Consider the following 57,671-nt stretch of genomic DNA (forward strand, 5'->3'; position numbering starts at 1 on the left):
ATGCCAACCGAGAAAAAAGGCGAGGAGCGAGCCATTGCAATGCTGGATAGAATCCGCGATTGCCATATGCTGTTTACGCTTTCGATTGGCGGGCCTGCCGCTGCTCGCGTTACGCGCGCTAATATCCATCCCATCAAGAAAACTGCGCCTGCAGAGGCTTCTGCCGTGTTGAAGGAACTCTCGCAAGTGATTGCAACCAATCCACCACCATGGGTGAAACGAATCCTTGGTTTCGAAAAGAGTGCCGTTGAGTTTGCGCAATTGGAGTTGGAGGAGAGCTATGAGTGATGTAGCGATAGAGGCGTCTGCACCAATGCAACTTGCGCATCTTTCTCCGATGGTATTGTCGGACATCGTTGCCAAGCTTGAAGCACAGTCCGACATCAATCAGCACACGTTGGATAGCTTGAAACTAAGCTATCCTGAACTGCGTTTTACTCTTTGTTTTGAGCAGGAGATGGGAACGCGTGAAGCGTATCTTGAAGCGAATCACTTTGATCTTCATTTAGTCTCGCACAGCTTGTCGGGCTGCAGTTCATTGACCTTTGATTTAGCCGCATGCAGTGGTCTTGTGATTGCGCTTCGCGATGAGTGAAACCTTTAAAAATATTTCCTGCTTTTTACGGACAATCAGCACTAACCCTATCTATTTAAAGCGCCTCTGAGTATGCAAAGAGTGCGCTTTCTCATTTATAAAATGCCATAGATTAGAAATAGTTAATTGTGATAGAAATACCTGTTCGTTAATGACTCATTCTAATTTAAGCTCTTGTCATCGATTCGGCTTGATTGTGCTGAATTTATCGCTCGCCGAGCTCCAACATCAAATAGCAGCTAGATAAATCTTTCAAATTTAGTTGCTCAGCATTCGATAGGATTAAAAATGCGGTTATCTGATTACACTCGACTATTGGCTCTCGCGGCAATTTGGGGTGCGAGTTTTCTGTTTATGCGTATAACGGTTCCAGAGTTTGGCGCGATTAACAGCGCATTTTTGCGCGTGTTTTTTGGCTTTGCCGGTTTGGCCGTGATTTTGTTGGTGCTCAGATGTCCGATTCGATTTGAAGGTAAATTCCGCGCGTGTTTTGTGCTTGGAATCATTAATTCTGGTGTGCCGTTCATGATGTATTGCATCGCGGCGCAATGGCTACCTGCCGGCTATTCTGCGGTACTCAATGCCACTACACCTTTAATGGGGGCGCTAATTGGATTCTCTTTTTTTGCCGAGAAACTGACTATCAGTAAGTGGGCGGCAGTCATTCTTGGCGCAGTGGGAATTACTATTATCACGACCTTTGGTGAGGCGGAATCGGCACAGGCGTTGATATTTGGCGGTCTTGCTTGTCTGGTTGCAACGAGTTGTTATGCGGTGTCTGGTTTTCTGACCCGTCAATGGATTAACAATCAAGGCGGTTTGGATTCTAAAATCGTTGCGTTTGGTAGCCAGATAGGAGCGACCACATTTCTGTTGCCATTGTTTCTTTTCACCAGCACCACTGATACCTCGATTAACTGGGCGCAGGGCGAAGTATGGGGCTGTATTATTGCTCTTGGAGTAATTTGCACGGCTTGTGCCTACATAGTGTTTTTCCGCTTAATCAGTGATATCGGGCCGCTCCGAGCAATGACAGTAACGTTTTTAATTCCGCCATTCGCCATCTTATGGGGATTCGTGGTGCTTGATGAAGAAATCAGCCAAGGGTTTATTTTAGGCTCACTGATAGTGGCAATAGCAGTATGGCTGATTGTCCGTCCGGTAAAGCAAGATGCTGTAAAAGCGTGAAGGGTTGACCTATGCACCCATGGAATATGTCAGTAAAAGCTGTTCTTGAACCATTAAGTGATAAAGAAAACGCAACACAAATGCGCGCCTACCTGCGCGACCAATTTCAGTTCTATGGAGTTCGTTCACCGCAGAGAAGAGATGCACTAAAGCCTCTATTTTCGAAAAATCAGTTGCCCCATATAAAAGATGTGCCGAGCGTTTGTCGAGAACTCTGGTCGCTTCCTCAAAGAGAGTTTCAACTGGTGGCTGTCGATTTGTTAATCAAACATAGGAAGGCGTTACCAGCGTTATTCTTGGATGAAGTTGAATGGTTAATTACAACCAAATCATGGTGGGATACCGTTGATTTGCTCGCTTCACATATTGTTGCAGCTATTTTTATTAATTACCCAGAACAAACGGCCTTGGTCATTGAGCGATGGCGTAAAGCTGACAATATGTGGTTGAGACGCTCGGCAATACTCTACCAACTGAAGTTCAAACAGAATACTGATGTCCAACTCTTGTTTGAAATAATCAAAGAAAATCAGTCTGATAACGAGTTCTTCATCCAAAAAGCAACAGGATGGGCTTTACGGGAACTATCTAAAACCGATCCTGCTACAGTCATCTCGTTTATTAAAAAACAAAATATACAAGGACTGGCAAAGCGTGAAGGATTGAAAATTGTGAATAAAACCTGCCAGTGGCTATTATAGGTATTAGAGTTTTCACGTTATTGGATATAGGGTTTCAGAACTTTTAACATAACCGCCATGTCCGCTTTATCTTGCGCTTTGTACTCGAACAGGGTACTTATTGAGTAGACTATTGGACATTGCTAGACGTAAAGCGTATTGACAAAGCCCGTTAGTAGAGCAGCCAATTAGTGGCATAAATAATTACAATCACGAGAGTAACGAGAAAGGCTAGTATCATCGCCATCTTTTTCATATAGCCTGATCTATCAAATACAACGCCTTCTTGTTCTCTCACTCTTGCTTCTTCATCAAAATGCCACTTAATGGCTAAGTAGCCACCAATACCTAATACTATAATCTTAAAAGCTCCAGCAAAGTACGGAAAGAAGTTAGCCCAACTACCGCTCATTCTCTATCTCCATCAAATTAGAAATCGATTTCACGGTAACATAGCCAAAGGTTCATGTTTATTTCTTTTTTGTCACACCTTCTGTTTGGCTTTGTCCGTTTTACGACAATTATTCGTCCTATTTTCTAAATAAACTCAATTTATCAATAAGTTATTTTTGGCTTTCTAATTGCAGCTCTTCTGCCTAAAACGACATTCAGGGATTGAATGTAACAACATCGTCAGATGTAGACAGTTGGAGGCACCATGAAGCAGTCCGAAATCAAGCTATTACAAGATGAACCTGCCTGTGAACATAACTCAGGCAGCAAGAGTGGCTGCAGCCGCTCCAAACCGGGTGCTACGGCTGGCGGCTGTACTTTTGACGGTGCGCAAATCAGTTTGTTACCGATTGCCGATGTTGGGCATATTGTCCACGGTCCGATTGGCTGTGCTGGAAACAGTTGGAACAATCGAGGAACACGGGCAACAGGTACAAATCTATTTCGTTATGGTTTTACTACCGATCTTAATGAACAAGACGTGATTATGGGGCGAGCCGAGAAGCGATTGCTTCACGCGATTAAACAGTTGATAGAAAAACACGCTCCGCCCGCAGTGTTTGTCTACATGACCTGCGTTCCGGCGCTAGAGGGCAATGACATTGAAGCGATATGCCAGTTGGCGAAAGATCGCTGGAATATACCGGTCATCCCTGTTGATGCCGCAGGCTTCTATGGCAATAAAAATCTTGGCAACCGTATTGCGGGTAATGTGATGTTTGAACGGGTCATCGGCAGTGCAGAGCCACCACCGAAACCTTTGATGAAGCATGACGCAACTCGTCACGTGCACGACATTGTCTTGATTGGTGAATACAACATCGCCGGTGAGTTTTGGCATGTTTCTCCTTTGTTTGAACAGTTGGGTTTGAGAGTGTTGTGTTGCTTGGCTGGTGACACTCAGTTCCATCAAATTCAAACCATGCATCGCGCCGATGCGGCAATGGTGGTTTGCGCCCGAGCACAAGTCAACGTTGCCCGAAAACTTGAAGAAAAATGGCATATTCCTTGGTTTGAAGGCAGCTTTTACGGCATTGAAGATACATCGGCAGCGCTGCGTTCATTCGCTCGTTTAATAAAAGATGAGCGTTTAATCGAAGAGACGGAGGCTTTAATTGCCCGAGAAGAAGCCCAAACTCGAGAAGCATTAAAGCCTTATGTTGAACGCCTTAACGGTAAAAAAGCACTGCTTTATACCGGTGGGGTGAAATCCTGGTCGGTCGTTAGTGCGCTAAAAGAGCTTGGCGTGGAATGTGTTGCAACAGGCACGCGTAAATCCACTCAGTCAGATAAGAAACGGATTATGGATATCATGGGCGAAGAGGCTCTAATGCTTGATGAAGGCGGAGCGTCACTGCTTCTCGATACCTATCATCGTTACAACGCTGACATCATGATTGCGGGTGGCCGCAACATGTACACCGCGTTAAAAGCGCGCCTGCCATTTCTGGACATCAACCAAGAGCGTGAACATGCCTACGCGGGGTATAAAGGCATGATCACCCTTGCTCAGGAACTTTGTCGCACTTTAGAAGCGCCGATTTGGTCAAAAGTTCGCAGCGATGCTCCTTGGTCGCTGCAAACATCATCGGCTAGCTTGTCCTCAAACAATGCTGTTGTGAATGCTAAGTAAGGAGATTCAAATGGTGACTGAAAGAAATGCGAAAGTAAGAAAAGTGAATTCTCCTTTGGTTTCTCAGCCTTTGAAAACCAGCCCTGCAACGGGGGCAACTCTGGCGTCACTCGGTTTTCATCGTTCTATTCCGTTAATGCACGGCGCCCAGGGATGCAGTGCATTTGCCAAAGTTTATTTGATTCAGCATTTGCGCGAGCCCATCCCTCTGCAAAATACCGCTATTGACCAAGTCTCAGCGGTGATGGGCGGAGATGAGAACCTCAGCGAAGCTTTGCAACTGCTGTGTGAAAAACAAAGCCCAGAGCTTATTGCAGTAATGACGACAGGTCTGACAGAGATGCAAGGCTGTGATCTGTTTCGGGTGATCGCAGATTTCAAGCATAATCATCCGCAGTTTGCTAATACTCGTATTGTCTCAATGACCACTCCTGATTTTGTTGGCTCAATGCAAACAGGTTTTTGCGAAGCTGTTCGCAGCGTAGTGAAGCAGCTTGTTCAGCCTCCTACCTTGCGTCCTCGTCAGCGTCAACAGGTCAATGTGCTTTGTTCATTAGGGATGACTGCAGCAGACATTGAAACCATCAAGCAATATGTCGAAGCGTTTGGGCTTGATGCGGTTGTCGTACCCGATTTATCACTGTCACTGGATGGACACTTGGATGAAGCAGAATACAACGCAACCAGTACTGGTGGTACGTCAGTGATGGAAGTGGAATTGATGTCTGACAGCATCATGACTTTGGTTCTGGGCGATGGTCTGCTTGATCTTGCCCAATGGCTCAAGCAGCGTTTTGATATTCCTTATCAGTCGTTTGGTATGGGTATGAACATGGATGTGGTGGATGACCTCGTGATGACCTTATCCCGCATCAGTGGACACGATGTACCGAGTTGGATGACTCGAGCCAGACAACGGGTGCAAGATGCAATGTTAGATACTCATTTTCTGCTCAGTCGAGAAGAGTATGTGATTGCGCTAGAACCCGACCTTGCCAAAGGTTACGCCGAACTGCTTCTCTCCGTTGGTGGTCGAATTTCTCAACTGATCACCACAATTGATGCGCCTTATCTATCGGATATCGATGCGGATGACATTGTTATAGGCGATCTCTCTGCGATTGATCTGAACAACTCACATCTGAAAGCGGTGATCAGTAACACTCACGCTGCACAAATGTGTGAGCCACAAGTTCCTGTTTTGCGTGCTGGTTATCCTTGCCACGATCAGTACGGAAACATGGACATACGTCAGTTTGGCTATGAGGGAATTCGTGAGCGCCTGTTTGCATTAGCCAATTTGCTATTACGTAATCACAAAGATGAAGTCCCTGTTCATATCAGCGCTTACCGCTTTGAAGCTCATGAAGTATTGCAAAACGAGATGGCTGGATTTGATTCCAAGGAGGCGCGATGAGCATAAACAAACGCAGATTACACGTCGAACCGAGCCCAGATGCCAGTAGCTTCAAAGTGAAAGTCGCCTTTGCGACCCATGATAGACAGACCGTTGATCAACACTTTGGCAGTTCGTTGGGTATGTTGATCTATGGCATCTGCGAACAAGACTGGCATTTGATTGAAGCCATTGAATATTCAGTATCGGATCGTGTTCACGACAAACTACCAAGCCGAATCAATGATCTTGCGGATTGTTCTGCGGTGTTTTGTAACGCATGTGGGGCAGCTGCGATAAGGCAGCTTATTGAGCAGAGTATCCAGCCAATCAAAGTGCATCAGGGGTACGACATTCATCAGCTCTTGTCGGAAATGCAACAAGAATTGCAGCAAGGACCATCGGGCTGGCTGGCTAGGGCAATGAAACAGCGTGAAGAAGCGCAAACACTTGAGAGCAGTCAGCAGCGTTTATCCCAACTGATGGATGAAGAGTGGTAACGGTACTGAAGATGAGATAACTACGCTGGTGATATAAGCCATTAACAAGAATGTTTAAATATCAACAAGGAAGAGAACAGTGAGCAATAGAGTAGGTTATACCCAAGGCGGTGATGAATGGGTGCCGCAATTCATTCAGGCTATCGACAAACAAAACTGTATCGGCTGCGGGCGCTGTTACAAGGTCTGCTCAAGAGATGTGTTTGATTTGGTTGAAAACGAAGATACTGATGAAGACGATGATTACATGGATGATGATGAAGTGATGATGGTCATGACGCTTAAAAACGCTATGGATTGTATTGGCTGTGTAGCGTGTTCTAAAGTGTGTCCGAAAAACTGTCAGAGTTTTGCTCCTGCGAGTGCTTGAACACTGGTTAGGATTTACCATTCTAGATAAAAATATGATCAGACTGAGCATCGGTAGAACAGCGAATAGGCGTCAAACGCAAACACGCATTTATTCGTCCCTGAAGCTCCGCCGAGCCATCCATGGCTCGGAGGGTTTGCTTATCGACGCCCATTCACTGATCAGGAAATTTTCCAGAATGGTATTAAACGTTCATGGTATCTATCGAGGGTGAGGTTTTATCCTTACCCTTGATTCTTTCAATGATGTCGATTGGAGTTGTTGAATAATATGCACCAAGTTGGGTTTGTGTCACGAATTCAAATTTGAGAAGTTTTCAAATCTAACAATATGTTGTTCATGAAAAATACGTGTCACATTTTTTAAGCGTTCAGTCGATAACCCTAAATATAAAAGGGACAAAAGTATGACATTGAATTATATTTTCTAGCCTTATAGTTTGGGTGAGATGTGTAGTCGTTCATATGGATATGGCAAATGAAGATGCAAGAGTAAACTTGCGTCAGGCGTTGTTAGGTATCGCACAAGCATTAGATGCGGTGGAATTTGAATCCCTATACCACGGTTACAATGTTGCTTACATCGCTTACCGATGTGCAACTTTTATGGGTTGGGATGAAGAACAAGCGCAGTTGGCGTTTTCAATCGGTTTGATGCACGACTGCGGAGGCACACAATCCAGCAATCTTTTACCACTATTTCCACATTGCTTAACAGGCAGTTTTTCTCGTCATTGTGAAAAAGGATATTTGCTACTCAAAGAGTGTCAGCCATTGTCCTGCTTTGCGACCCCTATTTTGTATCACCACACACCTTGGCAAGAGCTCAAAGATCTGCCGATATCAGAAACAGATAAACAACTGGCATCACTGACGTTTTTGGCTAACCGATTAGATCACCTTCATCGCCAAAACAAGAAAGATAGATTTGGAAATTTGTCTGCGACAGTAAAGAAAGCCATCTGTGATGAGCTGGTGAATCACGCTGATACTGTGTTCGATCCCAATATGGTTCAGCATATGACTGAGCTGGTGGATAAAGACGATTTCTGGTTTTCCATGAAACCGAGATACATTGAAGAAATGTATTTTCGAATGGAGCCTGTACCGTTTTTTTCTGCACGAATTGACCTTGATGGCACTATTGCAATTGCAGAGTTTTTCGCAAAAATCGTCGATGCTAAAAGCTCATTTACGTTTCAGCACTCACTCAAAGTTGCTGAGCTTGCTCAGTTCATTTCAAAGCAGCTTGGATACTCGCCAAAAGTGCAGAAAATGCTTTATCTGTCAGGCTTAGTCCACGATATAGGCAAACTTTATACTCCTGATTCAGTGTTGCACAAAGCTGGCAAACTAACGTCTGAAGAGTACACCTGCATCAAGAGCCATGCCACGGATACGCGTTTTATCCTACAAGGTATTTTTCGCTCTCAACGTATTTTAGAGTGGGCATCCAACCATCATGAACGTTTGGATGGTTCTGGCTATCCCCTTGGTAAAATGGCGCATGAATTAGATAGGCCAAGTCGCATTATCGCGGTTTCCGACGTCTTCCAAGCATTAACTCAGTCACGACCATATCGAGCAGGAATGCCATTGGATGAAGTTTTAGAAATTGTTCATTCACTGGTTGAAAACAATCAGCTTGATAGAGAAATTTTTGAATGCTTAAAACGTCATTCGCATGAATGTTATCAGTTGTCTACTGGGGAAAATTCTGAAGGTTTGGATTATGTGGAAGTCTTAACAGTTGGTAGAAACTGATCAAGCTTTCGTTTAACAGCTTGATTCTCTCTAAGTACATTGCGATGAGGTGTTTGTATCGAGCGACTTATAATGGAATCAGTGAAATTCACATGTTGGCTCAAACTAGACTTTATCGAGGGAAAATATCTCTTAAAGAGGTGATGACAGTTATGTCTAATGAGGTGAGCTGTGGGCTCCTGGACAGCACAGTGTTTGATGCAAATTACGAGCTCTCCATTCAAGAGAGCCCGGTAGACTCCTTTACTGGGCGTTAATATACGCTTTAAAGCGAGCTTTGGTTGGTTCGTCCGCTTTGTTATACCAGAAATGTAGCATTTCTTCGGCTGTCGAATCTGCAGCCATCTGCTGTGAACTTAGACTGTTGGTGGTGACGGAAGTGTCGGCAATCGAAGCCACGGCGCCTGTTCGGTTGTAGTCTGTTGTTTCTTGATAGAAATTACGACCAATTTGCATGCCTGATTTGATTAAACGATCTTGGTCAATCTTGACGACTACGCCACCATTATCCATTAATGACCATTCGAATGACTTGATATTGTCCTGTGCTACTTTAGCATCACGATATTCAGGCAATGAGAAGGTCAGTTTTCTATCCTGAGTCGTAAACTTAGCAATCACGACATCGCTCGTAACACTCACTCGGTCATTTCCCTCACTAAAATAGGGCTCGAATCGGAAGACAATTTGATTCTGCCCATCTTCCAATTCAAGGCTTTTTGTTGATGAAAATACGCTGCCAGACGTTTTTGGTTTTTCACCATTTACAACTAATAAATCAATTGAGCTAGGAATTTCGATCGTCACTTTAGCCGCTGCTGAAGCACTCAATGCGATAGCGAAAATATAGGAGATCGGTTTGATTACTTTCATTTTGTTTTTCCTTGAAGCCAATTTGCAGAAATACGCAAGCTACTTGGAGTCTCAGACGGTCAATTTGCTCGATACATAATTGGCGTCACTGCACTTTCAAATAGGAAGGTTATAGAGGTTGCCGACAGATGGCATTAATTGCAAGTTGTCATCTGTGCGTTACACCAAAATTGCGATTAAGGCTAAATTTGCTTTTATTTTGCAACATTCTCACTAGATGAGAATGTAATGCTTTAATTTGAGTTAGATTCTCGATATATAAGAATCAGAGTTTGAGGCGTTTACATATAAAGGCTAAAACAGTCCCATGAATGAATTAAAACTGTCTTCCAATCAGGTAAACGAAAAGTCACTGCAGTTGTTGATGCAAGTGGCGGTAAATAGTGAACCTGTTTCAGCAAAAACGCTGAGTGAACAATTACAAGTCCCTTTGAGTAGTCTTTATCGACATTTAAAGTTGTTAAAAGAGTGGAGTTTGATTGAGGAAAGTCCGTATGACAAAACCTTGATCATCGGTCCGGCGGCGTTACTGTTAATGCACAGTTATGAGACCAGTCAGCACAACTTAGATGAAGTGGATGCGGTACTTACTCGATTACAAAAACAGACAGGTGAAATGGCTGCATTCATGGTGCCAGTAGGTTATCGCGCACTGTGTGTCATCCAGAAAGAAAGTATGCAGGCGCTTCGATGCAGCTTCGTCCAGGGTCAAAGTCAACCCCTGCTTCGTGGCGCCTCATCCAAAACGATGCTGGCTTTTATGCCAACTCAGCGTTGTGAAAAAATATTGCGATACTTCGGGCAAGAAGAGCAATTGGATAAGTGGCAAGTTGAGTTGGAAAAAATACGGCAACGAGGATATGCCGTGAGTACTTCTGAGATTGATCCGGGAGTTTCAGGGATCAGTGCTCCGGTGATGAAAGGAAGCAAATTGATTGGCGCGATTACGGTTATGGCTCCGGCTCATCGCGTAGATGCTAATAAACAGCGAATCATTTTGCATGTGTTACAGGCCGCTCGCGCGCTGCCACCAGAGAGGTAATCATTATGTTGAGTTTATTCAAACGCTATCGTTTGAACCGCAGTGCGGTACATACGATCTCTCCGTTCACTTTCCTAACCGTTTGTGAGCGTGTAAAACCTATGACCCAGGTAGAGTTTGAATTTGCTCAGCAGAGTCTGGAATTATCTTCAGAGTGGCTTTACAAGCAGCAGGCAGATCTTAGCTACAGCGATGCTGGTCATTTCGTCGTTCAAGAGTATGAGGATTCTGGATACCAAGAGTTGCTAAGCCGTAAATTTGCTTTGTGCTCTGTACCGGTAGCTTTAGTAAACTGTCATGAGCTGTTACTCAAAGCGATACCAGTATTAGCGCTGGATAATGAAGGCATTGGTGTAATTCATATTGGTCACGGTTTTGAGTTAAAGCAATCTCTTGAGCCAACACTAGGTTCTGCCTTCCATTTCATGTTGTCGCGTTTTCAAAATACTCGTGCATTTTTCATTGGCGCAGAGGTAAAACGTACGCCAGCTCAGATATTAGAATACGCGGAGGATTTAGGTTGTGATTGGTTAAGCTCTGATGAATGCAGTTTTCGTCATCGCAGTCTACTAAAGAACCAACTTAATCACTTTATGGAACATTGTGATCAGTTGGTGTTGAATATTGACCTTGCATCTTTAGTCCCAAGCTCTGGTTTGTCTGACGACGGAATTTTGGACAACCAAATGGTTTTACGTATTTTGAGACATGCCATTTTGTCTAAAAAAGTGAAATTGGTTCAGTTGGTTGGCTCGAAAGATAAGCTGATCTACTCAAAACAAACCAAAGAGATTGTCGACGAACTCTGTTCTCTGTCTCCAGAGATTATTCACACTGCTTGATTAGTTTCAGATTATATCAAGATGAAAAAAAACCACTCTATTCTTCTGTATACAGGAAAATGAGTGGTTTTTTGTCTTTAGAGCCAGTTAATGGAGGTTGCTTCCCCAACAAGTATAGACACAGATTATTGGTTTATACCTATTTTCTGCATGTCTTTATTCAGTATGGACATCTTCTCTAACCTTACCGCCGAAACCTTAAATTCCGGAATTTTAGCATAAGGGTCCCTCGCTTCAGACGTCAGTCTGTTTGCTGGTGCTTCTGCAAAATGGAACGGAACAAACACAACACCTTGTTGCATTCGTTTAGTCACAAATGCGGGTGCTTCTATGACACCACGACGAGAATGAAGGCGTACCATTTCGCTGTTTTTAATAGCCAATGCTTCTGCATCTTGGACGCTAATCATGATTCGTGGTCCAGCTAGTTTGTCGAGCCCTTTAGTTTTGCGAGTCATGGTACCCGTGTGGAATTGCTCCAGCAAACGTCCTGTGGTCAGAATCAATGGATATTCATCGTCTGGCATTTCTGCGGCATAGACAAAAGGTACTGCCACCATTTCACCTCGGCCGCGTTTAAACGTGTTCTGGTGCATAATACGTGTACCGTTTGGCGCTTGGTCATTACAAGGCCATTGAATACCTTCGTTACTCATTTTATCCCATGCGATACCTGCATATTGAGGGGTTACTTCGCACATCTCCGCATTGATTTGTTCAATGTTTTGATATTGCCAGTTGCCACCCATTGCATTGGCGACTTGAGTGATGATCCACCAGTCCTGTTTTGCTTGTCCTGGTGACTCAATCGCAGGAGAGAGTGCCTGAACACGTCTTTCCGTATTGGTAAAATGCCCGCGCTTCTCTGCAAAAGAGGCAGAAGGCAGCACTACGTCAGCTAGTTCCGCTGTTTCCGATAAGAATATATCCTGAACCACCAGAAAATCGAGGTCTTTCAGTGCTTCAATTACATGAGCTTGGTTTGGATCACTGAGCACAGGGTTTTCCCCCATGACGTACAAACCACGTAGCTCTTTACGGTGCGCCGCATCAATCATTTCTGTCAGGGTTAAACCATTTTCGGTAGAGAGATGGTCTGCTTGCCAAGCTTTGGCGAATTTGGTTTGCACTAGTGGATTGAGTACTTTCTGATAACCCGGGTAATCGGTTGGCAATGCGCCCATGTCGCAAGCGCCTTGAACGTTGGATTGACCGCGGAGTGGGTTGATACCACCGCCTTCAACGCCGATATTGCCACACAGCATTTGTAAGTTGGCTATGGAGCGTACGTTATCGTGACCTGTGGTGTGCTGGGTGATGCCCATCGCGTAATAAACCGCAGTGACTTTGGCTGTACCGATCATCTCTGCCATTCGCTTGATGTCTTGGGCTTTGACGCCTGTGACTAGCTCCACTTTTTCAGGCAAGTAAGCATCAGACATCACTTCCATCACCAAGTCGTCAAAGCCGTCAACACGCTCGCGGATGTATTCTTTGTCATACCAAGCATTTTGGATGATCTGTTGCATCACACCGTTAAGCAGCATTACATCTGTACCCGGACGTTGTTGAATGTGCAGTGTTGCGACATCTGCCATGCCGATACGTTTCGGGTCTGCCACAATCAGTTTCGCACCACGGCTCACGGCTTGTTTGAGGTGAGATGCGATGATTGGGTGCGCAGAAGTGGTATCTGAGCCAATAACAAAAATCACATCTGAATGCTGAATACTGGCGATATCGTTAGTCATAGCACCGCTACCAATCGATGCTTCCAACCCCGTCACTGTTGAAGCATGACAAAGTCGAGCACAGTGATCGACGTTGTTGGTACCAAACTCACGACGAATCAGTTTTTGGAATAGGTAGTTATCTTGGTTAGTGGTTTTCGCTGAAGAGAACCCGCCTAACGCATTGTTACCATGTTTTTGTTTCAGTTCAGTAAAGCGTTTAGCGATCGTTTCAATCGCATTCTCCCAAGAAGTAGGTACTAACTTACCATTTTGACGAATCAGAGGTTGAGTTAGTCGCTCTGGGCTATGAATAAAGTCAAAGCCAAAACGACCTTTCACACATAACATGCCTTGATTGACTGGCGAGCTTTTATCACCTTCCACATAGCGAACTTTGTTGGCTTTTTCATCCACGTACAGCACGACGTTACAACCGACACCGCAATAGGTACAGATGGTTTTAACTGGTTTGAGAATCTCTACTCGTGAATAGGATTTGTCTCGTTTATCTGCCAGAGCACCTGTTGGGCAAACTTGAACACAGGCTCCACACTGCACGCAGTTAGAGCCTCCCATTGATTCACCGTTAGCGAATTGAGGGCGCAACGTGCCTTCTGTAAATTGCAGTACTCCGTGTTGAGTATCTTCTTGGCAAGTTTGTACACACAAGCCACAACTGATACAGCGGTTAGCGTCAAAGACGATAAATTCACTGCTTTTATCTACTGGGAAACGATGTTTATCTGTTGAGATCTCAACGTCTTCGTGAGTGACTTTATATTCACTGGCGTAATCACGCAGATCGCACTGAGTGCTGGCTTGGCAGCCGCATTCTAGGCAGCGTTGAGCTTCCTGCATGGATGCTTCAATACCAGCATCCAGTTCCACTTCGTTAAAGCTGGTTGTTGATTCAGACTCAGGTAAATGCGGGAATTCGATTCTTCGTTTTACGGCTTCTAAGCGATATTCAATCTGTTTTACTCGACTAAGAGACGGCTCTTTTCTGCTACTAAACTGATGAGGTTTAGCTGCAATACCACCAAGCAGTAGTTTCTCTGCAATCGCTTCAGCAGCACGTTTACCGTCAGCGATGGCTTCAATGGCAGTCGCTGGCCCTCGTCTAAAATCACCAATCGAAAATACATTTCGCGCATGGTGTAAGGTTTCTTCGGTTACGTCCGCTGTGCCGCGACGGGTTAGTGGTAGATCAGAATCAGCAAGAATGGCTGTATCTGATTTTTGAGAAATAGCAGAGATGACAGTGTCGAACTTCATTTCCACCACTTCTCCTGTTGGAATCGGTTGTCTACGACCAGAGGTGTCAGGTTGACCCAACATCATTTTCTCAAGTCTTACTGCTCGCACATGACCATTTTTATCGGCGAGGTTTTCAATAGGATTGGCGAGAAACTGGAAAGCCACGCCTTCGTTTTGGGCTTCTTCTATTTCATATTCTTCCGCTGGCATCTCTGCCATGGTACGACGATAAATCAGGGTTACTTTAGCGCCGAGCCGCAGTGCTGTTCGCGCACAGTCGATAGCGGTGTTACCGCCACCAATAATCGCAACACGTTTTCCTGTTGTTAATTTGCGCTCGATTGCTGCATCTTTTAGGTAATCTACCCCCAAATAGCATCCACCTAAGTTACTACCAGGATAGTCACTACTTACTGCAAGGCTGGCCCCAATCGCTAGACAAACGGCGTCATAATCGTCTTCCAGTTGAGCGAGGGTGTAATTTTCGCCAATCTTCTGATTGCAATGAATCTGCAGACCAGTCTGAGTAAGTAGCTCAATTTCTTTGTCGAGCACATCTTTTGGTAACCGGTACTCGGGAATACCGTAACGTAACCAGCCGCCTGCTTTGGGCATCTCTTCATAGACGGTTGTTGAAAAGCCCAATAAGCTCAGATAGTAGCCACAGGCTAATCCTCCGGGACCTGCACCGACAATCGCCACTTTCTTACCATTATTTGGTTGAATGTCTGCCTGATAAGGTTCTGCATCTAGATCAATGTCTGCTGCGTGGCGTTTTAAATGACGTATGGCGATAGGCTCATCAACCACACTGCGACGGCATTCTGATTCACAAAAAGCAGGACATACACGGCCAATAGATGCAGGAAGCGGTAAGTGCTTTTTAATGACTTCGATGGCTTTTTGTGGTTCGCCTTTAGCGATGTGGTGTAAATACGTCTGAATGTCCACATGGGCAGGACAAGCTATCTGGCATGGTGCTTCACAGTCTGCATTATGGTCAGACAAAATTCGTTTTAGTGCTTGATGGCGCTGTGTTTTCAGAGAATCTGTATGCGTTTTAATGCACATGTTTGGCGTGAGTTCTTGCTCACACGAGCGCACTGTACCTAGTCCGTCGATTTCTACGACGCATAATCCACAAGGTTGTTTGTTGTGTTGATGACTGGCAGCGCAAAGACTAGGGATGTCTATCCCTTTAGATTTCATGAATTGAAATACAGTGCTTCCTGCCTCATAGGCGTAGGAAACCCCGTCAATAACCACGTTCATAGTGACCTCTTAATACCCTTTTGGGGAGGTTAGGTTTTGGGTTCTGATTATATTGTTTCGTTTTGTCCGTTTAACTCTGGTTTACACATAAGAGTTCCTACTAATAAATTCAGTAATGTGAGTAGGAAATAACGGCAATAAAATTGTGGTTACTGTTATTGAGTATAAGGAAAATAAAGGAAATGTGAACGGGCGTGGTTCTCAAATTTAGTTGCTCCTGTCATAGCTTAGAAACATATCGTTCACCTTTTAGTCACATTTGAAAGCTAAGCTCCTGAATCTTAGAAATCTAAGTTGCAATGAAGCAGTAACTATTAAAGTCAAGGAGTCTCCAATGTGGAATCGTGATGAGCAAGATTCTCAGTTCAGTGAAATGATCGAAGCGAGATTGTCTCGCCGTGGTTTCCTAACTGGAACAGCAGCAGTGAGTGCAGGTGCATTTTTGGCGCTTAACCCAGTGGCTAAAGCTGTAGCAGCTAAACCTACATCGTCGTTGTTAAAATTTGAACCAGTACCAGCATCAACCGCTGATACGGTAGTGGTGCCAAAAGGCTATAAAGCTACTCCACTTATCTCATGGGGCGATCCAATTTTCGCTAACGCACCAGAATTTGACCCAAGTGGTAAGCAGCAATCAGCGGCTCAAGCACTTCAGTTTGGAGACAACACCGACGGCATGAGTCTGTTCCCAATCAGCGAAGATCGCGCAGTATTGGCGATCAACAATGAATATACCAACTACGAATATTTGTTTGACCATCAAGGCAAGAACATGACCTCCGACGATGTGCTAAAAGCGCAGGCGGCTGTGGGTAACACGATTGTAGAAATTGTGCGTAAAGATGGTCAGTGGATGATTGACCGTAACGGCAAACGTAACCGCCGTATTACTGCAAATACACAAATGAAGATGACAGGTCCGGCCGCTGGTCATGATCTGTTAAAAACAGCGGCAGATCCTTCAGGCACTATGCCGAAGGGTACGTTTAACAACTGTGCGAACGGTCAAACACCGTGGGGTACATATCTAACGTGCGAAGAGAACTTCAACAGCTTCTTTGGCGCGAATACAGAAGGCAGTGTCAATGCTGATCAGAAACGCTACGGCATTTCAGCAAAGCCAAGTGACTACCAATGGCAAAAGTTTGATGAACGTTTTGACGTGACTAAGAACCCGAACGAGCCAAACCGTCATGGGTGGGTTGTGGAAATTGACCCGAATGATCCAAATTCAACGCCTCTCAAGCGCTCTGCTCTTGGTCGCTTCAAACATGAAAACGCAGCGTTAACCATTAACAAAGACAACCACGTTGTGGTCTATCTGGGTGATGATGAACGTGGTGAACATCTGTACCGCTTTGTATCGAAAAACAAATACCAAAAAGGTAATGATGCAGCAAACCGTGATTTGCTTGAAGAAGGTACCTTGTATGTGGCTCAGTTCGATATGGAAGATAAGGCGCTGAAAGGTCAAGGGCGTTGGTTAGAACTGACGTTTGGCAAGAATGGCTTAACACCAGAAAACGGTTTTAACAGTCAGGCAGAAGTATTGATTTTTGCTCGTCGTGCGGCGACTCAAGTCGGTGCAACAACGATGGACCGCCCAGAGTGGGTTGCCGTTCATCCAAACAATGAATACGTGTTCTGTACATTAACGAACAACAAAAACCGTGGTAAAGAAGGTCAGCCTGTTGGTGGTCCAAACCCGCGTGAGAAAAACAATTACGGACAGATTGTGCGTTGGATGCCAGTCAAAGGCGATCACACAGCTGAGATGTTTGCATGGGATTTATACCTGATTGCAGGTAACCCAACGGTGAATCAGGGTAACTTGTACGCAGGCAGTGAAAACATCAATGCCAACAACATGTTTAACAGCCCAGATGGAATTGGTTTTGATAAAGCTGGTCGTCTGTGGATTCAAACTGACGGTAACTACTCTAATAAAGGTGAGTTTGAAGGGCAGGGTAACAACCAAATGTTGTGTGGTGATCCAATCACTGGCGAAGTACACCGCTTCCTAACCGGTCCAGTGGCCTGTGAAATCACAGGGTTAACCTTCTCTGCCGATCAGAAAACCATGTTTATTGGCGTTCAGCATCCGGGTGAAGAATTGCAAGCATCAAACTTCCCTGCGGGCGGCAACTCCAAACCTCGTTCTACCATCATGATGATTACGCGTGAAGATGGCGGCATTATCGGCGCTTAAAGCATCTGCATTTAAACAAATAGCGAATGTATGAAATAAAAAATCCCAAGAAGCTCAGCTTGCTTGGGATTTTTTAATGATACTTCTGATGCTTCGGGCAACTTATGCGATGAAAGTAGAAATCAATCCAATCACACCACCGAAAATACCGCCCCAAACAACCAGCCATCCTAAGTGTTCTTTGATCATCTTTTGCACCATCTCTTTGACCAGTTGCGGCGTTAACTCGCTCAAGCGTTGGTCGATAATACCCTCAATGTTGGTTTTGATTTCATCAAGCATTGCTGGCGATTCTAGCTGCTCTTTCAGTGCGTTTTTCACCGATTCACTCTGGCTAATTTCCACCATAGATTCTTGCATCTTCTCAACAAATGGCTGTTTCATCGGCTGAAGAGCTTCAGTGCCACCAAACATCGCCAGCATGCCACCAAATTGAGAGTTCGCTATCACATCTACCAGCTTGTCAAAGCTTGGATTGAAATCCACTTTGGCGATGATTGGCGTTAAATCGAGAGGCTGTTTGCCGCTGAGTTCTTGATTAAGGAAACGATCGATATTGGTGTCAGTAAAGAACTGCTCCATCATCAGGGTTTTAATCGCGTTTTTAAATGCTTCAAATCGCGCCGGAATAACACCCGAACCGTATAATCCCGGAACCTTTTCAAACAGCATGTGAATGGCAAGCCAGTTAGTAATTGCGCCTGAAAAAGCGAACAAGCCTGCATACAAAGCGAACTGGTTTTGTGTGGCGTAGCCCACTGCCAGTAGCACGAGTGAGATAATGTTGGTGATAAGACTTTTATTCATGATCGATGAGATTCATTTAGCTAAAACGGAAATTGGCAGAATTTTAAGAGAATTTCATCGAAGTGGAAAGAGAAGAGCCAGCCTATAAGGATTTCGTCTTATGGCTGGCTCTGCTTGATTTGATGTTTCTTAGCATATTTTAGATTAATCTTTTCAGGCAACGTTCTCTTCTTCAAGTTCATCACAGCCGATAAAACCGCCAGTTTGATGCGCCCAGAGATGTGCATAAATGCCATCTTGTTCGATAAGCTCATGGTGCGTGCCTTGCTCAATAATCTTACCATCATCTAAAACTATCAATCTATCCATAGCGGCAATGGTGGACAGGCGATGAGCGATCGCAATAACTGTTTTGCCATCCATTAACTCAAGCAGGCTTTCCTGAATGGCTGCTTCTACCTCTGAGTCTAATGCTGAAGTCGCTTCATCCAACACCAGTAGTGGTGCATCTTTGAGTAATACTCTGGAGATTGCTATACGTTGACGTTGACCACCTGAAAGCTTCACTCCTCGTTCACCCACTTGAGCGTCATAGCCTGTATTGCCATGAGGGTCGTTTAAGTCAGTAATAAACTCGTGAGCGTGTGCCTGTTTGGTCGCTTTTAGCAGATCTGCTTCGGTTGCGTCAGGTCTGCTGTATAGGATGTTATCGCGTATAGAACGGTGCAGTAGTGAAGTATCCTGAGTCACCATGCCAATTGCGCTGCGCAATGAATCTTGAGTAACTTTTGAAATCACCTGACCGTCGATTTTTATCTCACCACTTTCAACATCATGGAAGCGCAAAAGTAGGTTAACCAGAGTGGATTTACCCGCACCTGAACGTCCAACTAAGCCGACTTTCTCTCCGGGTTTGATATGCAGATTCAAGTGGTCAATCACGCCTTTGTTTTCACCATAGTGGAAACTAACGTCGTTAAACTCGATGCCACCTTTGGTCACCACTAGGTCTTTAGCGTCTTTGCTGTCTTGAATATCAATAGGCTTAGAAAGCATTTGCATACCGTCAACCACCGTTCCCATGTTTTCAAACAGACCGCCTACTTCCCACATGATCCACTTCGACATACCGTTAATGCGCAGCGCCAGTGCTATAGCAATGGCAATAGCACCAACGGAAATTGCTCCCTGCATCCACAGATAGATAGACATAGCCGAAATCACAAACACCAGAATGTAGTTAGCTAACTCCACACAAATGTTGAAACCGGTGACCAAACGCATTTGTCGATACACGGTATCAAGGAAGTTACCCATGCCTTCTTCTGCGTATTCAGTTTCCCGTTTACTGTGTGAAAACAGCTTCACTGTCGCGATATTGGTATAGCTATCGACAATACGCCCAGTCATTTGGGAACGAGCATCGGCTTGCTCTGAAGATACGGTTTTAAGTTGCGGTACGAAGTAGAGCTGGATTGAGACATACGCAACCAGCCATATCAGCATTGGCATCATTAAACGCCAGTCTGCCTGAGCCAACATCACCACCATTGCCGTAAAATACACGGCCACGTAAACAAATACGTCGAGCGTTTTCATTACGGTTTCGCGAATCGCCAGAGAAGTCTGCATGACTTTGGTCGCGATACGACCAGAAAACTCATCCTGATAGAAAGAGAGGCTTTGCTTTAGCAAATAGCGGTGAGCCAGCCAGCGTATCGACATTGGATAGTTGCCAAGCATGGTTTGATGAATCACCAGCGAATAAAAGCTAATTAAAATAGGCATCGCAACCAAGATGAGCACAGATAGACCGATCAAGGTGTCTTTGTTATCGGCTAAAAACGTTTCAGGATTGCTCGATGAAAGCCAGTCAACCAATTGCCCCATGAAGCCAAAAAGTGACACTTCAATGATGGCAATCGTAGTACTCATTAACGCCAGTAACATCAGTGGCTTTTCAAACCCTTTTGTGTAGTGCAGGCAGAATGCGAGTAGCGTGTTAGGTGGTCTGTCTGGTTCTTTTTGAGGGAAGGCTTCTGTGAAGCTTTCAAATTTCTTATACATTGAAGATCCTTATAGTTATTAGTTTTCATCTCATTAATCGAAACATCACTGCAGTGTGTGAGCTGCATCTAACCATCACTGAAAGGCAGTTTTCATGGTGATAGAAGATGAATAGCGATGTAGAGGAGATGAGATTCTCGTTACTTACAGTTTAGCCAACTGAATAATATGCAATCGAGTGCTTTACACTCGGCAGTATATCTCTAAACCCAGTCGATTCAGAGTATAAATAATCATCAGTGTAAAACACTGCGGCTCAATAGTGATGCATTCAATAAAATGAATACTTTAAGTTATTACTGCATAAGATGTGCATATATGCATCTGAGATAAAAATTGATCAGTAATATTTACTGAGAATATTCAATAAGGCAGTAAATGATAATGATTGTTTGCCATTGTTAACTTAAATTCAGTGAAAGTTATTATAACAAACTGCTTACAATTCGAAGCATTGCTGAACAAATGGATCTGTTTCAATCATGCTACAACCTAAAAACCATTCACAATTTCATTCCGATGTTGCCCAGAACGCCAACTGCGTAGTTATGGTTCCGCCTAAAGAGTTTAAGTTTAATGCGGAAACAGCACAGGACAACGAGTTTCAAAATCAATCATCCCTGTCCGATGATCAGATCACGCAATCTGTTATGTCTGAGTTTAATGAAATGGTCGCTAAACTACGCCAAGAAGGCGTGCAAGTGGTTGTGTTTGACTATGAGTTGGGTAATGTAGCAACACCTGATGCGGTGTTCCCGAATAACTGGTTTAGTACTACCGAAGATGGCACTTTCTATACCTTCCCAATGGCTTGTACCAACCGCCAGTTTGAAGTTCGCCCAGACGAGTTGATTCAGCAGCTTTCGCTTGCTGGACGTATGGTTACTCAACAAGACTCGCTGGTGGCTTATCAAGAGCAGAATGCCTATCTGGAAAGTACAGGTGTTATGGTGATCGATCATATCAACCGAACCATTTATGCTGCGCTTTCCCAGCGTTGTGACCGAGAAGTGTTGGAAGATTACGCACAACGAATCGGCTACGAGCGGGTAGTTTCATTTCAAACCTCATTGCCATCAGGTCATCCGATTTATCACACCAACGTGATGATGGCGATTGGTGAGAATTTCTGTGTGATTTGCGATGAAGTGATTCCTGAGTACGAACGCCGTTTTGTTGTGAAATCACTGGCGAAAGACAAGCAAGTGATCTCTATTTCTCTCGATCAAATGAATCGTTTCTGCGGCAACATTTTGCAATTAGAAACCGTAAATGGGGACAAGGTTATCGCTATGTCTCAATCTGCTTATGATGCGTTTTCTCCAACGCAGAGAAATCAGCTTTCTAGCCACGGTAAGTTACTGCCTTTCAATGTTGAAACTATTGAAAACATAGGTGGCGGTAGTGTGCGTTGCATGCTGGGCGAAGTGTTCTTGCCAGCGCGAACTCATACTTTATGAAACATAAGCGCGGCGTTTAGTCATCTTTATATCGAGTTACGATATCGCTCGCTTGATCTAAGTTTTTAATCAGTGCGTTCACACATATAGGATCAAGCTTGCCGATTTCGACTAGAACCTCTAGCCCTTTTATTGATTCGTCTATTGGCATTGCTTCTTTGTAAGGCCGTTTGCTGGTTAAAGCATCGAAAATATCGGCTACCGTGACAATTCTTGCTTCTATTGGGATTTCATCTCCAGCTAAACCTTTAGGATAGCCAGTACCATTAATGTATTCATGGTGACAAGCAACAATATTAAGCATTAATTGTGAATCACTAAGGTGGGATAGTTTATAGTCGTCTAAAACCTTAGCAATGATTTGAACGCCTTTATCTACATGCCCTTTCATGATTTCAAACTCTTCTTCTGTTAGTTTTCCAGGTTTGAAGAGTATGCTGTCGGGAATGCCTATTTTGCCAATGTCATGCAGCGGGCTAAACAGATAAAGGTGTTCTATAAATTCATCGCTGAACTGGAATTCCTCAGCAATCTCTTTAGCTATCATACGAGAAAGTAAAGCCATGCGATTAAGATGTCTTCCTGTTTCGAAATCCCTGAGGTGAGCGAAATCACTTGCAGCTTGTGCGGTGGCTAAGAGCGCCTGAACGGTCGATATCTCGCTAGATATGGTTAGAGTAATAAGCTTGGTGAGTAACACTAAATCTCTTTGTGTTTGATCATCAAAATAACCTTCTTCTTCGCTGTCAATAAATATGAAACCGATAAAGTGGTTGTTTGATATCATAGGGATGGTAAGGGAAGAGCGGTATTTTTGTTCCAGTAGCCAGTCAGAATGAGCAGTACCAGTATCTAACTCATCTTCAATCTTATCTATGACTCGGCATTTGCCGCTCTCTTTAAGCTTTTGCAACTGGTAGCTTTTACTCAGCTCATATTCATAGCGGCTAATGGCATGTCCCGTATGGGTGCTGTTGATGAATGTTTTTAGCAGGTCAGTTTTGGGGTCATAGAGTGCACAGGCTATACGACAAACGCCAGGAGAACGTTCTAGAATGCTGTCATGAAGTTCTTTAAGTCGTTCAGTTAATGAATTCTCAATATTGCTTAACGGTACATGTAAGATGCTTGCCATTTCATATCCCCCCACTTTTTAAATCATTTTAGCTAATTATAAATGGCATTTTATGAAGCGTTTCAAAATCTTAACTATTGGGTAAGTTTCGTGAGTTTGAGCACATGCTGTAGTCTGTATCCAAAACAGCAATATTGATTTCATATGTGTTTATAATGGCTCATTCCTTTTAAGCTTGAAGTAAGGGCTCCCAATGGCTAAAACCTTTTATATGATGCGTCACGGTGAGACGCTGTTTAACGTAAGAAGAAAAATCCAAGGTTGGTGTGATTCCCCACTGACCGCAAAAGGCGTTCGTCAGGCACAGCTTGTAGCTGAGTTTTTTGACAGCATTGAACTGGATCATCTCTATAGTTCTTCCACCGAGCGAGCTTGTGATACGGCTGAGATTGTTACTCGCAATAAAATGCCAATCACACGCCTGAAAGGGTTGAAAGAGATGAACTTTGGTATCTATGAAGGTGAAAGTGAAGATCTACACCCGAGTTACGATGCTCGTGAAACGCACTATTTACAGTTCGGTGGTGAATCTCGTCAGCAGCTCAAAGATCGTGTATTGAAAACCTGCATTGACATCATGGAACAAGAAGGCAACAACACAGTGCTGGCGGTTTCACATTCTGGTGCTTGTAAACACTTTTTATCGTTGTGGCATGATTTGGATGATGTCTTGAAAGGTGTGATACCAAACTGTTGTGTTTTTAAATACGAGTACGAGAACAAAACCTTTAAGTTGGTTGAAATATTCGATATAACCAAGAACTTCACCGAATAGAAATCACTAACAGTTGTACGGAAAAGTTGATATGGAAATCATTATAGATAGCCTTGATAGCGGCGAGGTTATTGGCCTGCTAGAAGAGCATTTAGCAGATATGTACGCGACGTCACCGCCAGAAAGTGTTCATGCGTTGGACGTTAATGCGCTTAAATCTCCAGAAATAACCTTTTTTAGCGGTTGGCGAGATGGTCTGCTGATGGGGTGTGTGGCGATTAAACAATTGGATGAGTCGCATGTAGAGCTCAAGTCAATGCGTACCTCACATCACGCTCGAAAGGCTGGGGTGGCGACTTTGCTACTGAAACATGCATTAAATATCGCAACGGAACGTGGTTATCGCCGAATCAGTTTAGAAACGGGGGCGGAAGACTACTTCCTGGCTGCGCGAAACCTTTATGAGAAATTTGGTTTTATTTACTGTGAACCGTTTGCTAACTACAAACCTGATCCTAACAGTAAATTCATGACGTTAGATCTTCACTAGCCTGCAAAATTAGGACTGCAAGATGACACGGAAGTTGTTTTGGCAAAACCCATATCAGATAGAGCTAACGTCAAAAGTGGACGTTATTGATGGCAATAAGATAGAACTGGCTGAAACCATTTTTTATGCAGAATCTGGTGGGCAGGAAAGCGATGTCGGAACCATTGCTGGAATTCCGGTCATTCATGCTGAAAAATCTGGTAAACGTCTCGTTTATACCTTGGAGTCATCGCCCTCGTTTCAAGTGGGGGATGACGTGCAGACATTGATTGATTGGCAACGCCGATATGCTCTAATGAAACTGCATTTTGCTGCTGAAGTAGTGCTTGTTCTTTTCACTCAATTTCACCCGAATATAAAGAAAATTGGTGCACATATATCGGCAAATAAAAGCAGAATAGATTTTGTCTCCACTGAAAACATAAAGCCACTGCTAGCGAATATTGCTATACATGCTCAACAGTTGCTTGATGCTCAATTACCGATAGAGAGCGCATTTTCGAATGAGATCGAGGAACGCCGCTTTTGGAAAGTGGAAGGCTTTTCTCAAGTGCCATGTGGTGGCACTCACCTAAGAAACACCTCAGAGGTAGGACAAATTAACCTTACGCGATCCAACTTAGGTAAAGGAAAAGAGCGAGTCGAAATAACTATACTTTGATCACAAAATCACCAAAAAAGTGCGATAAGTCACATTTCTGTGCAGAGTGATGTTGTTTATGTGAATGTTAACTTATTGATATCAACAAGTTAGAAGTTGGCACTGGTTATGCAATTCTTTTCTATAGAATGGTATGCAGGAGATCAGTGACATGGAAGTGATTGGTAATAACTTTTTTCTTGGGTTAATGGGTGACGTTTCTTCTTTAGTTTCAAAAAGTTCACGTCGTAGCTTGGTAAAGCATCAAGTTTCAATTTCTAAACTGTTGGATATGATTGATGTAGTGAGGCAACACCGATCTCTTACTCATCAGTTTCTATTCAATCATCAGCAAGATGTCGCTGAGAAAATTTCAGAACTCGATAATGAAATGATTAAAGCGGCAACAAAGTTAGCCAGCGATCGTTATATCGGCAATTCTATTGAAAGAATTGCACTGAGAAACAAACTGTTCCAACTGACTAGTAACTATAAAAATCGTTCTATTTCTAACAATTTGGTGGTTCATGGCAAGATGATTCGCCAACTGATTTTTCAGGTAGATAGTCAAATTTTGATTTCGTTGGATAAAGCCAATAAGTTGGAATTCGCCGGTGATTACAATGACCAGTGGCAAACGGTTATGTCTGGTATTGAAGCATTAACGCAATACCGTCTCGGTATTATGGCAATGAACATGAATTTTAAGCCTGCGCTATTGGTTAAACAGGCAAATTTACTGTACACCAAGCTAGTTAAAGTGGATGCGGTGTATGCCGATTATCATCCGGATCTGAATGAATGTATGAGGCAGTTAGATAAATACCTGATTGAACAGAAACATACTGAAGAGTACCAAGCGAAGTTGTTTGAATTGAGCTCTGAGATTTCAGCTGCTTTAGTGGATGTATATGAAGCGATTATCGAAAGAACCTTCGCTAAAGCTATCAGCGGTGGTTATGCGGCTTAAATCGTAAATAAAAAAGGGAGAGCATTTAGCTCTCCCTTTCTCTTTCAAAATGGCTATGCCTTACATTTTTTCTTCGGTTGGAAATGAAGAATCGCCATAGAAGTGGGTAGCTGAAGAATTTCTCCTTCTGCGTGACCATGTTGAATATGGCGCAGGTTAGTATCGCAGATGATTTTCCAATCTTGATTGCGGTCGTTTGGCAGTTTAAATCGTGCTGGCGCATTGGTTTGGTTGATCAGATAAAGCAATTCTTGCTCGTCTTCGCCGATGCCCATATGAAGTGCGACAGAATTGACTCTGTTCCAATCGTCATGTTCCATCAAATGACCATCTACTCTTCTCCAGAAGATTCGATTGAAGTTTCTCTCATCACCACTAAAGGCGCGAATGAATGGGAGCATATAGGTTTGACGGGCTGCGACCATCTGAGCTAGCCACTCTTTGAAGATGTCTTTATCTTCAGTGTTGCTCCAGTTAATCCAACTTATCTCGTTGTCTTGACAATAGGCGTTATTGTTACCTTGCTGAGTATGAGAAAGTACATCAGCGGTGAGTATATGCGGGATGCCAAACGCAAATAGCAGACTTGCCATAAAGTTACGCTTTTGACGTTCACGAGTTGCCTGAATGACGAGGTTATCGGTTTCTCCCTCTTCACCATAGTTCTCAGAACGGTTATCGCCGTGCCCGTCGCGGTTTTGTTCACCGTTAGCTTCATTGTGTTTGTGTTTATATGACACTAAGTCCTGAAGGGTGTATCCATCGTGGTAGGTAATGTAGTTAACCGTTAATTTATAAGGCCAGTTTGCTGCGCTGTAGAGATCTCTCGATCCCATAAGGCGTGTTGCGAACTCTTTCAGATAACCCTGATCGCCACGCCAGAAGCTGCGGGTGATATCTCGCAGCTTGTCATTGGTTTCATTCCAGCCAAAAGGAAAGTTACCTACCTGATAACCGTTCGGACCAATATCCCAAGGCTCTGCAATCAATTTTATTTCACGGAGTATTGGGTCTTGTGCAACGGCTTTAAAAAACGCTGCTTCGCTGCTGAAATCATCGCCACGACGTCCCAGTGTTGCGGCTAAGTCAAAGCGAAAGCCATCAATTTGGTACTCACTAACCCAGTAGCGAAGGGTATCCATCACAAGGTTTAGAGAGGGCTGGTATGAGAGATCAACAGTATTACCACATCCGGTAAAGTTGGCGAAATGAGGGCCGTGTCTTAGATAGTAGTTTGGATCTAACGCTTTTAGGTTAAAAACGGGACCGTCTTGCCCGCCTTCGGCGGTGTGGTTGTATACCACATCCAAAATGACTTGAATGCCTTGTTTATGAAGTTCGCGTATCACGGTCTTAAGTTCTGTTACAGCATCTTTGACGGCGTAGCGAGGATCTGGTGCCATGAACACAAAAGGGTTATATCCCCAGTAGTTCACTTTCCCCATATCCAATAGATGAGGTTCATGCATACAAGCTGCTATTGGCAACAGTTGTAAGGTATTTATGTGTTGTTGGTGATAAAACGCCAACATTGGCTCGCTGATTAAACCCATATAGGTTCCGCGTACCTTTTTTTCTACTTCTGGATGAAGCTGAGTTAAACCCTTGACGTGCGTTTCGAATAGCACCATTTCATCGCGGGCTATATTGGGTTTTTGTGAATCTTGCCAGTCAAATTCGTTTTCGATGGCGACACACTTCGCGAGTTCAAAGCTGTCTTCTGCGGAGAATGGCGGAGTATAGGTCAGTGGGGCATCTAACGCTTTGGCATAAGGGTCGGAAACATACAATAAACTGTTGTCGTCTTCATGAGAAATAAATCCATACCGCTGACCTGCTTTAACTCCGGACATGTAGGTGTGTTTTATTCCGGCATATTCACCTTCTAATGGATGAGTCTCATAGCTACCATCAGAATTAAATAGAGCAAGTACCAAATCATCGTTGGCTGGAGCATAGATAGAAAAGTTGCATCCATTTGGATCAAGTGTTGCACCTAAAGGATACGGACGAGAAGCAGTAGTAGTCATCGTAAGTCACGTTCTTATAGTTAGAGTTAAGTTACCCACTTAATTAAGTAAAAAGCGTTGCCACTGTTAGGTCAAGCGCTCTTCAATAAAATTTATTCTGTAATTTGATTACATTTTGATGAACGTTTTTTCGCCAAATAGTGATCTGATGCATTTTGTATTCCATTAATCTGATAGCTTTCGATCACTACTCCCCCTAAATTGCGTGATCAAAGTTTCAAAAACACCATACCTGAAAAAATCTCATCCCTAATCATCCCCCTCAAATTAATTTGGGGCGGAGGAAGTCATCCTTCAGCGACTTGATTAACCTAAATAGTGTTGAAACAACTGGGGACTTGTCCCGTCTTACCTCTTTTTATTATGACCCTGTTTCTGCCTTTCGGGCTCTAAATAGAAAGAGAACTAAGGAACTAAAAATAAAATCCTATTTGGAGTTAATAATGAAAAAAGTAAGTGTAATTGCTGCCGCAGTGGCTGCTACTTTAGCTGCAGGTTCTGCTTTCGCTGTTGATTTTAATGGTTATTTCCGCGCTGGTACTGGTATCAGTGGTAATGGCGAAGGTGATGTTTCTTTCATGAAAAATGGTATTGGTCGTCTTGGTAATGAAAACGACAACTACTATGAGTTTGGCTTTGCTGAAGAACTAAAATCAGGTGAGCAGACTTGGAAAGTTGAATCGATGATTGCTCAAGGGAACAATGGCGCTTCTGGTTGGGAAGACGGTGATTTCAACGTTGCTCAATTCAACGTACAGGCAAAAGGGCTGCTAGCTTCAGACAAAGAAGCAACGCTTTGGGCTGGTAAGCGTTACTACCAGCGTAAAGATATCCACATCACCGATTTCTATTACCTAAATACTTCTGGCACAGGTGGTGGTATTGAGAATCTATCTCTTGGAAATCAAAAACTTTCTCTAGCTCTTGTACAAGATGGTTCTACAGATGACTCTACGGGTTACATTTTTGATGCTCGTTTAGCAAATATCAGTCTTTGGGATAAAGCATCACTTGAAGTAGCTATCGCATATAACTTTGCAACAGAAAAAGATGGTATGTCTGAAGCTGCTGATGATGGACTGATGACTACGGCTATCTTACATCAAGGTTTAAGCAATGGTTTTAACCAAACGATTTTCCAAGTAGGTACTGCAGGCTACGGTGTGCAAATGGCAAACCTTTGGGGTGCGGGTACATACTACGGACGTGGCAGTGCAGACAATAATGATGCAATTGGTTACCGTGTACTAAACTGGGGTGTTCTCAACCTAGGTGAATCATGGGAACTTGGCCATCAATTAGCATTTTTAGCGGGAGCTGATATCGGTGCTTCTAAATCAGATATTAATCAATTCTCTGCAGTAGTTCGTCCAATGTATAAGTGGAATGACACTATGCGTACCGTTTTTGAAGCAGGTTACAACGGCGGCGAAGATGCTGATGGCAATGATTTCGCTGGTAGTAAACTAACTGTTGCACAAGCATGGGCAATGGGAAATAACTTCTGGGCTCGCCCTGAACTACGTGTATATGGCTCTTACTTGACCGATCATGAAGGTGAAACCTTTGGCGATAAAGGCGACTCAGACTTTGTTGTAGGTATCCAAGTAGAAGCTTGGTGGTAAGCTTAAATTAATTAGATTTAATCTATATTAATAGCCGGCTTGAGTCGGCTATTTTTTTTAAATGTTCTATAAGGTCTAAAAGACTAAGTGCAGTTAAAAAAATAAAAGAGGAGCGAGAAATGAAATTTAGAAGTTTATTGCTTGGCAGCTGTATTGTATTAGCTGGGTGTCAATCTGCTCCGATAGTTGAACAGACAATGAAAGCTACGGGACAAAATATAACAACGGTTGCTCAGTTAGAATCTGTAGCCGTTAAGATTCCTAGTGTAACTAGAGTGGCAGTAACGGAGGAAAGTCAACGTCTAACTAATGAGATGTTCAACAGTCCGGTTGTTGTATTTGAAATACCTGCAAATAGAGGAGAATTAGCTCTTTCTATCACCAGTGAGATTAAAGATTCGGTTTTTTACCCAAATGTTCTGATTGTTAATCAAAACGGAGAAACTATTGAATCATACGACGATACGCATTTTGAGTATCGCAAACCTCGTTTGAACTTAGGTAATCGGCTAGTCGCTAACTTGGAGTTTTATCCTCCCAATGGTTATCAGAGTTTATATGTCATCATTTATACAAAACAAGAGTACTTAAATGGTGTCACTTATGTTGCTCATCCAGGTCGTGTTGATGCAGAAGGTCGGGGTAACTATATGCCCGAGTTAAAAGACATCGCAATACCACATAGTCTAACTGGGGTCGTTGAGTTAGAAGTCTCTGGCCCGAAATTTTTGTCTTTTCTGAGTTCGTCAGCAACAGTTGCTACCACAACCGAAAATGCGAAAATGGTGAATGTGCCATTACCTGATACCCAAGAGTATTATCGTTTATCAATCAAAAAAGCGGTGGAAGCTGGAGATATCCCTAAAGCTTTAAGTCTACTGGATGAAGCCAAAGCGTTAGGTGTTGAAGGGGCGCAAGAGGTATTTGTTAAAGCGGTCAATACCAAATAATAACGAGTGAAATATAGAATAAAACAAAGGAGCGATTTCGCTTCTTTGTTCGTTTGAAACGTTTTAAAAAATTAGCTGAAAGTTTTCACTCGTTGCCACTCTTGCTTCAACATCACTTGGGTGATAGCGACGATTTCATCGTTCAACTTTGAAGGCGATTTCTTCGCTTCGATAGCGACCATCGTCTTGTCTAACAGGCTTGAAAGATTTTGTGAATGTTCTTCGCTTGGATTGATGAGCAAGTGAATTTTTGCATACAGTTTTTCAGTATCTTGAACGGCTTTGTTGTAGGTACAAGACCACTGATACAGCTCTTTCATTGCAAACTGCGGGTCTTTCATATCGGTTAGAATGTCTTCAAAACCATCCTTAATCTTATGTAGGTCCCAGATTGCATTGGTTGCTGAGACAAAATCGGCAATTTCACCTCTCAATGTATGAATCCATTGCTGTCTGCTTTCTGCGACGATTTTTGCTTTTTCAAACTCAACATCCACACTTGGGTTGAGTGTTGGCATCACCGGACGAGAGGATTCTTTTGCTAATTCAGTCGCTTTCTTGATCGCTCTTCGATTAGAAAAAAGTACGATAATCGATGTTAAAACGAAAACAGCAACTAAGATCCAATCAGTATTAACTAGTTGATTCGAAGTACTTTTTAATTCAGTAGGAACAACGGTACTTGCGGTTGATACTGGGTGTTGAATGGTCGCGAGTTGCTCAGTGTTGGCATCAGGGACAATCAGTACGTCATTATTTTTAGCTGCCTCTGTAACAACACTTTTGTCATCGTTTTTTACTGTTTCAGATGCAGCCGTTACCGCGGGTTCCGTTTTCACTTTAGGTTGATTCGTTTCAACTTTGGCAGCTCCCGTCTTAGCCGTTTTTGGTGCGATAGGCGTTGCTGGCTTAGTCTTAGTTTCTGTTGATTTCTCTTCTGAAACTGACTTAGCTGGCTCAATGACAGTTGTTGTTGACACGTTTGGTGACGCAGCGACTGGCTCAATGATGATTAGCTCTTCGGTGGCACTGTTGGTTGCAGGTGCCTGTGCCTTTTCTTCCGTTTTGATTTCAGTATTGACGGTTGTTGGTTCTGAACCATCAACAGCTTGACTTGGGTTCACTAAAGTATCTGTTTGCAAAGTGCTCATCGTTTTTTATTACCTCAATAATTCTCGTTGCCACCCTTGCTTTATTGGATCTCTGTATCAAATTGTCCCTAGTGTTAGATCAATACCAACTTTAACTAGGGCGCCGAATAGCGCGCATTTGAAAAGTTGTAAACGTGGTAGACAAAAGGTTTTAGCTTGTCATTTTGCCGAAAATTCTCTTGTCTGAATGCAGCCATTTGCATCATGTTGCATCAGAAAATGCTGAAAAATGCACAAAAGAAACCTTCGATAAAGAGCTCAAGAATTGACCTGATTGTTAGGGCAATTTATGAGTGAAGATGTAAAAGAAAAGGGGCATTCCGCCCCTTTGTTATTTGCTTTCCTGAATGTAGGCTTTCGTATCACCTAGTTTGAATCGTTGCACACGCTAGCCAAAAATCAACTAGCTGATAGGGATACGGTGGTCTTCCACAGGCTGTGTTTCTAACTTAGGAACAACCACAACCAACACGCCATCCCCAAATTCAGCGTAAATGTCTTTTGGATTTACGTTGTCGCTTAAAGAAAAACTACGCACCATTTTTCCTTCATAGCGTTCTTTGTGAATGACTTTGTCTTGATCTTTCTTTTCTTCGGTTTTGCTGGTGGAGGCTTCTATTGTAAGCGCTCCATTTTTATAGGTGATGACAACATCATCTTTGGCAACTCCCGGCAAATCAGCAATGATTTCGAATGCGGTTTCTTTTTCAATCACATCAACGCGTGGTGAAAAAGCTTCTGCATCAAATCGAGTCCGAATTGATGGGAATGCATGATCAAATACGCGATAGAAATCAGACCATGAATCACGAGGAATTAAGCTCATCATAACCTCCCATTTTCTATCTTTTACTACCTCATTAATTGTAGTTCTTGTTGGGTTTTGTGAGGGGGAAATTGCATTCTGGTTGATCAAAATCAAGCTCAATTCAAGCGACAAAAATCTGAACTCAAATCTAGTTGGCATCTTAGTATTTTGTCATCAAATAGCCTTTTTTCTGTAACCCAATTTTAATGCTGGCTGCGTAGGTTATGCCGGTCTTAAAAAGATAGCTCTCAAAGTGATAAAGCTGAGAGCTAGGTTATTCATTAAGCAGGAAATAATGGCTAGAGCGATTCACGATTTTGATGTATTAATTATTGAACTACTGCAACAGCAGGGACTTATCAAAAAAGAAGCGGAAGCATTGCTAAAAAACGAAGTCTATCGTCTGGAAGCGGAAGAAATTCAAAAAATCAAAAACTACGCAACGCATTTTGGTTTGTCGGCGAAAGATAAATTGATTCAGGAAATACTGGATTTACGCAGAGAAACACTATTTAACAAACTATCCAAACAGTTAGATGCCTGTGCGGTGAAACAACTTAAAGTAGCGAGTTAGCAAGCAATGTGCTTTTAAAGACGCAATTTTGTTTTGAAAATTATTCTCATTTAAATTGAAACTCAAATAATTGTTATGTTATAACAAAACACTTTTGGGATTGTAGAGTCATAACTATGAGAATATTTTCAACAGCGTTGTTGGCATTAATGGTTGCTTTTCAAGCAAATGCTGACACGTCACCTAATAAATCAAACACTGTTACTGTCAGCGGAGCATTAGAGTTTTCGAACGTTGACCCTTCATCAAGTGGCTATATTTTTACCAAGTTACAGGTGATTGAAACGCTATTTGATGTAGACAGTTCGGGTAATCTTCTGCCTGGTTTGGCATTGGAAGCGACCCCAAATAAAGATCTGACACAGTGGACTATTACTCTGCGAGACGGTGTCCATTTCCAAGATGGTTCCTTGATGGATGCTTATGCTGTGGTTAATAGCCTCAACATCGCGTTGAGCAAGTATGGCTCATTAGGCAAAGTGCCAGTGATTTCAATTCAGGCGCAGGGTAAACATCAAGTGGTTGTTGAACTGTCCGAAGCTTACAAAAGCCTTCCTGCTGTTCTAGCGAACTATTCGAATGTGATTCTAAGTCGTGCTGCATATGACGAAGATGGCAACGTTGTGTCGTTAATCGGTACTGGACCTTTCCAGCTATTTGAGCTTGCACCGCCACACAAAGCGACAGTAAAGAAATTTGATGGCTATTGGGGTAAAAAAGCGCACATTGAATACGTTACTTATTTGACTGGGCACCGTGGTGAAAGCCGTGTATTGCAAGCAACAAGTGGTCAAGCAGACATTGCTTTGCAGTTGCCGCCAGCAAGTATTATGCGTTTAAAAATGAACCCGCAAACTGATGTTCACTCTTACTCTTTACCTCGCACTCTTGTTTTGAAGTTGAACAACGCACATCCATTTATGAACTCTGTTGAAGCGCGTCAGGCGTTGAGCCTTGCTATTGATCGTAAAGGTATCGCTAGTGCAGTGCTGGGTACGCCAAGTTCTGCAACCGCTCAGCTATTGCCAAGTTCGATGGGAGACTGGTATTTGGAGTCTTTTGCTAACCCACAATCGGATGTCCAAAAAGCCAAAGCCATGCTGAAAGAGCTCGGTTGGAGTGAAAATAGCCAAGGAATGTTTGAGCGAGACGGTAAACTTTTTGAGCTAACCCTTATTACTTATGCAGACCGACCAGAGTTGACCAACGTTGCCACTGCGCTTCAGGCGCAATGGAAAAAGCTAGGTGTAAAACTGAACGTGAACATCACAAATTCAAGTTCCATTCCGGCTGGTCATCAGGATGGTTCTTTAGAAGTTGCACTGATGGCTCGTAATTACGGCGTGATTGTGGACCCGCTTGTGGTGCTGAGTAATGATTTTTCTGAACAAGGCGGTGATTGGGGCGCTATGAATTGGTCAAACCAAGAGTTTAATCAATTAATTAAACAGCTTAACCAGACATTAGATGCCGCAGACTATCGCGAAAAAGCACAAAGAGCGGCGACAATTCTGGCAACTGAGTTGCCTGTCATTCCTGTTTCTGCTTACACAGAAGAAGTATCTGTTAATAAACGATTGAAAGGTTTCCGCTTCGATCCATTTGGTCGCAACTTCTATCTCAGTGACTTGGAGTTTTAACGCTCGTGGCGAAACTAATTTATAACCGTCTTTTACAGCTTGTAGCCGTGGTATTTGGTGTTGGCGCATTGACCTTTGTGTTAATGCGTTCACTTCCCGGCGATATGGCATTTCGTATCGCATCAAGTCGATATGGACAGGACAACGTCAGTGCCGAAGCTGCGGAGTTTATTCGTCAAGAACTGAATTTGAACCAGTCGGGAATCTCGACCTTTTTCTCTTGGCTTGTTGATCTCGCGCAGTTCAATTTAGGCAATTCTCTAGTCAGTGGTCAACCTGTCAGTGAAATCGTCAGTCACCAATTAGGGCATTCTTTGCTGCTAGCGGTCGCTGGGATTGTGCTTTCTGTGTTGCTTGCATTTGCACTGGGTTTTGCCAGTGTGAAATGGCAGCGCTGGTTTGAACCTGTTGCCGTCACCTTGTCGATAGCTGTGCGAGCACTGCCAGTTTTCGTGATTGGTCTGGTTTTGATTCTGATTTTTTCTCTCTACTGGCAATGGCTACCTGTGGCGGGCTTTGATACACCGCAACACCTGATTTTGCCCACAGCAACTCTCGCTATCGCCTTAGCTGCCACATCAAACCGCATTGTTGCAACGTCCACCCGTCAGGTAATCCGTGCGCCGTTTTATCAGTTTTCGATGATGAAGGGTTTGACTCCTTGGCGCACTTTCCAACGACATGGCGTTCGCAACATTTTGCTCCCTGTGGTGGCGTTTATCGGCATCCAGTTTATTACCGTGATCGAAGGGATTGTGATGATTGAGTCTCTGTTCTCTTGGCCGGGAGTTGGGCATGGCTTAGCTCATGCGATTTTTGCCCGAGACATTCCTGTGATTCAAGGAACAGCACTGTGTTTAGGGGTTATGTTCGTGATGCTAAATATGATAGTTGATCTTCTCTGCTACTGGATTGACCCACGCATTAAGGAGGAGCAATAAGATGTTGTCTGCGCTGTATAGTAATAAATCACGAGCCGTGGGAATAATGCTGTTGTGCCTGTTGGTATCCCTGTCACTTATCGGTTGGCTGATGAATTTTGACCCTGCCGAACAAGATTTGTCTGCGGTGCTGACACCTCCGGGTGCGGAATACTGGTTCGGGTCTGATCACTATGGTCGCAATATGTTTGCACGTTTAAGTGAGGCGCTGCGTTTGTCTCTCACTTTAGCCGTAATTTGTGTATTAAGTGCAAGTGTTGTTGGTTGTGTATTGGGAGTGATTGCTGGTTGGTATGGACGCTGGTTTGATACAGGCTTAAACATCGTCGTTAATATCCTATTGGCTATGCCGGGTTTGGTGTTCGTGTTGCTTTTTGCGGCTCTAGTTCCGGGCTCTTTCACTGCAATTTATATTGCGATTGCATTGGTTCAGTGGGTGGAATACTTCCGTGTGAGCCGCTCATTAACGCAATCTCTGGCGAACAGTCCTGAAATTCAAAATGCTTTATTGCTCGGATTTGGTCGAATCTACATTTTTCGTCATCACTTGTGGCCGACGCTTCGCTCATCGGTATTAACCATGGCAGCATTTGGCGCTGCGAATGCAGTGCTTTATATGGCATCTCTTGGATTTGTTTACGTAGGTATTCAGCCGCCGACGAGCGAACTCGGACAAATGATTGTCGAACTTTTCCCGTATTACGGTGATGCACCATGGTTGCTGATACAACCTCTCGTTATGTTGGCGTTGATTGTATTGGCGTTCCACTTAATTGCAGGAGAGAAACGATGAGTGAATTGTTGAGAATTTCGAATCTTAATATTGCAGTGGGTGAACGTCCTCTTCTGGAAAATGTGTCATTAGTAGTGAAGAAAGGTGAGCCTCTGGTCATTCTTGGTCAAACGGGCTCGGGAAAAAGTCTACTGATGAAATGGATTATGGCGAGCATTGATTCCTCATTGAATTGCAATGGCGACATTAGCATCCATGGTGAAGCTGTGAATATGGCACAGCGCCGCACTTTGTGGGGTTCTCAAATGGCTATGCTTCCTCAAGAGCCAATGACAACCCTCGATCCTTTAATGAAGTCTGGAGAGCAAGTCGCTGAAGTGTCTCGATTTGTTTTAGGGTTCAGCAAGCACCAAGCTCGTTTTATGGCGCAACAAGAACTTGAACGTTATGGTTTGGCTCATACTTATCAAAAGCGAGTTGGCCAGCTCTCTGGTGGTATGGCTCAGCGTATGGCGATATGTGTTTCAACGGCTGCAAACGCTTCTATCATACTGGCTGACGAACCAACCAAAGGTTTGGATGTGAATCGCCGAGATGATGTGGTCGATATGCTGCGTGACAAAACCAAAGATGACGGTTTAATCGTCGTTACCCATGATGTTGATGTTGCACTGCGTCTTGGCGGACAAATACTTGTTCTGCATTACGGAAAGGTGGTTGAACAAGGTCAAACGTTGCAAGTACTCGCTAACCCTCAACAAGAATACACTCAAGAGTTGATTCGCTCGACACCGAAGAACTGGTCTAAGAGCCGATGTGAAAAGGGAACTCAATCGCGCATTTTGCGTGTTGAAAATTTATCGATAGAACGTGGTAAGCAAAAGCTGTTCGAATCACTTTCGTTTGACGTTCAGCAAGGTGAAATTGTTGGTATTGTCGGCGACAGCGGCTGTGGCAAAAGCAGTTTGGGAGATGCGATTTTAGGGCATCTTAAAGCGTCTTCGGGTGAGATTGATCGTCAAAAAACGCAAGGCAAAGCGAAGTGGTTAAAGCTCTATCAAGACCCATTTACATCGCTTGCTCAGCACTTAACTCTCGGTAAGATGTTAGATGATTTGATTGCGCTGCATAAATTGGATGCTAGCCGAGTAGCTCCTCTGATGGAAAAACTCGCGTTGCGTGAGCAGGTGCTTACTTATAACAGCAGTCAGGTTTCTGGTGGCGAGCTGCAACGCTTTTCGATTTTACGCGCTTTGATGATGGATCCAGTGTTTTTATTTGCTGATGAGCCTACATCACGACTAGATCCGATTATTGCTAAAGAGGTAACGATGCAACTGGCGCAGCTTGCTCGTGAGCAAAACTGTGGCTTGTTAATCGTCAGCCATGATCCTGATTTGATAGACGCTATTGCCGATAAAGTCATCAACATCAGTGACTACGTACCGCAAACTGTCAGTTTGCAAGAGAGCATTGCGTAGTTCTCTATAAAGAGAACACTGATATAAGTAGATAACGCCAATAAAAAAACAAGGGCAAACAAGGGCAGGGACGCCCTTGTTTCCTTTTCTAAAGCTGAACCTGTAAGTATTTACTTACCCACAAATGCAACTATGATTTTGTCTTCACCCAGCGAGCGCGAAAATACGTATGGTGTATTCTCCGTTGATGATTGCTGTTTAATCACTTGGTGTTTACCTGCTCCAACCGCAGGATGACGCTGTCTGAACTGCCCAACGGTTTGCCAGTGTTTCAGTAACGTTTCGCGCTCGGCATCTAACTTCCAAACCATATCTGAACGTGTGCCTTGATGGAAATCGTCGGCATAGGGACCTAAGTCGCGAGCCACTTCATCACCGTAATACACTTGAACCGCACCCGGATTTAGCAATAAGGCGTTGGCGGCGTTACGTTGCATTTCAAAGGATTTGAAACGGCTGAAAAACAGCTCGGTATCGTGAGAAGACATATAACTTACTGGATTGAAATCCGCCTGTTGTTGCAGAGTTTTCGCATTCTCCTGATAAACACTTTCCATCTGACTCAAACAGGTAGCGCCTTTGTCCATTTTCTTCTGCACATCAAAGTTAATCAGCGCATCGAACCCGTCGTCAAAGTAAGGACTGCGGTACGCGCCATGCCCCCATACTTCGCCCATCATCCAAAACGGTTCACCTTGTTTGTTATGTTCTTTGCGCCACTGATTCAAATTATCGCTGGCTGCCTGTTTTAGGCGTTTCCACACTTCACCTTCAACATGCTTCACTGTATCGACACGGTATCCATCAATACCAAAACGTTTCACCCAATCGCTCTGCCACTCTATGAGATAGTCTGAAACGGTAAAATTATCCCGCACCATCACACGAGTTCCTTCGTTTTTTAGCAACCATTTTGGCGGCTTCACAAACTCTGTTGATTCGGTGCGAAAATCGGGAAGACCTGCCAGTGTCATCGTGATATCACCAGATCCTGGTTTGGTATAGCCGGGTAATCCTGCACGAACCCAATCACCTCCCCACCAGTATTTCCAGTTGTTGCTGTTGTAATCAATGTACTGGTGGAAACTGTGCCAGTTTTCACTATTGATTGGCGACCAATCAGCCCATTTTTGTGGCAAATTAGCGCTATTTACCACATCAATATGATCGATTTGTAAGTCGGCTAATGTGGCATATCCTGAGTGGTTAAGAACGGCATCCAACAGAATTTTCATGCCACGTTTGTGGGCTTCTTCAACCAGTGTTTTTAAGTCTTCATCAACGCCGAAGTTTGCATCAATTTTGGTGAAATCACGTGTCCAGTAACCGTGGTAGCCGTAAAACGGGAAAGAACCACTGTCTCCACCACCAACGAAACCGTGGATTTGCTCAACGATTGGAGACAACCAAATGGCATCTGTGCCTAAGCTTTGAATGTAGTCGAGTTTCTCTATAACCCCTTTAAGGTCACCGCCATGAAAGGTACCAACTTCATCTTTACCGTCTTTTTTTCGACCGTAGCTGTTGTCATTTTTAGGCTCACCATTGTTAAAACGATCAACCATTACAAAATAGATGTTGGCATTACGGTAGTTGAATGGCTGAGGCTTTGTTTCAACAGGTTCCAGTAGTATCAAACCGCCGCTATTGGCGTCTGGAGCTAAGGTCACCATACCTTGCTTCACCGTCACTACTTTGCCAGTGATCGCATCTTTTAAGTGAGTACCGTTTGCGAAAGTTTCTCCAACGGTCAACGTTACTTCGCCGCCAGAATATTGTTCACAAGTCACGTCGGGAATAGGACGCTTAAACTCGCTGTTTGCTGTTTTTTTTGCTTGACGAGTAAAAGTCAGTGTCTGTGCTTTATCGTCATAGCTAAACGCGTAATCGCCAGTGAAGCGAATTTTAAGTGGCAGTGTGGTCGCTTCTGAGCAGTTAAGTGCAACAGGCGTATTGAATTTGATGCTCGATACTTGTTCAGACTGGCAGTCACCTTCCACACCGGTAACAGTCAGCGTGTAGTCATCTTTGGTCAGTGGAATCACTAAAGGATTCTGGCTGTCGAGCGGAAAGTCACGACTGTTGGTTGTCGTGGCTATTGTCAAATTGGGTGCTGCAAAAGCACTTGGAATAATGGCACATAAGGCAAAGGTTAAGGTTTTCAGTTTCATCGTCACGTCCGTATGGGATCTTAAAGTCCCTCTATGTAAACAGACTTTAGAATAAAACGATTAAAGACTAGACACATCATTCCTTGCCCTACGCCTTAAGAGCTTGAAGTGCTTCACAAAAGAGAATTTGGGGGCGTAGTTCATCGGGCACTTGTAGAAAGCATGCAAAAGGCTAACACTAAGGATAGTTATTTGAGGAAATGTTATGTGGAAATGGCTAGTTATACTGTTTTGGAGTGGAGCGTCGATGGCTGCACACCCAGACTTTTTGCTGCCATTTATCGGTGGTGAAAGCACTTGGCCAGCTCAAAAACAATTTATCCAGACAGGGGAATGGCTAGAGTGTAGCGACAATATCTTTATTCCATCATGGTGTGGGGATGAGTTTAGCTATTACACGTTACCTGTTTGGCCTGAGGTGAAAGGCAATCAAGAAGGGGGAATTCACTCCCTCACGCTGCATGGTGAATATTCGCCAAACAGTTGGAGTTTGTTCCAACTGAACTTACGTAAAGATGGTTTTCAGTTACAAAGCATTCAGCTCGGTGAGCAGCAATTCTCCATTGCTGAGCAACTGAAAACCGCGACAACTCAAGAAGTGGATAAAGCGTTAGTCTTGTTTATCAATCGTTATGCTCAGTCATTTCCTAAAGTGTTCAACTGGCAGAGCGGACAAACAAAAGCGGTTTTAATGACGCAAGGTGACGACATTTCACTCATGTTTACACGTTTATGATTTTGTCTAATCTTTATTTCTAACCTGTAGAAAGTCTCACAACTTCGGGCTTCAATTAAGAGTATCAGGCTTTATTCATTGAGCTCGCTTATGAACAAGCTTAGGATGTGCCGTCGGATTAAGGAGTAATATTATGGTTGCAAAAGTGACAATTGCCCCACAAGGACCAGAGTTTTCAGAGCTGGTTCAAGGGTATTGGCGTTTAGCGGATTGGGGAATGACACCTCAAGAACGCTTAACGTTTATGAAACAGCACCTAGAGTTAGGTATCACGACGGTCGATCACGCAGACATCTACGGTAACTACCAATGTGAATCTCTATTTGGTGAAGCATTAGCCTTAGAGCCTTCTCTTCGTGAGCAAATGCAGATCGTTACTAAGTGTGATATCAAGCTTTGCAGTGATAAGCACCCAGAGCGCAAAATTAATCACTATGACACCAGTTCCGCACACATCTACCAATCAGTGAATAATTCGCTGGAGCGTTTGGGTGTGAGTGAAATTGACGTTTTGTTGATCCACCGTTTAGATGTGTTGCTTGACGCTGATGAAGTAGCAGAAGCGTTTGCTGAGCTGCACAAAGTGGGTAAGGTTAAACACTTCGGTGTATCAAACTTCACTCCTTCACAATTCACCTTGCTACAGTCACGCATGGGTAAACCTCTTGTGACTAATCAGGTTGAGATTAACCCGCTTAACTTTGATGTGGCACATGACGGCACGCTAGATCAAATGCAGATGCTGCGAACTATCCCTATGGCTTGGTCATGCTTAGGTGGTGGTGAGATCTTTAATGGTCAGTCAGAGCAAGCGGTGCGAGTACGTAAAGTTCTTGAAGAGTTGCGCGAAGAGATTGGTGCCGAGAGTATCGACCAAGTGATTTACGCTTGGGTTCGTCGTCTTCCTTCTAAGCCACTGCCGATTATCGGTTCCGGTAAGATTGAGCGCGTGCGTTCAGCAGTCGCGGCACTTGAGTTAGAACTCACTCGTGAACAATGGTATCGAGTTTGGGTGGCTTCTAAAGGTCACGGTGTGCCATAGAAAGTCTTTACATACTATCTAGTTTAGAAAAGCTCCCAGCCTGATACAGGGCGGGAGCTTTTTTATTGTCTGGTTTCAAGTCATGGCTGTCTGTATCCAATGCTTATGTATCCAAAGCTTATTAGTGACAAAGAGCGTGCTCATTTGTCGTATTTATGTCAGTCCCCTTTGTTCGTTAGCCGACAAACAAAGTGACAATTTGTAGTTTTTGGCATATTCCACTATGTGATCTGTCTCAAATTTCCCGATAAATCAAACCGTTAGAAATGTATCCCTTGTGGAGTAGTTATTGCAGCCTCAATCCGAAAACTGGTTTTAAAACAAACCTGTGTAACACCAAATCAACGCATTGGAAGCGGGTGTCGGCAAAAAACGAAGGAGCGGTTATGTGGGATTATTCAGAGAAAGTTAAAGAGCACTTCTTTAACCCAAGAAATGCCAAATTGGTTTCAGAGGCAAATGCCCGAGGTGATGTGGGTTCGCTGAGCTGTGGTGATGCTCTAAGTTTGACTCTCAAAGTCGACCCAGAAACAGACATTATTCAGGATGCAGGTTTTCAAACTTTTGGTTGTGGTAGTGCAATCGCATCTTCTTCTGCATTAACTGAGATGATCATTGGTAAATCGATAGATGAAGCTTTAGCTATCACTAACAAAGACATTGCCGACTTTCTTGATGGCTTACCGCCAGAAAAAATGCACTGTTCGGTTATGGGGATGGAAGCATTGCATGCAGCAGTCGCGAACTATCGCGGAGAAACACTGGAAGATGATCACGAAGAAGGTGAGCTGATTTGTAAGTGTTTCGCGATTGATGACCTGATGATTAAACGCGTGGTTGCCGCCAATAATCTCACCACTCTAGAGGAAGTCGTCAATTACACCAAAGCGGGCGGCGCTTGCACCTCTTGCCACGAAAAGATCGAATGGGTGTTGGAAGAATGCTTGGCAGAAAGAGCAAAAGCCCCTGCCTTATCTAAAAATTCTAGCGTGAAACCTGCCATAAAACCGGTTGAAGCAAGCAAAGACTCTGGAGTTGATGCGTCTGTAAGTCCTGAGATCATTGCGCTGATTGAGAAAATTATCGAAGAAGTTCGCCCAGCGGTACAAGCCGACGGTGGGGATATCAGCTTAGTCGATGTGGAAGATTATGTTGTGTTTGTTTCACTCACTGGTGCGTGTACCGGATGTGGTTTATCAGGTCTGACATTGGCAAATGTGGAACACAAGATCAGTCGAGCTTTGGGAGAGTCTTACACCGTATTTCCGGTACAAGAAGACCCACAAATGACCGCAAAGAAAGAGGGAACTTACAATGTCTAGTATCCAACCGATGATCTATTTAGATAACAATGCAACGACGCGCATTGACCCACGAGTCTTGGACGTCATGATTCCTTATCTTGATGAATTTTATGGCAACCCTTCATCTATTCATCGCTTAGGCGCTCGCGTGGGTCAGGCTCTGGAAATTGCAAGAGAACAGGTTCAGCAACTTCTTGGCGCGCAGCACTCAAGTGAAGTGGTTTTTACCTCTTGTGCTACTGAAGCGACCACAACAGCTATCTTGTCTGCATTGGAAGCCAACCCCGAACGAAGAGAAATCGTAACATCTGTGGTTGAACATCCCGCTACTTTACAGCTTTGTCAAAACCTTGAACGTAAAGGCTACAAGGTGCATTGGATTGGCGTCGACGGTAAAGGCAATATCGATTTGGAAGCGTATGCCCAAGCATTAAGTGAAAACGTCGCGATTGTTTCGATGATGTGGGCAAACAATGAAACTGGCACTCTGTTTCCTGTGGAATCGATGGCAATGATGGCAAAAACTGTCGGCGCACAAATGCATGTTGACGCGGTACAGGTGGCAGGTAAACGCATGATCAACGTGCATGAAACCGAAATTGATATGCTGTCGATTTCTGGTCACAAGTTCCATGCTCCAAAAGGGATTGGCGCTTTGTACTTGCGTCGTGGTACTCGTTTTCGTCCATTATTGCGCGGCGGTCATCAGGAGCGCGGTCGCAGAGCAGGAACTGAAAATGCAGCATCTGCAATAGCGATGGGTAAAGCGGCAGAGCTGGCTTATCAAGCTATTGATACTGAGCTTCATCGTATCAAACTGCTGCGTGATCGCTTAGAGCAAGGTTTACTTGCTCGCATTCCGAATACGTTTGTCACGGGTAATCCTAAACAGCGTGTCGCTAATACCACCAACATTGCGGTTGAGTTTATAGAAGGTGAAGCCCTTTTATTAATGATGAACCAAGTGGGTATCGCGGCGTCGTCTGGCTCAGCTTGCACATCCGGTTCATTAGAACCTTCACATGTGATGAAAGCGATGAAGATTCCATTCACTGCGGCACATGGCACTTTGCGCTTCTCGCTGTCTCGTTTTACCAAAGATGACGATATCGATTATGTGCTTGAGCAACTGCCACCGATTGTGCATCGCTTACGCCAGATGTCTCCTTATTGGGATAACGCCGCCAATGCGGGTAACGTTGAAGAGTTTGCTCCAACATATGCCTGATAAAGGTGTGCGGTGATTAGGGAAGGATTCCCTGTAGTGAGTCAATATCAGTGAGCAAAGGGATGGTGCATGTATGGTTACAGGGATAGCAGAACCCATTCATAGGTCAGTCATTATTAATGACACCACGCTTCGGGATGGTGAGCAGGGACCTGGTGTGGCGTTCACCATAGAAGAGAAAATGCATATTGCGATGCTGCTTGAAATGGCGGGTGTGCCTGAATTGGAAGTGGGCATTCCCGCTATGGGAGCGGAAGAGCAATACGTCATCAGTTCAGTGTGCCACTCCCTTAGTACTGCGCGAACTATGGGCTGGTGTCGGATGCTAGAGCACGATGTTCATTGCGCTTCCGGTCTTGGTTTAAATTGGGTGGATCTCTCTATTCCAGTCTCAAGTCAGCAGATCCGCAGCAAACTCAATCTGACGCCTAAAGTGTTGTTCGAACGTTGTGAAAGAGTGATTAGCCAAGCGCTAAATGCTGGTTTGAAGGTTTGCGTGGGAATGGAGGATGCTTCGCGTGCAGACGTCGATATGCTTTATCGGGTTGCAGAAGTCGCGGAACGTTGCGGTGCAAAACGAGTTCGTTTTGCTGACACCAACGGCATCCTCGACCCATTTTCGACTTACCACGTTATCACTCAGTTACATGCCCATACGGATCTTGAGATTGAAATGCATGCGCACAACGATCTTGGGTTAGCGACGGCGAACTCGTTAGCTGCCATTCGAGCTGGTGCTGCGTCAGTGAACACTACGGTAAATGGATTAGGAGAACGTGCGGGAAACGCTGCATTAGAGGAGATCTCCGTTGCGCTTACAGTGTTGCAGCAGACACCAAGCAACATTGATTTGCGCCAGCTACCGACCATTTGCAATTACGTACATCTGGCTTCTGGGCGACCCCAAACAGCGCAAAAAGCGATCACAGGCGATGTGGTGTTCACCCATGAGTCGGGAATTCACGTTGATGGCTTGCTGAAAGACATCAATAACTATCAGGGTTTCTCGCCTTCATTAGTGGGGCGCGAACATCACTTTGTCTTAGGCAAGCATTCCGGTGTGAGTGCCATTATGCGTATCTATCGCGATATGGGGATAGTGCTCACTGAATCGCAGTGCGAGCAGATAAAACAGCAGCTTCGTGTTTGGTCTGAACGGCGTAAAAGCGTTCCGACCACTGACGATCTGCTCGAGTTTGCCATCCATCACCAGCAAATCGCGTAGGGCTATAGGTATGTATTTAGAGTTAGAGAGTGATTTCACCGAGCAACTGGCGTTGTTGGAAACCGCAGAAGATTTTCTCGACTATTTCGTTGTGGATTACGACCCAGAGCTGGTGGAGAAAAAACATATACCACTGCTGCGCTTGTTCCAGAAGTTATTGGTTTGCAAACCAAACGCTGATTACGCCACTTATCAGAAGTCGCTTCGCTTGGCATATAAGCAAATCAGCCTAGGGCATGAGCCTATGATCGCGGCAGGTGGTTGCGCGAGCTGTGCCTCCGATTGCAGTGCATCTGGTGAATAGGAGTGAACGAAATGGACATGGATTACGGCTCCGACACAGTGCGTTTTGCTCCAGGAAGCGAAGTCAGAATTGTGCGTAATATCCGTAATGACGGTAGCTTTCAGGACTTTGCTAAAGGGGACTTGTTAGTGGAAGCAGGAAGCGTCGGCATTGTTCGTAGCTACGGATATTTCTTGCAAACACAGGTGATCTATCAAGTATTTATTCCAACGCAAAATCGAGTGATCGGAGTACGAGATAGCGAAGTAATCGATGCTGAATTGGCTTGGGTTCCATGTCTTTTTCGCTCATTAGACAAAGCCAAACTGACCTGTAGCTTACGTATGTTTGGTGAACCATTAGCCAACAAGGGCGATGTGATTGAGGTTCACCGAGTCTATCGAGACTTAGAAGATGGCACGGTGAGTTTCGAAGTTAAATTTGGTGCGCACTTGGTCAAACTCGATTCAACCCGACTGGAGCCTGTCGCTTAATTAGGGAGGAAAGCATGGAAGCTTATCAACGCAATTATTTAACCGCCAAAATCGCCACCGATATGTACAAACTTAACCCTGAATGGCTTTCAAGCATGCAAAGGGTCAAAGTGGATGAGCAAGTTGAACGTCTGTTTCGGGTACAAAAAGCCATACTCGGTAGCAGTGAAGCCAATCTTGTTTCAGTATCCGCATTCGAAATTGAAGCGGCTTTTGACAAGCTCGTTGAAGGCTATCAATCCCACAGTGAGTTCAAAACTGCAATGCAGGGGCAGCATTTGACAGAAGGTCAGCTCAAACAGGTTTTAAGTGAAGAACTGAAGTGTGAAAAAGTGATGGAGCTTATTTCTCAAGACATTCCAGAGCTTGAACTTGCAACAGCGATGGAGTACTTCAACACCCATCAGAATGAGTTTTCCCGTAGCAATGTGTGGGAAATGAGCCAAATTCTCATCACGGTTAACGACGAGTTTTCAGAAAATCATCGCGATGAAGCTTGGCGTCGTATCCACGATGTAAAAAAGCAGTGTGAATACACAGCGTTTGGCACGCTTGCATTGAAGTATTCGGAATGCCCGAGTGCCATGTCTAACGGCTATTTAGGCTGGTGCGAAGAGACCAAACTCTACCCACAAATTGCCGCAAGCCTATTTGATTTGAACAATGGCGAAGTGAGTGAGGTGATTGAGACCGAGCTCGGTTTTCATCTGGTGCGAGTGCATCAGCATAAGGGCGCTAGAACCGCAACGTTTGAAGAGGCTTATCCGTTTTTGCAAAGAAAGCATGAGCAACGTGCGCGCCAGTTTTTGCAAAAGCAGTGGATTAGCCAGTTATTGCACTCTGATCCATTGTGCAGTTGAAGCTCTACTTTTCTTTTTGCCCTTGTTTTTTTTGCAGTGACAGCGAGGTTGCAGGTTAGAAAGAGATCTCTTTGAAGCTTCGTTTTTTGATGTTTAGGTAAGGATAAATAAATGAAAGGATTTCATCGCGTTATTGTCGGTTTTATTGTGCGTTCACTCTGTTTTGTCAGCCTTATTTTGGGCTCGTTATCTGTTCATGCGGAAGATGGCACCTTAGCGGTTGCCAATAACTTTTATGGGCCGATTCAGGTGCTGGTAGAAGATTTCGCCAAAGTGTCGGGGTTTCAGTTGAATGTCAGTACTGGTTCTACAGGGCAATTGTATGCCCAAATTGTGAATGGTGCTCCGTTTGATCTGTTTCTTGCTGCGGATACTGTTCGCCCTGAAAAATTGGTCAATGAAGGCTTGGGTTTTAAGCAGTTTGTTTATGCGAAAGGGGTATTGGTACTGTGGTCAAATCAAGCTAACTATGACGTGAAACAGCACATGTTGTCAGGAGATTACACCCACTTCGCCATTGCCGACCCTAAACTTGCGCCGTACGGTTTGGCGGCTCAACAAGCGCTAACCAAAATGGGATTATGGGAGAGCATGACGCCGAAAATCGTGATGGGTAAAGGCTTGAATCCTACTTATCAATTTCTCTCGACTGGCAACGCGCAGTTAGGGATGGTGGCTAAATCTCAAGTGTTTAAAAAAGGTCAGTACATTGGCGGTTCATTCTGGGAAGTTCCGGAATCCGATTACCAACCGATTGAACAGGCTGCGGTAACGCTCAAATCCGGTGTTGATAAAGCCGCAATTGATGCTTTCCTTGAATACTATTCAACGGAGCGCGCACAGAAAATTGTCTCTAGCTTTGGCTACTTGCAGTAGTGAATTAAGCGGCACTGAAGGAAGAGGCAAAGCGCTATGTTAGTCGTCGATACGGTGGTCATAACAACCACACTTAAACTAGCCTTTGTGGTTATGGTGACACTGCTACTGATTGGTGTTCCGATCGCGTGGTGGCTCTGCCATTCTAGTTCGCGCGTGAAAGGTGTCGTAGAAGCAGTGTTGATGTTGCCATTAGTTTTGCCACCTACTGTCCTAGGTTTTTATCTGCTTTTGTTGTTGGGACCGGTTGGTTGGGTTGGAAGAACTTTAAATCAACTTGGCGTTGCCCAACTGCCATTTACGTTCACAGGCATTGCCATCGCCTGTACCTTACATTCGTTTCCTTTTGTTATTCAGCCTCTTAAAAATTCATTTCTCGCGATTGGTCGAAGACCGATGGAAGTGGCCGCCACACTTCGAGCTTCTCCAATTGATACTTTTTTCAACGTCACCTTACCCTTGGCTTGGCCCGGAGTATTTTCCGCTGCCATCATGGGTTTTTGTCATACCCTCGGCGAGTTTGGCGTGGTGTTAATGATAGGTGGGAATATTCCGGGACAGACTCGGGTTATGTCGGTTGAAATTTACAACAATGTCGAAGCATTGGAATATCTTAATGCGCATATCTTGTCTGGCGGGTTAGTGGCATTTTCATTTGTCGCTTTGTTGCTGATTCATTGGTTAAACCAAAAACATCAGCAAAGGCTAGGGTAGATGCCTATGTCTGTCTCTAGGTCTAGGTCGCACATTACCGCAGAGTTAACTATTCGTTATGCGGATTTCAGTTTAGACGCCAACCTGACTCTACCCGCGCAGGGCATCACCGTATTCTTTGGTCATTCTGGCTGCGGAAAGACCACCTGCCTTAGAGCCATTGCTGGGTTAGAAAAATTGGAACAGGGCAAAGTTTCTGTTGCGGGAGAGATGTGGCAATGCAGTGATAGCCAACAATTTGTGCCTACTTATAAGCGCGATTTAGGCTATGTGTTTCAAGAGCCGGGACTGTTTCCCCATCTAACAGTGGAAGCGAACTTGCAGTTTGGTGCTAAACGTATTGCGGTTAACAAGCGGCACGTCAGTTTTGATGAAGTGACAGAACTTCTGGGTATCACATCGCTGTTAAATCGCTATCCGGCTCAGCTCTCTGGTGGGGAAAAGCAGCGCGTTGCGATAGGGCGAGCTCTGCTAACAAGCCCTAAACTTCTATTGATGGATGAACCACTATCGGCACTCGATCAACCCCGCAAACAGGAGTTTTTGCCTTATCTTGAACGTCTGCATCGAGAATTAGATCTGCCTATTCTCTACGTCACTCATTCCATGCAAGAACTGGCACGACTCGCTGATCACATTGTGTTGTTTGATAAAGGATCGATACTGGCGAGTGGCAGTGCCCACAGCATTATGTCTGACCCCAAATTTGATGCATTGTTCGGCGATGAAATTGGCAGTGTGTTTGATACCAAAGTGGTTGCGATGCATGAAAATCGGATGACTGAACTGGATTGTGACGGCTTAACCATATGGGCGGTAGGGTACATTGCCGAGCAGGGTGCTACTTATCGCTGTCGTATTCTGGCATCCGATGTAGGGCTTTCTCTTGAAGAACCTAAGTTTTCCACAGTGCTAAACCGCTTTCGCGCCACCATCATCGATATTCAGACCACTCTTGCCGAAGATGGGCAGGCGCTGGTGGTATTAGAGTTGGAAAATCAACAGCGTTTGCTCTCTAAAATCACCCTCAAATCGCTGTACGAACTGAACCTCACCCAAGGCTTAGAGGTGTGGGCGCTAGTGAAATCAGTCGCGCTGTCTTGAGGAGAAACAAACTTACGGTTAAGCAAACTCAAGGAGGAAAAAGCGTTCGAAGTGAACTCTTTGCTACTAGGCTTTAGATGTTATTTCATAAATCAGACGTTATATCAGATGGTTAGCAACTGGCGTTGATGTTGTCATTATAAAGACTCTTGGTACTTGAACCCGAATAAACCTGAACATTATTTCTACCGAGACTCTTTGCCAGATATAACGCATCATCGGCTTCTTTGTACGTTTCCTCTACACAACCGTCTGCTACGAGTGAAGATACGCCGCTACTAATGGTAACTTGTATTTCATAAGGGCTGCATTGGTGGATATACCCCTCAATCTTCGCTTTCAACTTACTCGCTAACATATAGGCCGCAGAAAGATCTGTTTGCGGCGCGATTACGATGAATTCTTCCCCGCCAAGTCGAGCAGTAAAATCTGAATCTCGAGTATGTTTGGAAAGCAATTTCCCGACATTGATAAGGATTTGGTCGCCAATAGGGTGCCCATAGGTGTCATTGATTTTCTTAAAAAAATCAATGTCTATGAGGATTACACTACATAGCGAATAGTAACGAGATACTTCCTTTTGCTTCTGAACCAGAAACTGTATTGCAGCTCGTCGATTGGGCAACTTAGTGAGCTCATCTTGTTCAGCGATCTCTTTAAGTTGATGCACAAGGTCGTCGGTTTTGTTCGCTAAGTAACATATCGAGTTCTTTACAGGAAGCAGTTCTTCGAATACTTCATTTTCGAGCTCTGCGTGATATTCACCATGGGCTATTTTTTCACTCCAGTCAGAGATTGCCACAATGTTTGATAGAACCAGCTTCAACACTCGTTTATAGAAAATGATGATGAACAACGCCACTGAGATAATTAGAAAGCAGATGGTAATGTTTAATATTCTTTGAATGTATATCTTTGAATCTGTCTGCAATGTTAAGCGATTCTTTATATTTGAATCTAAGGTCAATATTTTTTCGGATAGCTCAAGTCTTTTATCTAAGTAATATTTGCCATTTAGCATGGATTTGGCGGCAAGCACATCGTTTGCATCATATCTTTTCAATATATTGTTTTCATAAGCGAATAAGAGATCATAGATATCTTTGATATCAAACAGTAAGGCTATTTCATAGTCATCGGCATTGAGGCTCTTATAATAGTCTATTGGCTGGTAGACGTTGCTTCTTTTTGGCTCGTAATTGATATTGGAGTCCAGTGCAGAAAAATAGTAGTGATACTCCTCAGTCCATGAGCGTTTATGCATCCTCATATCAGCAATTTTATGAAAGATTTTTTTGTACTTTTTGTCGCCGGTATAGATGTAAAGGCGAATAGCAGTGGTACTGTCATCTATCATTTTTTGCATTGACAGGGTTACGCGAGTCAACTCTTTCGCTTCAACTCGTGAGTTCACATCCCTTCCTTCCAGATAGTAGTTGATATGTTGGATTGCGAAGACCAATGAAAGCGTAATGATGACTAACCAGTTTCCAGTTGAAATAGTGTGAGCAAAATTTCTTTTAGGCATGGGACAGAACCTTATTGGTTATATCAATTTCATTTATGATCAACTCAATTGGTTTCGCGACGGACAAGTTAAATCCTTGGATGCTACTGTTGGGTAGATTAGAAATTGATTTGAGATGGTCGCTTGTTTCAACACCTTCTAATACGATATTTAATCCGGTTGCAGCTGCAAAGTTAATTGCTGATTTAGTGAAGTTATAATAATTTTTATTCTTATCGATTTTATTAATTATTTCTAAAGGCACTTTTATTTCATCAACAGGTAATTCACATACATATTTCAGTGATGATTGTCCAATACCAACCGAACTAATAGAAAATTTAATACCAAGCTCCCGTAGATCGTTCATAACAAGAGAAATTGGCTCCATATCCTGCAAATCAATTTGCTTTGCGATATCGAAAATAATTTTGTTCGGTTCTATTTGATATTGTTTGATTAGATCGCGAATAAACTTTGTAAAGTTAACTTGCAGTAGCTCTGATGGCAGAATATTCACAGTCATAGTCACGTCCTTTAGCTTCTTCATATCTCTTAAGGCTGTGCTGATAACGTGTGTTCCGATGCTATTTAAAATGCCCTTCTTCTCGGCAAGTGTTATGAATTCATCAGGGGAGACATTGCCATACTTTTTGTTATTCCATCGAACTAATGCTTCCACACCAGAGATTCTGTTTGTACTCGTGCAAAATTGCGGCTGATAATGAACTTTTAACTCCGCATTTTGTATGGCGGACATAAGTTCGACTGACAAACCTAATTCTCTATTTCGAATAGTGTTAATTTCTGTATTGTAGTAAGTGTGATTTAACTTTCTTAGTCGTGCTATTTTTAACGCATATTCACCCTTGTCCAACACATCTTCAATCGAGTCAAAATTTACATTTATCTCAGTAGTTGAACACTTAAATAATATTTTCGTAGCATTACCACACAGAATGATGCTGTTTAGTTCATTGCTAATTTTTTGGGTTAAATTATTCATCTCTTCATTTGTCATTACTTTGGTAAATAAAACGAATCGGTCATAATCTATATGAAATAAACTGTGGTGTGTTAGATTCAGTTTTGTCAGGCAGCTATAGAATTCTTTCAGCATCGATACTCTACAGTTACAACCAGCCATGAGACTGTTTTGGTTTAAATTATCAATCTCGAATAAATGAACCTGATATTTGCTATTGTTTTTAAGAAGTTTTAGCTTCCTTATATAAGAGGTAAATGCTCGTTTGTTGAGCATGCCTGTTACTGGATCTTTGCTGAGGTGATTATTTATATCTCTTAAGGCAACATCGATTTTGGTTTTTTCTTTTTTTACAACCTCATCATTTTTATTTATCTGTAACTCTATCCACAAATTAGAAACTGTCGCAATAAAAATAGAAAGTAAAATTAGAGTTATGTTTAGTATTAATATGTTTGATTTGTTCTGGTTAATTAATCTATTTATCTTCTGAACAAAATCATCTGATTTAATTTTAATGCTTTTGCTAAGATATCCACTGCCTATAGTCATCTTCCATTCTGGTAAGTAGACCACATAGCTTTGTTTAATGTTTTCGTCATCCATGTCTAAGCTGTGAATGGGTTTGTTATCATAAATAACCCAATTCTCACCGGCTTCAATCGTATCTTTAATGATAGATATAATATGTTGATAATTGTTGTTATATTTTTTTATGCTCTCAACATCTTCATGAACAATTACATTCCATTCTTCATCTAAAGCGAAGATATATTCTTGACTGTTTTTATTATAATTATTTAATACCGACGTTGCATATTTTATTAAGTGTTCAGGTATTTCTCTAGAACTAATGTTATTTTCAGATTTTATCGATTCTAATATTCTTAAAACAAAGTTAATTTCATTCTGAAGTTGTTTTTGTTGAATGTTAGCATATTCATTTCTTATTATTTTATTCGATGGTTCTATGACTTTACTAGAAATATAAATGTAATTAATAAGTAGTGAGATAATGATTAGACCAACGAAAGAATATAGAATCTTCGTTATTCGGTCAGAATAAATGTTATTGCCCTGAGTTAAATTCATCGTTTGGTTTCTCTAAATTTGTAGTTATGATTGGAACCAAGATCACGTAAATGTGACACTTTGATGACGCATGTTACACGTGACGGTTTAATTTTATGTCGGTGAATTCCGTATCGAATGTAGGAAAAATCTCTCTCGATTGGGGTTGTCTATATGAACTCAGTTTTACAATTTAGTGTTTGGAGCTTAAAAGGGGCTTAGGGAAAGAAATGATTAAAGCGGAAACAGAACGGCAACGTGATTTAAACGCCCAATTGATTGAATTTGAGCCTCAGCATTATTCATTACTGATTGAATGGATCGATTCAGACGAGTTGAATTACCTTTGGGGTGGACCTCAGTTTGAATACCCGCTAACGGTTGAGCAACTTGAAAAGCACTATGGAAAACAGGCGCCAACACCGTTTTTATTTGTGGTGAATGGCGAGATGGTGGGCTTTATTGAGCTGTTTAAAGTGTCGGATTGTGAACAAAGGTTGTGTCGAGTGTTTATTCACCCGACATGTCGTGGTAAAGGTTATGCTGTCACTATGCTTGAGCTAGCGATCGGCAAGGCCAAAATGGTTGATGAACCACAAACCCTCTCGCTAGCTGTTTTCGCGCACAATCATTCAGCGATTGCTTGCTATGAAAAACTGGGTTTTAAGCCTTATGAAACAGTCAGTGGCTTACGTCATTTCAAAGGCAAGAACTGGGACCTGATCAGAATGTCCCAGCAATTATGATGTGGGCTAAGTGTCTCAAGAGCTTTAAATCTTGTCTGGTTTGTTGACTGATGCTGCCAATACAGAAGTCAGCAAAATTGCCGCGCCCAACCATTGAACGTAGGTCAGCGTTTCGTTTAACCACATCATTGAGAAGATGGCTCCGAATAGGGGTTCACTTCCCATCAGCAGGGACGCTTTCGTGGGTGATATTTTCCTTACCGCGTAGTTCTGAGCATAGAAAGCAAACAGTGTACAAAACAGCACTAGAAAAGCCGTAATTAGCCAGAACTCTCTATCGTAAGGGATCTGGCTGGCGGGTGCTTTTGTTATTAAAGCACCGACTAAATAAGCACTTAATGCTACGACGAAGGCTTGGATACAGGTTAACGCTGTATTGGTTATCTGCTTTTTGTCTGTGAGCTTTTTGGTCATGGTTACCATTAGAGCTCTCAGAGCTGCGGCAGTGAGAATGCAGAGATCGCCACTGTTAAGTGAGATACCCAAATCTTGATGGTATGTCAGAAGCAACACACCAAAGGTACTGATCACCGAGAGTAATATCAGGCTTTGGCTTGGTTTGTTTTTGCTGAGCAGACTATCGACCAAGGCGGTAAATATCACATTCAAACTAATGAGGAAGGCAGCATTAGAAGCGGTTGTTTGAGATACACCGTAGACTTCAAAAAAGAATATCAGTGCCAAAATTGCTCCCGTCGGAAGCGCCACTTTCCAATCCTTGTTTTTGCCTTGCTTAAAATCTTTTGCGACTAAAGGAAGAAGCAGAAGGAACGTGAGCCCAAATCGAATAGCAATAAATAAAGAGATACTTGTAAAAGCGATGGCGCTTTTGGTCAATCCATAGCTGGTGCCCCAAACAATCGCTACCATGAGTAGTAAAAGCTCAGGCATGGTCACCAACGAAATGCTTCTTTTAATCACTAAACTCGACACTGTGTTGTTCCTTTTCTGTACATCCAAATTGACTGAATCACTATCCACTAGTACGTTATTTGGAACAATAGAAGGATATGCAAAGGATTTTTGCGCTATGGACACGAATAAGCTGATTACTTTGTTGCCTGAGATGGCGACATTGGTAGTGGTTATTGAAGAGGGGAGTTTTTCAAAAGCAGCAGAAAGGCTTGGCGTTGCTCCTTCCTCGGTGAGCCGATCTATCTCGAAACTGGAAAGCGCACTGAACAAAAAGCTGCTGGAGCGCACGACTCGCAACATGCGCCTAAGTAACTCTGGTGAGCAAATCTATAGTTTATGTGTAGATATGCTCAAATCAGCACGTTTGGCGACAGATGCTGCATTTTCTACCCAAGATGAAGTCTCAGGAGAGATTCGAATCGCGGCCCCAAGAGCGTTTTCAAGCCAAGTGCTTTCACCGATTATTCTCGATTTTTTGCAGCAATACCCAAAAGTCACTGTGCATTTTATTGTTGAAGACCACTTTATCGATCCCGTTGGGCATGAAGTGGATATGATCATCCACATTACTGAAAAACCCGTTGAGGGCTTGGTCGCTAAAGTTCTGGGTTCGAACCGACTGGTGTTATGCGCCAGTGCTGAGTATCTATCTGCACATGGTTATCCTGCTGAACCTGAAGATCTGGTTAAACACCAATGTATTCGTTTGGGCGAATCTACATTTGACCGCAAGTGGGAGTTTCGCAAAGATCAGGTAATCCGCAGTGTGACTGTAGACGGTCGACTTGCAGTGAACCACACCCACATTCGTAAAGACGCAGTGTTACGTGGAATGGGCATTTCAATATTTCCTGAGTTTTCTATTGCCAAACTTGTGCAGTCAGGCGCGGTGGTAGAGTTGTTTCCTGACTGGGAAATCTTAAGTCGTTATCAAGGGCAAATCATTGCTCAATACCCTCAATCTCGTTTTATTCCTAACCAGTTAAAAGTGTTAGTGGAGTATCTACAGAGTCGATTGAGTAACGGAAAGTGAATTCACTTTATCATTCCCGAATTAGCCTCATTACAGTATTTACCTCATTAAAGAATCTGGCGAATGTCCGAAGAAATATCACTGATCATCTGTCTGGCACTTTCGTCTCGAAGCTGAACCAGATAGATGAACAGAAGATCGGTTATCACGTTCTGTGCACATCTTGATGCGATAGCCGAACTGCGGTTTTCTACTTCATCGGCAATGGTATAGAAGGTTATATCTGCGATGCGTCGTAGCTTACTTTTATTGGCTGAGCTGATGTTGGGTGAGCTAAGCGCAATCACTTTGGCGCCTTGTTCCTTGGCGGCTTCAGCAGCGACTATAATTTCTTTGCGCTCTCCGGAAAAGGAAATCGCTATTTGAACATCTTTTTCTGTCAGGGTTCGAGCAACCGCAATTTGCACATGACTGTCTTGTTCGGTTAAGGCTGTAATGCCGAGCTTTAACAACTTATAGCCGAGATCTTTCGCCGTCAGCGCTGAGCCTCCGATACCGACGATTTGAACTGTGCGAGCCTCATTCAGCCATTGCGCAGCTTGATTACAGGCATCAAAAGAGAGTGCATTGGTGGTCTGAATCATTGCTTCGGTTTTTGCTTTAATCAGTTTCTGAGCAATCACCGCCAGTGGATCGTCGGCAAATATTCCGCTGTGCAATGGTGTAGCTGATATCGCCTGTTTGCGACCGATTTCTTCCGACAACGCGAGCTTAAATTCGCTATACCCTTTAAAGCCTATTTTCTGAGTGAATTTGACTATGGTCGACTGGCTCACTTGCGCTTCTTGTGCCAGTTCCTGACTGGTCATGTACGCCGCTTTTGCTGCATTTTCGATGACCCAATCGGCGACAAAGCGACTACTTTGTGAAAGTTGACTGCGTCTAGCGATGATTTTATTGGTTACAGACATAACGAAAACTCAATTATTTTGAATAAATTATTCCAAATTGGAAATAATGGCTGCTGATTGTATCTTAATGTTTTTATGTGATTATTTTCTTGATTATTCACTGTGTATGACTATTCTGCCATAAATTATTCCACAGTTTTGCTGGCTAAAGAATAACCTTAACTGTGATTTTTGTCACCTTAAAGGAATATTTTATTCCATAGAATCCCTCTCAGATAATCCCATCGAGTAATGCCTAATGAAAATTGATTTAAGTCGATTGACTACTGAAAGCCGTAATCCAGCAAGTGCTGAGATTGATACTCTCTCAACCACTGACATGCTGAAAGTGATCAACCAAGAAGACCAAAAAGTTGCGTTGGCAGTAGAAGCGGTACTTCCGCAGATTGCTCAAGCTGTGGATGCGATTACCGCGGCATTTGTACAAGGTGGCAGACTGATTT

Annotated in this window: 52 protein-coding genes (2 of these 52 cut by a window edge); 38 read left to right on the forward strand and 14 right to left on the reverse strand. The window is 43.5% G+C overall.

The features are described 5' to 3' along the window. From G5S32_RS17055 to G5S32_RS17070, 4 genes are all read left to right on the forward strand, one after another. Nucleotides 1-288 carry the end of a NifB/NifX family molybdenum-iron cluster-binding protein gene (locus G5S32_RS17055; protein ID WP_246201167.1) on the forward strand. The gene continues 423 nt to the left of window position 1, outside the view, so the window shows 288 of its 711 coding nt (coding positions 424-711); its start codon lies off the left edge, out of view; it ends in the stop codon at nucleotides 286-288. Beyond that, a complete protein-coding gene (locus G5S32_RS17060; RefSeq protein ID WP_165313369.1) occupies nucleotides 281-595 on the forward strand; it encodes a hypothetical protein in 315 nt (104 codons plus the stop codon). Before G5S32_RS17055 ends, G5S32_RS17060 begins: the two co-directional genes overlap by 8 nt. A gap of 288 nt (nucleotides 596-883) precedes the next feature. Beyond that, nucleotides 884-1,783, forward strand: coding sequence for a DMT family transporter (locus G5S32_RS17065; RefSeq protein ID WP_165313370.1), 900 nt, complete (start codon nucleotides 884-886; stop codon nucleotides 1,781-1,783). Nucleotides 1,784-1,794: 11 nt separating this feature from the next. Further along, nucleotides 1,795-2,484 carry a DNA alkylation repair protein gene (locus G5S32_RS17070; protein ID WP_165313371.1) on the forward strand — a complete coding sequence of 230 codons (690 nt, stop codon included), beginning with the start codon at nucleotides 1,795-1,797 and terminating at the stop codon, nucleotides 2,482-2,484. A 151-nt stretch (nucleotides 2,485-2,635) separates the two neighbouring features. Here G5S32_RS17070 and G5S32_RS17075 read toward each other — a convergent pair whose 3' ends face one another. Further along, nucleotides 2,636-2,875 (reverse strand): hypothetical protein, encoded by a 240-nt coding sequence (locus G5S32_RS17075; RefSeq protein ID WP_165313372.1) that lies wholly within the window; start codon nucleotides 2,873-2,875, stop codon nucleotides 2,636-2,638. A 246-nt stretch (nucleotides 2,876-3,121) separates the two neighbouring features. On the opposite strand from G5S32_RS17075, the gene nifE reads away from it, so the two are divergent. From nifE to G5S32_RS17100, 5 genes are all read left to right on the forward strand, one after another. Then, on the forward strand, nucleotides 3,122-4,549 hold the full coding sequence (gene nifE, locus G5S32_RS17080; RefSeq protein ID WP_165313373.1) for a nitrogenase iron-molybdenum cofactor biosynthesis protein NifE: 1,428 nt from the start codon (nucleotides 3,122-3,124) through the stop codon (nucleotides 4,547-4,549). A 10-nt stretch (nucleotides 4,550-4,559) separates the two neighbouring features. Further along, nucleotides 4,560-5,966 (forward strand): nitrogenase iron-molybdenum cofactor biosynthesis protein NifN, encoded by a 1,407-nt coding sequence (nifN, locus tag G5S32_RS17085; protein WP_165313374.1) that lies wholly within the window; start codon nucleotides 4,560-4,562, stop codon nucleotides 5,964-5,966. After that, nucleotides 5,963-6,445 carry a NifB/NifX family molybdenum-iron cluster-binding protein gene (locus tag G5S32_RS17090; protein WP_165313375.1) on the forward strand — a complete coding sequence of 161 codons (483 nt, stop codon included), beginning with the start codon at nucleotides 5,963-5,965 and terminating at the stop codon, nucleotides 6,443-6,445. The genes nifN and G5S32_RS17090 overlap by 4 nt, the downstream gene beginning before the upstream one ends. A gap of 79 nt (nucleotides 6,446-6,524) precedes the next feature. Then, entirely contained in the window at nucleotides 6,525-6,815 is a 291-nt protein-coding gene (gene fdxB / locus G5S32_RS17095; protein WP_165313376.1) for a ferredoxin III, nif-specific, read from the forward strand. 464 nt (nucleotides 6,816-7,279) lie between these two features. Beyond that, nucleotides 7,280-8,578, forward strand: coding sequence for an HD-GYP domain-containing protein (locus G5S32_RS17100; RefSeq protein WP_165313377.1), 1,299 nt, complete (start codon nucleotides 7,280-7,282; stop codon nucleotides 8,576-8,578). Between the two features lie 243 nt (nucleotides 8,579-8,821). Here G5S32_RS17100 and G5S32_RS17105 read toward each other — a convergent pair whose 3' ends face one another. Beyond that, entirely contained in the window at nucleotides 8,822-9,451 is a 630-nt protein-coding gene (locus G5S32_RS17105; protein ID WP_165313378.1) for a DUF2057 family protein, read from the reverse strand. A 307-nt stretch (nucleotides 9,452-9,758) separates the two neighbouring features. Here G5S32_RS17105 and G5S32_RS17110 point away from each other — a divergent pair, with 307 nt between their 5' ends. Beyond that, on the forward strand, nucleotides 9,759-10,493 hold the full coding sequence (locus G5S32_RS17110) for an IclR family transcriptional regulator (protein WP_165313379.1): 735 nt from the start codon (nucleotides 9,759-9,761) through the stop codon (nucleotides 10,491-10,493). A gap of 5 nt (nucleotides 10,494-10,498) precedes the next feature. Further along, on the forward strand, nucleotides 10,499-11,335 hold the full coding sequence (locus G5S32_RS17115; RefSeq protein ID WP_165313380.1) for an arginase family protein: 837 nt from the start codon (nucleotides 10,499-10,501) through the stop codon (nucleotides 11,333-11,335). Between the two features lie 125 nt (nucleotides 11,336-11,460). Here the strand turns inward: G5S32_RS17115 and fdhF are convergent, their stop codons facing one another. Continuing rightward, nucleotides 11,461-15,597, reverse strand: coding sequence for a formate dehydrogenase subunit alpha (gene fdhF / locus G5S32_RS17120; RefSeq protein WP_165313381.1), 4,137 nt, complete (start codon nucleotides 15,595-15,597; stop codon nucleotides 11,461-11,463). 334 nt (nucleotides 15,598-15,931) lie between these two features. Here fdhF and G5S32_RS17125 point away from each other — a divergent pair, with 334 nt between their 5' ends. Beyond that, complete coding sequence (locus tag G5S32_RS17125; protein ID WP_165313382.1) at nucleotides 15,932-17,806, forward strand: PhoX family protein; 1,875 nt, start codon at nucleotides 15,932-15,934, stop codon at nucleotides 17,804-17,806. A gap of 102 nt (nucleotides 17,807-17,908) precedes the next feature. Here G5S32_RS17125 and G5S32_RS17130 read toward each other — a convergent pair whose 3' ends face one another. Further along, a complete protein-coding gene (locus tag G5S32_RS17130; RefSeq protein ID WP_165313383.1) occupies nucleotides 17,909-18,613 on the reverse strand; it encodes a DUF445 domain-containing protein in 705 nt (234 codons plus the stop codon). A 153-nt stretch (nucleotides 18,614-18,766) separates the two neighbouring features. Further along, nucleotides 18,767-20,620: an ABC transporter ATP-binding protein gene (locus tag G5S32_RS17135; RefSeq protein ID WP_165313384.1), complete on the reverse strand. Its 1,854-nt coding sequence runs from the start codon at nucleotides 20,618-20,620 to the stop codon at nucleotides 18,767-18,769. Between the two features lie 482 nt (nucleotides 20,621-21,102). On the opposite strand from G5S32_RS17135, the gene G5S32_RS17140 reads away from it, so the two are divergent. Then, the gene (locus tag G5S32_RS17140) at nucleotides 21,103-22,080 is read left to right on the forward strand and encodes an arginine deiminase-related protein (RefSeq protein WP_165313385.1); all 978 of its coding nucleotides are present in this window, start codon (nucleotides 21,103-21,105) and stop codon (nucleotides 22,078-22,080) included. A gap of 16 nt (nucleotides 22,081-22,096) precedes the next feature. Here the strand turns inward: G5S32_RS17140 and G5S32_RS17145 are convergent, their stop codons facing one another. Then, nucleotides 22,097-23,230, reverse strand: a complete 1,134-nt coding sequence (locus G5S32_RS17145; protein WP_207621656.1) for an HD domain-containing phosphohydrolase — start codon at nucleotides 23,228-23,230, stop codon at nucleotides 22,097-22,099. A gap of 178 nt (nucleotides 23,231-23,408) precedes the next feature. Between G5S32_RS17145 and G5S32_RS17150 the strand changes: the two genes are divergently transcribed. The 4 genes from G5S32_RS17150 (at nucleotide 23,409) to G5S32_RS17165 (ending at nucleotide 26,090) form a co-directional block, all read left to right on the forward strand. Further along, nucleotides 23,409-23,990: a histidine phosphatase family protein gene (locus G5S32_RS17150; protein ID WP_165313386.1), complete on the forward strand. Its 582-nt coding sequence runs from the start codon at nucleotides 23,409-23,411 to the stop codon at nucleotides 23,988-23,990. 31 nt (nucleotides 23,991-24,021) lie between these two features. After that, nucleotides 24,022-24,480, forward strand: a complete 459-nt coding sequence (locus G5S32_RS17155; protein WP_165313387.1) for a GNAT family N-acetyltransferase — start codon at nucleotides 24,022-24,024, stop codon at nucleotides 24,478-24,480. A 22-nt stretch (nucleotides 24,481-24,502) separates the two neighbouring features. Next, a complete protein-coding gene (locus tag G5S32_RS17160; RefSeq protein WP_165313388.1) occupies nucleotides 24,503-25,141 on the forward strand; it encodes an alanine--tRNA ligase-related protein in 639 nt (212 codons plus the stop codon). A 133-nt stretch (nucleotides 25,142-25,274) separates the two neighbouring features. Then, nucleotides 25,275-26,090 (forward strand): hypothetical protein, encoded by an 816-nt coding sequence (locus G5S32_RS17165; protein WP_165313389.1) that lies wholly within the window; start codon nucleotides 25,275-25,277, stop codon nucleotides 26,088-26,090. Nucleotides 26,091-26,143: 53 nt separating this feature from the next. On the opposite strand, the gene glgX is transcribed toward G5S32_RS17165, so the two are convergent. Next, nucleotides 26,144-28,120 carry a glycogen debranching protein GlgX gene (glgX, locus tag G5S32_RS17170; protein ID WP_165313390.1) on the reverse strand — a complete coding sequence of 659 codons (1,977 nt, stop codon included), beginning with the start codon at nucleotides 28,118-28,120 and terminating at the stop codon, nucleotides 26,144-26,146. 443 nt (nucleotides 28,121-28,563) lie between these two features. Here glgX and lamB point away from each other — a divergent pair, with 443 nt between their 5' ends. Together lamB and G5S32_RS17180 are read left to right on the forward strand one after the other, a co-directional pair. Beyond that, nucleotides 28,564-29,745, forward strand: coding sequence for a maltoporin LamB (gene lamB, locus G5S32_RS17175; RefSeq protein ID WP_165313391.1), 1,182 nt, complete (start codon nucleotides 28,564-28,566; stop codon nucleotides 29,743-29,745). Nucleotides 29,746-29,864: 119 nt separating this feature from the next. Further along, nucleotides 29,865-30,695 carry a MalM family protein gene (locus tag G5S32_RS17180; RefSeq protein WP_165313392.1) on the forward strand — a complete coding sequence of 277 codons (831 nt, stop codon included), beginning with the start codon at nucleotides 29,865-29,867 and terminating at the stop codon, nucleotides 30,693-30,695. Between the two features lie 71 nt (nucleotides 30,696-30,766). On the opposite strand, the gene G5S32_RS17185 is transcribed toward G5S32_RS17180, so the two are convergent. Both G5S32_RS17185 and G5S32_RS17190 read right to left on the reverse strand, forming a co-directional pair. Next, a complete protein-coding gene (locus G5S32_RS17185; RefSeq protein WP_165313393.1) occupies nucleotides 30,767-31,846 on the reverse strand; it encodes a hypothetical protein in 1,080 nt (359 codons plus the stop codon). A 403-nt stretch (nucleotides 31,847-32,249) separates the two neighbouring features. Then, complete coding sequence (locus tag G5S32_RS17190) at nucleotides 32,250-32,672, reverse strand: Hsp20/alpha crystallin family protein (RefSeq protein ID WP_165313394.1); 423 nt, start codon at nucleotides 32,670-32,672, stop codon at nucleotides 32,250-32,252. Nucleotides 32,673-32,949: 277 nt separating this feature from the next. Between G5S32_RS17190 and G5S32_RS17195 the strand changes: the two genes are divergently transcribed. From G5S32_RS17195 to G5S32_RS17215, 5 genes are all read left to right on the forward strand, one after another. After that, the gene (locus G5S32_RS17195; protein ID WP_165313395.1) at nucleotides 32,950-33,228 is read left to right on the forward strand and encodes a hypothetical protein; all 279 of its coding nucleotides are present in this window, start codon (nucleotides 32,950-32,952) and stop codon (nucleotides 33,226-33,228) included. Nucleotides 33,229-33,344: 116 nt separating this feature from the next. Further along, nucleotides 33,345-34,868 (forward strand): ABC transporter substrate-binding protein, encoded by a 1,524-nt coding sequence (locus G5S32_RS17200; protein WP_165313396.1) that lies wholly within the window; start codon nucleotides 33,345-33,347, stop codon nucleotides 34,866-34,868. Nucleotides 34,869-34,873: 5 nt separating this feature from the next. Beyond that, nucleotides 34,874-35,809, forward strand: coding sequence for an ABC transporter permease (locus G5S32_RS17205; protein ID WP_165313397.1), 936 nt, complete (start codon nucleotides 34,874-34,876; stop codon nucleotides 35,807-35,809). Between the two features lies 1 nt (nucleotide 35,810). Beyond that, nucleotides 35,811-36,602: an ABC transporter permease gene (locus G5S32_RS17210; RefSeq protein WP_165313398.1), complete on the forward strand. Its 792-nt coding sequence runs from the start codon at nucleotides 35,811-35,813 to the stop codon at nucleotides 36,600-36,602. Beyond that, nucleotides 36,599-38,023, forward strand: a complete 1,425-nt coding sequence (locus tag G5S32_RS17215) for an ABC transporter ATP-binding protein (RefSeq protein ID WP_165313399.1) — start codon at nucleotides 36,599-36,601, stop codon at nucleotides 38,021-38,023. Before G5S32_RS17210 ends, G5S32_RS17215 begins: the two co-directional genes overlap by 4 nt. A gap of 110 nt (nucleotides 38,024-38,133) precedes the next feature. Here the strand turns inward: G5S32_RS17215 and G5S32_RS17220 are convergent, their stop codons facing one another. Then, a complete protein-coding gene (locus tag G5S32_RS17220) occupies nucleotides 38,134-40,194 on the reverse strand; it encodes an alpha-amylase (RefSeq protein WP_165313400.1) in 2,061 nt (686 codons plus the stop codon). Nucleotides 40,195-40,399: 205 nt separating this feature from the next. Here G5S32_RS17220 and G5S32_RS17225 point away from each other — a divergent pair, with 205 nt between their 5' ends. The 11 genes from G5S32_RS17225 (at nucleotide 40,400) to modC (ending at nucleotide 50,060) form a co-directional block, all read left to right on the forward strand. Beyond that, nucleotides 40,400-40,930, forward strand: a complete 531-nt coding sequence (locus tag G5S32_RS17225; protein WP_165313401.1) for a hypothetical protein — start codon at nucleotides 40,400-40,402, stop codon at nucleotides 40,928-40,930. Between the two features lie 133 nt (nucleotides 40,931-41,063). Then, entirely contained in the window at nucleotides 41,064-41,972 is a 909-nt protein-coding gene (locus G5S32_RS17230) for an aldo/keto reductase (protein ID WP_165313402.1), read from the forward strand. 386 nt (nucleotides 41,973-42,358) lie between these two features. Continuing rightward, nucleotides 42,359-43,294 (forward strand): Fe-S cluster assembly protein NifU, encoded by a 936-nt coding sequence (gene nifU / locus G5S32_RS17235; RefSeq protein ID WP_102939938.1) that lies wholly within the window; start codon nucleotides 42,359-42,361, stop codon nucleotides 43,292-43,294. Beyond that, nucleotides 43,287-44,504 carry a cysteine desulfurase NifS gene (gene nifS, locus G5S32_RS17240; protein WP_165313403.1) on the forward strand — a complete coding sequence of 406 codons (1,218 nt, stop codon included), beginning with the start codon at nucleotides 43,287-43,289 and terminating at the stop codon, nucleotides 44,502-44,504. Before nifU ends, nifS begins: the two co-directional genes overlap by 8 nt. Nucleotides 44,505-44,577: 73 nt before the next feature. Then, nucleotides 44,578-45,729 (forward strand): homocitrate synthase, encoded by a 1,152-nt coding sequence (nifV, locus tag G5S32_RS17245; protein WP_165313404.1) that lies wholly within the window; start codon nucleotides 44,578-44,580, stop codon nucleotides 45,727-45,729. Nucleotides 45,730-45,739: 10 nt separating this feature from the next. Then, nucleotides 45,740-46,033 carry a nitrogenase-stabilizing/protective protein NifW gene (locus G5S32_RS17250; protein WP_165313405.1) on the forward strand — a complete coding sequence of 98 codons (294 nt, stop codon included), beginning with the start codon at nucleotides 45,740-45,742 and terminating at the stop codon, nucleotides 46,031-46,033. 11 nt (nucleotides 46,034-46,044) lie between these two features. Beyond that, nucleotides 46,045-46,506 carry a nitrogen fixation protein NifZ gene (locus tag G5S32_RS17255; protein ID WP_246201168.1) on the forward strand — a complete coding sequence of 154 codons (462 nt, stop codon included), beginning with the start codon at nucleotides 46,045-46,047 and terminating at the stop codon, nucleotides 46,504-46,506. Between the two features lie 14 nt (nucleotides 46,507-46,520). Continuing rightward, complete coding sequence (locus G5S32_RS17260; protein WP_102939941.1) at nucleotides 46,521-47,366, forward strand: peptidylprolyl isomerase; 846 nt, start codon at nucleotides 46,521-46,523, stop codon at nucleotides 47,364-47,366. A gap of 111 nt (nucleotides 47,367-47,477) precedes the next feature. Next, nucleotides 47,478-48,242 carry a molybdate ABC transporter substrate-binding protein gene (modA, locus tag G5S32_RS17265; protein ID WP_165313406.1) on the forward strand — a complete coding sequence of 255 codons (765 nt, stop codon included), beginning with the start codon at nucleotides 47,478-47,480 and terminating at the stop codon, nucleotides 48,240-48,242. Between the two features lie 36 nt (nucleotides 48,243-48,278). Continuing rightward, a complete protein-coding gene (gene modB / locus G5S32_RS17270; RefSeq protein WP_165313407.1) occupies nucleotides 48,279-48,956 on the forward strand; it encodes a molybdate ABC transporter permease subunit in 678 nt (225 codons plus the stop codon). 6 nt (nucleotides 48,957-48,962) lie between these two features. After that, nucleotides 48,963-50,060: a molybdenum ABC transporter ATP-binding protein gene (gene modC / locus G5S32_RS17275; RefSeq protein WP_246201169.1), complete on the forward strand. Its 1,098-nt coding sequence runs from the start codon at nucleotides 48,963-48,965 to the stop codon at nucleotides 50,058-50,060. 112 nt (nucleotides 50,061-50,172) lie between these two features. On the opposite strand, the gene G5S32_RS17280 is transcribed toward modC, so the two are convergent. Together G5S32_RS17280 and G5S32_RS17285 are read right to left on the reverse strand one after the other, a co-directional pair. Next, a complete protein-coding gene (locus G5S32_RS17280) occupies nucleotides 50,173-51,588 on the reverse strand; it encodes a GGDEF domain-containing protein (RefSeq protein ID WP_165313409.1) in 1,416 nt (471 codons plus the stop codon). Then, nucleotides 51,581-53,644 carry an EAL domain-containing protein gene (locus G5S32_RS17285; RefSeq protein ID WP_165313410.1) on the reverse strand — a complete coding sequence of 688 codons (2,064 nt, stop codon included), beginning with the start codon at nucleotides 53,642-53,644 and terminating at the stop codon, nucleotides 51,581-51,583. The genes G5S32_RS17280 and G5S32_RS17285 overlap by 8 nt, the downstream gene beginning before the upstream one ends. Nucleotides 53,645-53,853: 209 nt before the next feature. On the opposite strand from G5S32_RS17285, the gene G5S32_RS17290 reads away from it, so the two are divergent. Further along, a complete protein-coding gene (locus G5S32_RS17290) occupies nucleotides 53,854-54,369 on the forward strand; it encodes a GNAT family N-acetyltransferase (protein WP_165313411.1) in 516 nt (171 codons plus the stop codon). A gap of 24 nt (nucleotides 54,370-54,393) precedes the next feature. Here G5S32_RS17290 and G5S32_RS17295 read toward each other — a convergent pair whose 3' ends face one another. Next, nucleotides 54,394-55,302, reverse strand: coding sequence for a DMT family transporter (locus tag G5S32_RS17295; RefSeq protein WP_425509217.1), 909 nt, complete (start codon nucleotides 55,300-55,302; stop codon nucleotides 54,394-54,396). A 97-nt stretch (nucleotides 55,303-55,399) separates the two neighbouring features. Between G5S32_RS17295 and G5S32_RS17300 the strand changes: the two genes are divergently transcribed. Next, entirely contained in the window at nucleotides 55,400-56,317 is a 918-nt protein-coding gene (locus G5S32_RS17300) for a LysR family transcriptional regulator (RefSeq protein WP_165313412.1), read from the forward strand. 47 nt (nucleotides 56,318-56,364) lie between these two features. Here G5S32_RS17300 and G5S32_RS17305 read toward each other — a convergent pair whose 3' ends face one another. Next, the gene (locus tag G5S32_RS17305) at nucleotides 56,365-57,228 is read right to left on the reverse strand and encodes a MurR/RpiR family transcriptional regulator (RefSeq protein WP_165313413.1); all 864 of its coding nucleotides are present in this window, start codon (nucleotides 57,226-57,228) and stop codon (nucleotides 56,365-56,367) included. 238 nt (nucleotides 57,229-57,466) lie between these two features. Between G5S32_RS17305 and murQ the strand changes: the two genes are divergently transcribed. Continuing rightward, nucleotides 57,467-57,671: the start of an N-acetylmuramic acid 6-phosphate etherase gene (gene murQ, locus G5S32_RS17310; protein ID WP_165313414.1), read on the forward strand. It continues 698 nt past the right edge of the window; only the first 205 of its 903 coding nucleotides appear in the window; its start codon is at nucleotides 57,467-57,469; the stop codon falls past the right edge of the window.

The organism is Vibrio ziniensis (assembly GCF_011064285.1).
Taxonomy (GTDB): domain Bacteria; phylum Pseudomonadota; class Gammaproteobacteria; order Enterobacterales; family Vibrionaceae; genus Vibrio; species Vibrio ziniensis.

Coding starts and splice junctions, on each gene's coding strand:
- G5S32_RS17140 (WP_165313385.1), top strand. CDS start 21,103: ATGCTACAACCTAAAAACCATTCACAATTTCATTCCGATGTTGCCCAG.
- G5S32_RS17110 (WP_165313379.1), top strand. CDS start 9,759: ATGAATGAATTAAAACTGTCTTCCAATCAGGTAAACGAAAAGTCACTG.
- G5S32_RS17185 (WP_165313393.1), bottom strand. CDS start 31,846: ATGAGCACTTTGCAAACAGATACTTTAGTGAACCCAAGTCAAGCTGTT.
- G5S32_RS17230 (WP_165313402.1), top strand. CDS start 41,064: ATGGTTGCAAAAGTGACAATTGCCCCACAAGGACCAGAGTTTTCAGAG.
- G5S32_RS17215 (WP_165313399.1), top strand. CDS start 36,599: ATGAGTGAATTGTTGAGAATTTCGAATCTTAATATTGCAGTGGGTGAA.
- G5S32_RS17115 (WP_165313380.1), top strand. CDS start 10,499: ATGTTGAGTTTATTCAAACGCTATCGTTTGAACCGCAGTGCGGTACAT.
- G5S32_RS17220 (WP_165313400.1), bottom strand. CDS start 40,194: ATGAAACTGAAAACCTTAACCTTTGCCTTATGTGCCATTATTCCAAGT.
- G5S32_RS17105 (WP_165313378.1), bottom strand. CDS start 9,451: ATGAAAGTAATCAAACCGATCTCCTATATTTTCGCTATCGCATTGAGT.
- G5S32_RS17250 (WP_165313405.1), top strand. CDS start 45,740: ATGTATTTAGAGTTAGAGAGTGATTTCACCGAGCAACTGGCGTTGTTG.
- G5S32_RS17210 (WP_165313398.1), top strand. CDS start 35,811: ATGTTGTCTGCGCTGTATAGTAATAAATCACGAGCCGTGGGAATAATG.
- G5S32_RS17075 (WP_165313372.1), bottom strand. CDS start 2,875: ATGAGCGGTAGTTGGGCTAACTTCTTTCCGTACTTTGCTGGAGCTTTT.
- G5S32_RS17300 (WP_165313412.1), top strand. CDS start 55,400: ATGGACACGAATAAGCTGATTACTTTGTTGCCTGAGATGGCGACATTG.
- G5S32_RS17135 (WP_165313384.1), bottom strand. CDS start 20,620: ATGTATAAGAAATTTGAAAGCTTCACAGAAGCCTTCCCTCAAAAAGAA.
- nifS (WP_165313403.1), top strand. CDS start 43,287: ATGTCTAGTATCCAACCGATGATCTATTTAGATAACAATGCAACGACG.
- G5S32_RS17150 (WP_165313386.1), top strand. CDS start 23,409: ATGGCTAAAACCTTTTATATGATGCGTCACGGTGAGACGCTGTTTAAC.
- G5S32_RS17065 (WP_165313370.1), top strand. CDS start 884: ATGCGGTTATCTGATTACACTCGACTATTGGCTCTCGCGGCAATTTGG.
- G5S32_RS17200 (WP_165313396.1), top strand. CDS start 33,345: ATGAGAATATTTTCAACAGCGTTGTTGGCATTAATGGTTGCTTTTCAA.
- G5S32_RS17130 (WP_165313383.1), bottom strand. CDS start 18,613: ATGAATAAAAGTCTTATCACCAACATTATCTCACTCGTGCTACTGGCA.
- nifN (WP_165313374.1), top strand. CDS start 4,560: ATGGTGACTGAAAGAAATGCGAAAGTAAGAAAAGTGAATTCTCCTTTG.
- glgX (WP_165313390.1), bottom strand. CDS start 28,120: ATGACTACTACTGCTTCTCGTCCGTATCCTTTAGGTGCAACACTTGAT.
- G5S32_RS17305 (WP_165313413.1), bottom strand. CDS start 57,228: ATGTCTGTAACCAATAAAATCATCGCTAGACGCAGTCAACTTTCACAA.
- G5S32_RS17195 (WP_165313395.1), top strand. CDS start 32,950: ATGGCTAGAGCGATTCACGATTTTGATGTATTAATTATTGAACTACTG.
- G5S32_RS17290 (WP_165313411.1), top strand. CDS start 53,854: ATGATTAAAGCGGAAACAGAACGGCAACGTGATTTAAACGCCCAATTG.
- nifE (WP_165313373.1), top strand. CDS start 3,122: ATGAAGCAGTCCGAAATCAAGCTATTACAAGATGAACCTGCCTGTGAA.
- nifU (WP_102939938.1), top strand. CDS start 42,359: ATGTGGGATTATTCAGAGAAAGTTAAAGAGCACTTCTTTAACCCAAGA.
- lamB (WP_165313391.1), top strand. CDS start 28,564: ATGAAAAAAGTAAGTGTAATTGCTGCCGCAGTGGCTGCTACTTTAGCT.
- G5S32_RS17090 (WP_165313375.1), top strand. CDS start 5,963: ATGAGCATAAACAAACGCAGATTACACGTCGAACCGAGCCCAGATGCC.
- G5S32_RS17285 (WP_165313410.1), bottom strand. CDS start 53,644: ATGAATTTAACTCAGGGCAATAACATTTATTCTGACCGAATAACGAAG.
- G5S32_RS17260 (WP_102939941.1), top strand. CDS start 46,521: ATGGAAGCTTATCAACGCAATTATTTAACCGCCAAAATCGCCACCGAT.
- modC (WP_246201169.1), top strand. CDS start 48,963: ATGTCTGTCTCTAGGTCTAGGTCGCACATTACCGCAGAGTTAACTATT.
- G5S32_RS17070 (WP_165313371.1), top strand. CDS start 1,795: ATGCACCCATGGAATATGTCAGTAAAAGCTGTTCTTGAACCATTAAGT.
- G5S32_RS17280 (WP_165313409.1), bottom strand. CDS start 51,588: ATGCCTAAAAGAAATTTTGCTCACACTATTTCAACTGGAAACTGGTTA.
- G5S32_RS17160 (WP_165313388.1), top strand. CDS start 24,503: ATGACACGGAAGTTGTTTTGGCAAAACCCATATCAGATAGAGCTAACG.
- G5S32_RS17190 (WP_165313394.1), bottom strand. CDS start 32,672: ATGAGCTTAATTCCTCGTGATTCATGGTCTGATTTCTATCGCGTATTT.
- G5S32_RS17100 (WP_165313377.1), top strand. CDS start 7,280: ATGGATATGGCAAATGAAGATGCAAGAGTAAACTTGCGTCAGGCGTTG.
- fdhF (WP_165313381.1), bottom strand. CDS start 15,597: ATGAACGTGGTTATTGACGGGGTTTCCTACGCCTATGAGGCAGGAAGC.
- G5S32_RS17255 (WP_246201168.1), top strand. CDS start 46,045: ATGGACATGGATTACGGCTCCGACACAGTGCGTTTTGCTCCAGGAAGC.
- G5S32_RS17060 (WP_165313369.1), top strand. CDS start 281: ATGAGTGATGTAGCGATAGAGGCGTCTGCACCAATGCAACTTGCGCAT.
- G5S32_RS17165 (WP_165313389.1), top strand. CDS start 25,275: ATGCAGGAGATCAGTGACATGGAAGTGATTGGTAATAACTTTTTTCTT.
- G5S32_RS17225 (WP_165313401.1), top strand. CDS start 40,400: ATGTGGAAATGGCTAGTTATACTGTTTTGGAGTGGAGCGTCGATGGCT.
- modA (WP_165313406.1), top strand. CDS start 47,478: ATGAAAGGATTTCATCGCGTTATTGTCGGTTTTATTGTGCGTTCACTC.
- G5S32_RS17180 (WP_165313392.1), top strand. CDS start 29,865: ATGAAATTTAGAAGTTTATTGCTTGGCAGCTGTATTGTATTAGCTGGG.
- G5S32_RS17155 (WP_165313387.1), top strand. CDS start 24,022: ATGGAAATCATTATAGATAGCCTTGATAGCGGCGAGGTTATTGGCCTG.
- nifV (WP_165313404.1), top strand. CDS start 44,578: ATGGTTACAGGGATAGCAGAACCCATTCATAGGTCAGTCATTATTAAT.
- G5S32_RS17125 (WP_165313382.1), top strand. CDS start 15,932: ATGTGGAATCGTGATGAGCAAGATTCTCAGTTCAGTGAAATGATCGAA.
- modB (WP_165313407.1), top strand. CDS start 48,279: ATGTTAGTCGTCGATACGGTGGTCATAACAACCACACTTAAACTAGCC.